Source organism: Bifidobacterium sp. ESL0784, from assembly GCF_029433295.1.
GTDB lineage: Bacteria > Actinomycetota > Actinomycetes > Actinomycetales > Bifidobacteriaceae > Bifidobacterium.
On the sequence record NZ_JAQTHV010000004.1, the window covers coordinates 57,672 to 115,342 of the forward strand.

At 53.8% G+C, this 57,671-nt stretch carries 44 protein-coding genes and 1 tRNA gene (1 of these 45 only partly in view); 35 read left to right on the forward strand and 10 right to left on the reverse strand.

Annotated elements, in window-relative coordinates:
- Window positions 1-1,599, reverse strand: the 5' portion of a protein-coding gene (gene ettA / locus PT279_RS06860) for an energy-dependent translational throttle protein EttA (RefSeq protein ID WP_277166676.1). 78 nt of this gene lie to the left of the window's left edge; 1,599 of the gene's 1,677 nt are visible here — the first part of the coding sequence; its start codon is at window positions 1,597-1,599; its stop codon lies off the left edge, out of view.
- A gap of 327 nt (window positions 1,600-1,926) precedes the next feature.
- Between ettA and PT279_RS06865 the strand changes: the two genes are divergently transcribed.
- Window positions 1,927-2,817, forward strand: coding sequence for a dioxygenase (locus tag PT279_RS06865; protein ID WP_277166677.1), 891 nt, complete (start codon window positions 1,927-1,929; stop codon window positions 2,815-2,817).
- Window positions 2,818-2,852: 35 nt separating this feature from the next.
- On the opposite strand, the gene PT279_RS06870 is transcribed toward PT279_RS06865, so the two are convergent.
- Window positions 2,853-3,269, reverse strand: coding sequence for a peptide deformylase (locus PT279_RS06870; protein ID WP_277166678.1), 417 nt, complete (start codon window positions 3,267-3,269; stop codon window positions 2,853-2,855).
- Between the two features lie 294 nt (window positions 3,270-3,563).
- Between PT279_RS06870 and PT279_RS06875 the strand changes: the two genes are divergently transcribed.
- Window positions 3,564-5,621 carry a DEAD/DEAH box helicase gene (locus PT279_RS06875; RefSeq protein ID WP_348519378.1) on the forward strand — a complete coding sequence of 686 codons (2,058 nt, stop codon included), beginning with the start codon at window positions 3,564-3,566 and terminating at the stop codon, window positions 5,619-5,621.
- A 223-nt stretch (window positions 5,622-5,844) separates the two neighbouring features.
- Entirely contained in the window at window positions 5,845-8,460 is a 2,616-nt protein-coding gene (locus PT279_RS06880; protein ID WP_277167041.1) for an excinuclease ABC subunit UvrA, read from the forward strand.
- A 124-nt stretch (window positions 8,461-8,584) separates the two neighbouring features.
- On the opposite strand, the gene msrA is transcribed toward PT279_RS06880, so the two are convergent.
- A complete protein-coding gene (msrA, locus tag PT279_RS06885; RefSeq protein ID WP_277166679.1) occupies window positions 8,585-9,544 on the reverse strand; it encodes a peptide-methionine (S)-S-oxide reductase MsrA in 960 nt (319 codons plus the stop codon).
- Between the two features lie 279 nt (window positions 9,545-9,823).
- On the opposite strand from msrA, the gene PT279_RS06890 reads away from it, so the two are divergent.
- From PT279_RS06890 to PT279_RS06900, 3 genes are all read left to right on the forward strand, one after another.
- Window positions 9,824-13,978: an SNF2-related protein gene (locus PT279_RS06890; RefSeq protein WP_277166680.1), complete on the forward strand. Its 4,155-nt coding sequence runs from the start codon at window positions 9,824-9,826 to the stop codon at window positions 13,976-13,978.
- 27 nt (window positions 13,979-14,005) lie between these two features.
- Window positions 14,006-14,953 (forward strand): restriction endonuclease, encoded by a 948-nt coding sequence (locus tag PT279_RS06895; protein ID WP_277166681.1) that lies wholly within the window; start codon window positions 14,006-14,008, stop codon window positions 14,951-14,953.
- 75 nt (window positions 14,954-15,028) lie between these two features.
- Window positions 15,029-15,754, forward strand: a complete 726-nt coding sequence (locus tag PT279_RS06900) for a sce7726 family protein (protein WP_277166682.1) — start codon at window positions 15,029-15,031, stop codon at window positions 15,752-15,754.
- Here the strand turns inward: PT279_RS06900 and PT279_RS06905 are convergent.
- Window positions 15,733-16,866, reverse strand: coding sequence for a hypothetical protein (locus tag PT279_RS06905; protein WP_277166683.1), 1,134 nt, complete (start codon window positions 16,864-16,866; stop codon window positions 15,733-15,735). The two genes, PT279_RS06900 and PT279_RS06905, sit on opposite strands and share 22 nt — an antisense overlap.
- A gap of 70 nt (window positions 16,867-16,936) precedes the next feature.
- Between PT279_RS06905 and PT279_RS06910 the strand changes: the two genes are divergently transcribed.
- The 8 genes from PT279_RS06910 to PT279_RS06945 all read left to right on the forward strand — a co-directional run bounded on the left by PT279_RS06910 (window position 16,937) and on the right by PT279_RS06945 (window position 27,011).
- The gene (locus PT279_RS06910; protein WP_277166684.1) at window positions 16,937-17,608 is read left to right on the forward strand and encodes a DNA methyltransferase; all 672 of its coding nucleotides are present in this window, start codon (window positions 16,937-16,939) and stop codon (window positions 17,606-17,608) included.
- Window positions 17,601-19,136, forward strand: a complete 1,536-nt coding sequence (locus PT279_RS06915; RefSeq protein ID WP_277166685.1) for an Eco57I restriction-modification methylase domain-containing protein — start codon at window positions 17,601-17,603, stop codon at window positions 19,134-19,136. The genes PT279_RS06910 and PT279_RS06915 overlap by 8 nt, the downstream gene beginning before the upstream one ends.
- Window positions 19,136-21,667, forward strand: coding sequence for a GIY-YIG nuclease family protein (locus PT279_RS06920; protein WP_277167042.1), 2,532 nt, complete (start codon window positions 19,136-19,138; stop codon window positions 21,665-21,667). Before PT279_RS06915 ends, PT279_RS06920 begins: the two co-directional genes overlap by 1 nt.
- Complete coding sequence (locus PT279_RS06925; protein WP_277166686.1) at window positions 21,664-22,875, forward strand: Shedu immune nuclease family protein; 1,212 nt, start codon at window positions 21,664-21,666, stop codon at window positions 22,873-22,875. Before PT279_RS06920 ends, PT279_RS06925 begins: the two co-directional genes overlap by 4 nt.
- 216 nt (window positions 22,876-23,091) lie before the next feature.
- Entirely contained in the window at window positions 23,092-23,979 is an 888-nt protein-coding gene (locus PT279_RS06930; RefSeq protein ID WP_277166687.1) for a hypothetical protein, read from the forward strand.
- Window positions 23,980-24,209: 230 nt separating this feature from the next.
- Window positions 24,210-25,160 (forward strand): zinc-binding dehydrogenase, encoded by a 951-nt coding sequence (locus PT279_RS06935; RefSeq protein ID WP_277166688.1) that lies wholly within the window; start codon window positions 24,210-24,212, stop codon window positions 25,158-25,160.
- A gap of 144 nt (window positions 25,161-25,304) precedes the next feature.
- Complete coding sequence (locus PT279_RS06940) at window positions 25,305-26,201, forward strand: hypothetical protein (protein ID WP_277166689.1); 897 nt, start codon at window positions 25,305-25,307, stop codon at window positions 26,199-26,201.
- A gap of 210 nt (window positions 26,202-26,411) precedes the next feature.
- Window positions 26,412-27,011 carry an NAD(P)H-dependent oxidoreductase gene (locus tag PT279_RS06945; protein ID WP_277166690.1) on the forward strand — a complete coding sequence of 200 codons (600 nt, stop codon included), beginning with the start codon at window positions 26,412-26,414 and terminating at the stop codon, window positions 27,009-27,011.
- A gap of 122 nt (window positions 27,012-27,133) precedes the next feature.
- Here PT279_RS06945 and PT279_RS06950 read toward each other — a convergent pair whose 3' ends face one another.
- Both PT279_RS06950 and PT279_RS06955 read right to left on the reverse strand, forming a co-directional pair.
- A complete protein-coding gene (locus tag PT279_RS06950) occupies window positions 27,134-28,342 on the reverse strand; it encodes a CapA family protein (protein WP_277167043.1) in 1,209 nt (402 codons plus the stop codon).
- 335 nt (window positions 28,343-28,677) lie between these two features.
- On the reverse strand, window positions 28,678-29,694 hold the full coding sequence (locus PT279_RS06955; protein WP_277166691.1) for a hypothetical protein: 1,017 nt from the start codon (window positions 29,692-29,694) through the stop codon (window positions 28,678-28,680).
- 277 nt (window positions 29,695-29,971) lie between these two features.
- Here PT279_RS06955 and PT279_RS06960 point away from each other — a divergent pair, with 277 nt between their 5' ends.
- The 4 genes from PT279_RS06960 (at window position 29,972) to PT279_RS06975 (ending at window position 34,087) form a co-directional block, all read left to right on the forward strand.
- Window positions 29,972-30,508 (forward strand): NAD(P)H-dependent oxidoreductase, encoded by a 537-nt coding sequence (locus PT279_RS06960; protein WP_277166692.1) that lies wholly within the window; start codon window positions 29,972-29,974, stop codon window positions 30,506-30,508.
- Between the two features lie 375 nt (window positions 30,509-30,883).
- Window positions 30,884-31,522 (forward strand): CE1759 family FMN reductase, encoded by a 639-nt coding sequence (locus PT279_RS06965; RefSeq protein WP_277166693.1) that lies wholly within the window; start codon window positions 30,884-30,886, stop codon window positions 31,520-31,522.
- Window positions 31,523-31,736: 214 nt separating this feature from the next.
- On the forward strand, window positions 31,737-33,158 hold the full coding sequence (locus PT279_RS06970; protein ID WP_277166694.1) for an aldehyde dehydrogenase family protein: 1,422 nt from the start codon (window positions 31,737-31,739) through the stop codon (window positions 33,156-33,158).
- A 281-nt stretch (window positions 33,159-33,439) separates the two neighbouring features.
- Complete coding sequence (locus PT279_RS06975; RefSeq protein WP_277166696.1) at window positions 33,440-34,087, forward strand: sugar O-acetyltransferase; 648 nt, start codon at window positions 33,440-33,442, stop codon at window positions 34,085-34,087.
- A 3-nt stretch (window positions 34,088-34,090) separates the two neighbouring features.
- Here the strand turns inward: PT279_RS06975 and PT279_RS06980 are convergent, their stop codons facing one another.
- Complete coding sequence (locus tag PT279_RS06980; protein ID WP_277166697.1) at window positions 34,091-35,611, reverse strand: FGGY family carbohydrate kinase; 1,521 nt, start codon at window positions 35,609-35,611, stop codon at window positions 34,091-34,093.
- Window positions 35,612-35,803: 192 nt separating this feature from the next.
- On the opposite strand from PT279_RS06980, the gene PT279_RS06985 reads away from it, so the two are divergent.
- The 3 genes from PT279_RS06985 to PT279_RS06995 all read left to right on the forward strand — a co-directional run bounded on the left by PT279_RS06985 (window position 35,804) and on the right by PT279_RS06995 (window position 38,243).
- Complete coding sequence (locus PT279_RS06985; RefSeq protein ID WP_277166698.1) at window positions 35,804-37,027, forward strand: ROK family protein; 1,224 nt, start codon at window positions 35,804-35,806, stop codon at window positions 37,025-37,027.
- 376 nt (window positions 37,028-37,403) lie between these two features.
- On the forward strand, window positions 37,404-37,997 hold the full coding sequence (locus tag PT279_RS06990; protein WP_277167044.1) for an ECF transporter S component: 594 nt from the start codon (window positions 37,404-37,406) through the stop codon (window positions 37,995-37,997).
- A 172-nt stretch (window positions 37,998-38,169) separates the two neighbouring features.
- A tRNA-Ile gene (locus PT279_RS06995) sits at window positions 38,170-38,243 on the forward strand.
- 31 nt (window positions 38,244-38,274) lie between these two features.
- Here PT279_RS06995 and PT279_RS07000 read toward each other — a convergent pair.
- Window positions 38,275-38,508: a hypothetical protein gene (locus PT279_RS07000; protein ID WP_277166699.1), complete on the reverse strand. Its 234-nt coding sequence runs from the start codon at window positions 38,506-38,508 to the stop codon at window positions 38,275-38,277.
- A gap of 310 nt (window positions 38,509-38,818) precedes the next feature.
- Between PT279_RS07000 and rpmE the strand changes: the two genes are divergently transcribed.
- From rpmE to prmC, 3 genes are all read left to right on the forward strand, one after another.
- Complete coding sequence (rpmE, locus tag PT279_RS07005) at window positions 38,819-39,031, forward strand: 50S ribosomal protein L31 (protein ID WP_277162655.1); 213 nt, start codon at window positions 38,819-38,821, stop codon at window positions 39,029-39,031.
- A 127-nt stretch (window positions 39,032-39,158) separates the two neighbouring features.
- On the forward strand, window positions 39,159-40,247 hold the full coding sequence (gene prfA / locus PT279_RS07010; protein WP_277166700.1) for a peptide chain release factor 1: 1,089 nt from the start codon (window positions 39,159-39,161) through the stop codon (window positions 40,245-40,247).
- Between the two features lie 15 nt (window positions 40,248-40,262).
- Window positions 40,263-41,336 (forward strand): peptide chain release factor N(5)-glutamine methyltransferase, encoded by a 1,074-nt coding sequence (prmC, locus tag PT279_RS07015; RefSeq protein ID WP_277166702.1) that lies wholly within the window; start codon window positions 40,263-40,265, stop codon window positions 41,334-41,336.
- Between the two features lie 176 nt (window positions 41,337-41,512).
- Here the strand turns inward: prmC and PT279_RS07020 are convergent, their stop codons facing one another.
- Window positions 41,513-42,169, reverse strand: a complete 657-nt coding sequence (locus PT279_RS07020) for a sugar O-acetyltransferase (protein WP_277166703.1) — start codon at window positions 42,167-42,169, stop codon at window positions 41,513-41,515.
- 155 nt (window positions 42,170-42,324) lie between these two features.
- On the opposite strand from PT279_RS07020, the gene PT279_RS07025 reads away from it, so the two are divergent.
- The 9 genes from PT279_RS07025 to PT279_RS07065 all read left to right on the forward strand — a co-directional run bounded on the left by PT279_RS07025 (window position 42,325) and on the right by PT279_RS07065 (window position 52,970).
- Window positions 42,325-42,987: an L-threonylcarbamoyladenylate synthase gene (locus PT279_RS07025; protein WP_277166704.1), complete on the forward strand. Its 663-nt coding sequence runs from the start codon at window positions 42,325-42,327 to the stop codon at window positions 42,985-42,987.
- Window positions 42,984-44,132, forward strand: a complete 1,149-nt coding sequence (locus PT279_RS07030) for an MraY family glycosyltransferase (RefSeq protein ID WP_277166705.1) — start codon at window positions 42,984-42,986, stop codon at window positions 44,130-44,132. The genes PT279_RS07025 and PT279_RS07030 overlap by 4 nt, the downstream gene beginning before the upstream one ends.
- A 48-nt stretch (window positions 44,133-44,180) precedes the next feature.
- Window positions 44,181-45,731 carry an IMP dehydrogenase gene (gene guaB / locus PT279_RS07035; RefSeq protein WP_277166706.1) on the forward strand — a complete coding sequence of 517 codons (1,551 nt, stop codon included), beginning with the start codon at window positions 44,181-44,183 and terminating at the stop codon, window positions 45,729-45,731.
- Window positions 45,732-45,833: 102 nt separating this feature from the next.
- Window positions 45,834-46,325, forward strand: a complete 492-nt coding sequence (locus PT279_RS07040) for a hypothetical protein (protein WP_277166707.1) — start codon at window positions 45,834-45,836, stop codon at window positions 46,323-46,325.
- Window positions 46,326-46,403: 78 nt separating this feature from the next.
- A complete protein-coding gene (orn, locus tag PT279_RS07045; RefSeq protein WP_277166708.1) occupies window positions 46,404-47,054 on the forward strand; it encodes an oligoribonuclease in 651 nt (216 codons plus the stop codon).
- 191 nt (window positions 47,055-47,245) lie between these two features.
- Entirely contained in the window at window positions 47,246-48,658 is a 1,413-nt protein-coding gene (locus PT279_RS07050; protein WP_277166709.1) for a PIF1 family DEAD/DEAH box helicase, read from the forward strand.
- Window positions 48,659-48,838: 180 nt separating this feature from the next.
- Entirely contained in the window at window positions 48,839-50,653 is a 1,815-nt protein-coding gene (locus tag PT279_RS07055) for a proline--tRNA ligase (protein ID WP_277167045.1), read from the forward strand.
- A gap of 307 nt (window positions 50,654-50,960) precedes the next feature.
- On the forward strand, window positions 50,961-51,809 hold the full coding sequence (locus PT279_RS07060) for a 3-hydroxyacyl-CoA dehydrogenase (protein WP_277166710.1): 849 nt from the start codon (window positions 50,961-50,963) through the stop codon (window positions 51,807-51,809).
- 522 nt (window positions 51,810-52,331) lie between these two features.
- The gene (locus PT279_RS07065) at window positions 52,332-52,970 is read left to right on the forward strand and encodes a single-stranded DNA-binding protein (protein WP_277166711.1); all 639 of its coding nucleotides are present in this window, start codon (window positions 52,332-52,334) and stop codon (window positions 52,968-52,970) included.
- Between the two features lie 125 nt (window positions 52,971-53,095).
- On the opposite strand, the gene PT279_RS07070 is transcribed toward PT279_RS07065, so the two are convergent.
- Window positions 53,096-55,174 carry a M13-type metalloendopeptidase gene (locus PT279_RS07070; protein ID WP_277166712.1) on the reverse strand — a complete coding sequence of 693 codons (2,079 nt, stop codon included), beginning with the start codon at window positions 55,172-55,174 and terminating at the stop codon, window positions 53,096-53,098.
- A gap of 221 nt (window positions 55,175-55,395) precedes the next feature.
- On the opposite strand from PT279_RS07070, the gene PT279_RS07075 reads away from it, so the two are divergent.
- Together PT279_RS07075 and map are read left to right on the forward strand one after the other, a co-directional pair.
- On the forward strand, window positions 55,396-56,535 hold the full coding sequence (locus PT279_RS07075; RefSeq protein ID WP_277166713.1) for a DUF308 domain-containing protein: 1,140 nt from the start codon (window positions 55,396-55,398) through the stop codon (window positions 56,533-56,535).
- A 218-nt stretch (window positions 56,536-56,753) separates the two neighbouring features.
- Window positions 56,754-57,530, forward strand: coding sequence for a type I methionyl aminopeptidase (map, locus tag PT279_RS07080; RefSeq protein ID WP_277166714.1), 777 nt, complete (start codon window positions 56,754-56,756; stop codon window positions 57,528-57,530).
- The last annotated feature ends 141 nt before the right edge of the window (window positions 57,531-57,671 follow it).

Here is a 57,671-nt window from a genome sequence, read left to right on the forward strand (position 1 = left end):
CGCCTGGAAGTTGCCTTCGAACCAGTGCCACTTGGCCGGGTTGTCGTCATCGCCTTCCCAAGCAAGGATATGCGTGGCGATGCGGTCGAGGAACCAGCGGTCGTGGGAGATGACCACTGCGCAGCCGGGGAACTCGATCAGCGCGTTTTCCAGCGATTCCAGCGTTTCGACGTCCAAATCGTTGGTGGGCTCATCGAGCAGCAACAGGTTGCCGCCCTGCTTCAGGGTCAGCGCGAGATTCAAACGGTTGCGTTCACCGCCGGAAAGCATGCCGGTGAGCTTCTGCTGGTCGCTGCCCTTGAAGCCGAAGCTGGCAACGTAGGCGCGGGTCGGCACTTCGACGCCGGCGACCTCGATGAAGTCGTTGCCGTCGGAAACGGCCTCCCAAAGGTTCTTGTTCGGGTCAAGGCCCTCGCGGTTCTGGTCGACGTAGGAGATTTTGACGGTCTCGCCGATTTTGAGTTCGCCGCTGGTGAGCGGTTCCTTGCCGACGATGGTCTTGAACAGGGTGGACTTGCCGACGCCGTTGGGGCCGATGATGCCCACGATGCCGTTGCGCGGCAAGGTGAAGGAGAGGTCGTCGATCAGCACGCGGTCGCCGAAGGCCTTATGGATATGCTCGGCTTCCAGCACCTGCGAGCCCAGACGCGGCCCCGGCGGGATGACGATTTCGGAGAAGTCCAGCTTCTTGGAATTGCGCGCCTCGTTCTCCATCTCGTCGTAGCGTTCGAGCCTGGCCTTGTTCTTGGCCTGACGAGCCTTGGGGGAGCTTTTGACCCAGTCCAGCTCGTTCTTGAGCCGCTTGGCGAGTTTGGCGTCCTTGGCGCCCTGGATCTCCATACGCTTTTCTTTGGTCTCCAAGTAAGTGGAGTAGTTGCCCTTGTAGGGGTAGAGGTGGCCGCGGTCGACCTCGCAGATCCATTCCGCCACGTTATCCATGAAGTAGCGGTCGTGGGTCACGGCGATGACGGCACCCTTGTAGGAGTGCAGGAACTGCTCGAGCCAGAGGATGGATTCGGCGTCGAGGTGGTTGGTCGGTTCGTCCAGTAGCAGCAGGTCGGGGGCTTCCAGCAGCAGCTTGCACAGCGCCACACGACGGCGCTCGCCGCCCGAGCAGACCTTGACCGGGGTGTCGGGGTCTGGGCACTGCAAGGCGTCCATGGCCTGTTCGAGCTGGGAGTCGATGTCCCAGCCGTCGGCGGCGTCGATCTCTTCCTGCAGCTTGCCCATCTCGGCCATCAATGCGTCATAGTCGGCGTCCGGATTGGCCATCTCCTCGCCGATTTCGTTGAACCGGTCGACTTTCTTGGTGATGTCGCCGAAAGCGGCCTTGATGTTCTCACCGACGGTTTTGTCTTCGTCCAGCGGCGGTTCCTGCTGCAGAATGCCTACGGAATAGCCAGGAGTCAGCTTCGCTTCGCCGTTCGAGACGGTCTCCTGCCCGGCCATGATCTTGAGCAGGGTCGACTTGCCCATGCCGTTGGGGCCGACGACGCCGATTTTCGCGCCCGGCAAAAAGCTCAGGGTCACGTCGTCAAGGATCACACGGTCGCCATAGGCCTTGCGAGCATTGATCATCTGGAAAATGAATTCAGCCAAGTATTCGTTCCTTCGTTCTGATGTGTGCTATGTCTCATTGCGTTTCAAACATTCCGCAAGGTTTGCTCTACCCGCGGATTCAAGCCAATTTTGGCATATCGAGTAGACGTTTCAAGCATGGTTTCGCCTTCCGTTCAATGTTGGTTTTGCATATTTTGTCAAGAAATGACGCTTACTTGGGAACAAAAGGCGGCGGTGATATGTTGGGTCTGGTAATGTGCTCGTTTCAACCTGTATGTCGTTAAGTCATACGATAGGCGGTTTCGGATATGGCGGACACGACTGGCGGATTGAGAAGTACTGGTAACCCGTGAAGGGAGCGGCACGATGGAACAGGAACTGACCAACTTTCGGGCGAACCTGCCTGAGGCTTTGCCTATTGAGAATCCTCTGAGCTCGGCTGATGCCCGGGTGCCGGTCGAAATCGAACAATCCTCCGGACTGCTCCTGGAGGGTAAGCGCCTGCGTTCGTTCGCCTATACCACCGACGCTGCTGTAATACATAATACCAATGCCGACGCCATTCTCGCCGTCTATCCGTTCACCGGCCAGCCGGTCATCAACCAGGCCGTGCTTTCCGTGGCGCAGGCCCCGGTTTTCGTCGGTGTCGGCGGAGGCACCACCACCGGCACGCGCGTCCTCGAGCTCGCCGTATTCGCCGAGATGCAAGGTGTTGCCGGCGTCGTGCTCAACGCTCCCAGCGAGGTCGAGATCGTCCGCGAGGTCGCCATGACCGTGCATGTTCCCGTGATGGCCACGGTCGTTCAGTGGGATGATATGGTGCAGCGCAAGATCGAGGCGGGCGCCAAGATCATCAACGTCGCCGCCGGCAGGAACACCGCTGAAGTTGTCGCCCACGTCAAGGACCGTTACCCGGAGATTCCGGTGGTCGCCAGTTCCGGCGGTTCGGCCGAATCGATCCGTGAGACCATCGAGGCCGGCGCCAACGCGCTTTCGTGGACCCCGCCGAGCGCTGCTGACCTGCAGAAGCAGATGATGGATCGTTACCGTCGTGGCGAAACCGGCCATACCGATGGCGCCCAGAGTGCCCCGAATGCCCCGTTTGCCAACGTCAACGCGAACGGTACGGCCAAGAGTTTCTACACCTCCACAGCCAGCATGGGTCACCCTTACACGGATGTGCCGCCGGCCAAACAGCCGAGCCCGCGCCACAAGAAGCAGACCCCGCCGAATGGGACCATCGTCGAATCGAACTGAGCGGGAAATTCGGAGTTCGGATTTTCGGCAACGTCTCAGATGAGCACGCCGTTGCAGTGATCGATTTCGTGCTGGATGATTTGTGCCGTCCAGCCGCTGAAATTGGCGATACGCTCCTTGAATCTCCTATCTTGGTAACGTACCCGTATCGTCTCGAACCTTGTCGTCTTTCTGGTTGATTCAAGCGAAAGGCAGCCTTCCTCCGTTTCGTACGGACCCGTCTTTTCGATGATTTCGGGATTGAACATCGTCATTACACGGCCGGTCAGCTCGTCGTTGAATGCGATAATTCGTTTGTGCTCGCCGATCATGTTCGCAGCCATGCCTACGCATCGTTCGGCATTCGCTTCGAGCGTATCCTTCAGATCCTGCGCGCAGCTCAAATCGTCCGGTGTGGCTGGGGAACTGGGCTGGGCGAGAAACGCTGGTGAAGTCATGATGGGTTGCTGCATGGTGTCATCCTTTGTGAGTGGTCTGTGTCGTTCCTTGACTTCCAACGATAGTATTCAATTTTTATTACCACACGAATGCTGAATCCTCGCAGAAGAAGCAGGAATTGTCTCTATCGTCGTTGTGGGGCGCGTCTGATATAGTGAATTGTCCATTGAGAAGCCGGGGTCCGTTTACGTGTATGAGACAGGTCGGCTTCAATCTTTTGAAAGGCTATTGTGCCGAAGCGTCGTACTCATAAAAATAATTCAGACAACTCTGCCGATTTTAAGGGCGGAGACTATGCAGGCTCGGAAATGAATAATCCTGATTCCTATAACTCAACGAAATCCAAATCGAAACAGGTCGAAGAAGCGGCCGAAAGCGCTGCTGCGTACGCCAAGTCCGGCGATCAGCCCGAGCGCACCTTCGCCGAACTCGGCGTGCCGGGGCCGCTGGTAAGCGTCCTGGCCCGCGACGGCAAAACCGTCGCCTTCCCGATTCAAGCCGATACACTTGGTGATTCGCTGGCAGGGCGCGATGTGCTTGGCCGCGGTGAGACCGGAAGCGGCAAAACGCTGGCATTCGCCATTCCGCTGGTCACTCGTCTTGGCGAACAGGGCGAAGGCGAGACCGCGATGCGCGATTTCAAACGCATGGACCGCAGCAACCGCAAGGCGCAGAAACGCGCGATGTTGCCTCATCCGCATGGGATGATTCTTGCTCCTACGCGCGAACTGGTCAACCAAATCAATGAGGTTGTGGCCCCACTTGCCGCCGCCTACGACATGCAGACCGCCACCATCTACGGCGGGGTGAAATACAGCCGTCAGATTTCCGAACTCAAGGCCGGTGCCGAAATCATCGTTGCCTGTCCGGGGCGTCTTGAGGATTTGCTGCGTCAAGGCGCACTGTCCATCGAAGACGTTGAGGTTGCCGTGCTTGACGAGGCCGATGAAATGGCCGATATGGGCTTCCTGCCGTCCGTGCAGCGCCTGCTTGAGCAGGTTGACCCGAACGGCCAGCGCATGCTATTCTCCGCCACACTCGACCATGGCGTCGATAAGGTGGTCAAGCAATTCCTGCACGACCCGAAGATCCACGAGATTGCACCCGCCGACGCGCAGGTCGATACCATGACCCATCACGTTTTCGAGGTTTCGCAGGGCAACAAATATGAGGTCATCCGCGAGCTTGCCAGCGGCAAGGGCAAGCGCATCCTCTTCACCCGCACCAAATACCAGGCCAAGAAGATGGCCGACAAGCTCGTCAAGGAGGGCATCCCGGCAGTCGACTTGCAGGGTAACCTTTCGCAGAACCAGCGCGACCGGCACTTGGCCGCGTTCACTTCCGGGGATGTCAACGTGCTGGTGGCCACCGATGTGGCTGCGCGTGGCATCGACGTCAGCGACGTGGCGATGGTGGTGCAGACCGAGCCGCCCGAGGACTCCAAGTCGTTCCTGCATCGTTCGGGACGTACCGCACGCGCGGGCGAATCTGGCGATGTGGTCACACTCGTTCTGCCTCAGCAGCGCCGTGATGCGCGTCAGATGCTGCATCGTGCCGGTATCAAGGCCAAGAGCCAGCAGGTTGTTCCGGGTTCCCCCGAACTTGAAGAGCTGGTGGGGGAGCACGCTCCGCTGGTCGAAGGCTGGACGCTGACCGTTCCGGTCGTCAACCGCAGGGCCGGACGCACCGGTCGCGGTGGGCGCAACGAGGGCCGCGGCGGGCGAGGCAGACGCGGCGGCTACGGGCGTAAGGATCGTGGCGGACGCCGTGACCGTAACAATCGGCATGAAGATTCCGGACGCTCGTTCAATAAACGCGGTCGTGACGATTCCGGCGAAGGCTTCAACGAGCGCGGCGGACATGACGGTGGATTCAATGATTCTCGAGATTTCAGCGATTCCCGCTCGCGTGGCGGACGCCGTGACGGGCATAAGAACCGCAACCCGCGTTACGATGATGGCCAAGGTCCGATTGACGGCCGTTCTTCACGCGGTCATCGCGATGACCGTCGCTCACGCGATTTCTACGACGACGATTACCGCAAGGGCAGCGGCAAGCGTTCTCGCCATTCCGATTATGATGATCGCGGCCAGCGCGGCGGCAAAGGCAAAGGCCGCTACGGCAAGCGTTCCGGCGGACGTAACGGCGGTTATTCCGAGGGCTATGGCGATTCCTACGGCTCCGGAAAGTCAAACCGTCACGGCGGCTATGGCAAGTCGGGCAGTCGTGGACGTGACGAGGGCTACGAAGGCCGTTCCGGCAATCGCGGACGCGACGGCAACCGCAACCAGCGCTCCCGCAAGGCCGACGGCTTCCATCGCTCGCATGGCAAGCGCAACTCGACCCCGTTCCGTCGTTCCCGCTGAGAAGTGGTAGACGGCGGCTTGGTACTCGCTACTTGCCGGCCGCAACCTGATTTATCAAAGGTGTCATGGGATAACCCATGGCACCTTTTTGTTGTCGTCAGAAAAGTGCGGGGTTGATCGTATAAAATGTGTTCTCTGACGTAGACACTGCGATTATGCTCGCATGTGAAATCGGGCAGGTACGGCGGATAGAGTTGTCATTGTGAACAACGACGAGAATGGAATGCATAAGACGGGCTCGAGGAACGGTAATGGTAATACAAAAGTTCCTAGCTTGAATAAAGCAGAAGGTTCTTCGGTACCGCAGGCCATCGAAGTGCGTGGCGCTCGCGTCCATAATTTGCGAGACATCGATGTTTCCATTCCTTTGAATGAACTTGTCGGCATCGCGGGGGTTTCAGGTTCAGGCAAATCCTCGCTGGCGCTTGGCGTGCTATACGCCGAAGGTTCGCGGCGCTATCTTGACGCACTTTCGACCTACACCCGCCGGCGAATGACGCAGGCCGAGAAGCCACAGGTCGATTCGGTGCGGTTCATTCCGCCGGCTTTGGCGTTGCGTCAGCGGCCGGGCGTCGGTGGTATGCGTTCGACGTTCGGCACTTCCACCGAAACGTTGAACGTGCTCCGGTTGATGTTCTCGCGTCTGGCCTCACACCGTTGCCCGAACGGGCATTATCAAAAGCCGACGCTCGATGTCGCCGCCGAGATTCCCATCCATTGCGCGGCCTGCGGTGCACTCGTAGAGCCTCCAAGTGCTGAGCAGCTGGCGTTCAATTCCACTGGTGCCTGCCCGAAATGCCAGGGAACCGGAACCATCCACGAAGTCAACGACGCCGCTCTGGTTCCTGACGAAAACCTCACCATCGATGAAGGCGCCGTCGTGCCGTGGCGGACTTTCGGTTTCAACGTCCAGCCCGATATCGTGCGCGAATTCGGCGTGCGCACCGATGTCCCGTTCAAGGAACTGACCGACAAGGAACGTGACATCGTCTTCAACGGCCCGGAAGAGAAGAAGCCCATCACCATTACTTCGGTCAAAGGCGTCCATCATCTCGGCTTCACATTCCGCAACGCGCGGCTGACGGTGACCAAGGAGCTCGACCGCGCCAACGATGAGAAACGGTTGGCGAAGGTCTCCAAGTTTTTGATCGAGCGGACCTGCCCGGATTGCGGTGGATCACGCCTTAACGAAGCGGCAAGAGCTCCAAAAATCGGCAAATACAACTTGGCCGAAGTTACGGCTTGGCCGTTACGCAAGGTGCTTGAATGGGCAAAGACCGTGCCGGATTCGTTGCCGCAGGATATGCAGCAGATGGCCGACAGCTTGGTCGATACCTTGGAAGACATGGGCCGCAGGCTTATTCAGCTTGGCTTGGGTTACTTGACGCTTGACCGTGCCAGCGCCACGCTTTCAACCGGTGAGCGCCAGCGTGCCCAGCTTTCGCGTGCCGTGCGAAATGAAACCACGGGCGTGCTGTATGTGCTCGACGAGCCTTCCACAGGTCTGCATCCGGCCAATATTGAAGGGCTTATTGGCGTGATGCGAGACTTGCTGGCTTCCGGCAATTCGGTGGTGTTTGTCGATCATGACGTTCATGTGCTCAACGCTGCCGATTATTTCATCGAAATGGGCCCAGGCGCAGGTAGCCGAGGCGGACGTATACTCGCGCAGGGTGCGCCGGCCGAAATACTGCGTAATCCGAAGTCGCGCATCGCCGGTTTCTTGGACGGCTCCCAACCTGTGGTCGTCCGCAAGCGCCTTGCATTGCCACCGGTTTCGAAAGCCGACTGGATCAGCATGAAAACCGATGCCATCCATACCGTGCATCCGCTGGACGTCGCCATTCCCCGCGGACGGATGACCGCCGTCACCGGCGTCTCCGGTTCCGGCAAGACCACGATGGTTTTGGAGTCTTTGATTCCGGCGTTGCTGGCGCAGGAAAACCATACGCCGCTTCCGTCCCATGTTCGCTCGCTTGATGCTGCCGGCATCACGCGCGTGCGTCTGGTAGATTCCACGCCGATTGGCATCAACGTGCGTTCGACGGTCGCCACCTACACTGGCATCATGGATATGTTGCGCAAGGCCTTCGCCTCGGCGGCTGACGCCAAGAAGCGCAAGCTCAAGGTTTCGGCGTTCTCCTACAACACCGGCTCCCTGCGTTGCCCGCAATGCGACGGCACCGGTCAGATTAGCCTCGATATCCAGTTCCTGCCGGACGTCACCATCACCTGCCCGACTTGCGAAGGACGGCGTTATCGTCCGGAAGTCAACGATGTGAGGCTCGCAACGCCGACGCATCCGCAAGGGTTGACGTTGCCTGAAGTGCTCGATTTGGAAGTGGACGATGCCCTCGATGTCTTTGCGCTGGATGACGATTTTGGCGAGGCTTCCGGCGATATGATTACCCCTGCTTTGCTCAGGCGCATCCACAAGGCGCTCAAAACACTTCACGACCTCGGTCTTGGCTACCTCACGCTGGGCGAGGACACCCCGAACCTTTCCGGAGGCGAGGCGCAGCGTCTCAAGCTTTCCAACGAGCTTGGCAAACGGCAGAGTACGTCACTGTTCGTCCTCGACGAGCCAACTACAGGCCTTCATCCCCTTGACGTCCGAACCCTGATTGACGTGCTGCAACGTTTGATAAAAGGTGGCGCAACGGTGGTCTTCATCGAGCACGATCTCGACATGATCGCCAACGCCGACTACGTCATCGACATGGGTCCCGGCGGCGGCGAGGAAGGCGGCACAATTGTAGCCACCGGTACTCCAGACGACATAGCCGATAATCCCGCGAGTGTTACCGGCCATTACCTAGCCAAACACTTGGCGAGCTGAAACAGTTGCCGAGGTTAATGTAATCGACTGCTAGAAACCGTTGGAATGAAGCCGATTGGGGTTCCGGTCTCGTCACTTCAGCTTCGACTGGCTTTATTCCGTCTGAGGTTTCCGCAGGCTTAGCTCACTGAGCGCTGTCAAGCATCTTCAGATACTTTCCGTACCCCTGCGCCTCCATCTGGTCGCGCGGAACGAAACGCAGCGAGGCCGAGTTCATGCAGTAGCGCAGTCCTCCCCGGTCCTGCGGTCCGTCGTCGAAGACGTGCCCCAGATGAATCTGCGAGTTGGCGGTGCGGATCTCGGTACGCGGCCGTCCGGGCAGCTTGGTGTCACGATGTTCCGTCAGAGCAGACGCATCGATCGGCTTGGAGAACGCCGGCCAACCGCAGCCCGCGTCGAACTTATCGGTGGAGAGGAACAGTGGTTCTCCACTCACGACGTCGACGTAGATGCCCGGCTCGAAGTTTTGATCGTACTTGTTGGTGAACGGAGCCTCGGTCGCTGCCTTCTGCGTCACCGCGTACTGCTCGGGGTCGAGGTCCCAGACGCGCTCGATGTAGCGCTGACGCTTGCCGACGTTGAGCAACTTGGCCACCGGAATGTGGCAGTATTCGCCGGGGTTCTTGTCGAGATAATCCTGATGGTAGGTTTCGGCGGGGTAGAAGTTGCGCAGCGGCTCGACGATCACCGCTGGTTCGCGCCCCTCGCGAGCGGCAAGCTCCTGCAAAGCCTTCTGATATATGGCCTTCTGCACTTCGTCGAGGCAGAACATCGCGGTGCGGTACTGCCGTCCGGTGTCGTTGCCCTGCTGGTCCACCGAGAACGGGTCGATGACATCCAGAAACAGCAACGTCAGCGTCCGCAAGGTCACGCGTTTCGGATCATAGCCCACGCGCACTGTTTCGGCCGCGTCGGTGGCACCGGAGCAGACCTCTTCGTACGACGGATTCGCCTTGAGAGACTGCGCGTAGCCGACCTGCGTGTCAGTCACCCCGTCGACGCCCTGGAAATACCGTTCGACGCCCCAGAAGCATCCTCCCGCGAAGTATGCGGTCTGGGTTTCTGCGTTATCTGTGTCCGTCATGTCTCCTCCATATCAATTTCCTGCCATAGTAATTATTCGCGTGTTGTTGACAGTGTCTCACAAACCGCAGTAAAAGGACACGGCGCGTTCAATTTAGGCTTAAATACTGCGTTTTTCGCCGCTTTCTTGCGCCCGTTTTAGGAAGACACAGGATTTCACCGAATTTCTAAAAGGAGTAGAATAGAAGTTTGCGGTCTTTGATATTCGATGATGATATTTGACAATATCGAAACTGGTTACAGACGGAAAGCGAAACGGCAGCGAAAAGGGGAATGCGATTTGGATTGGCATGCGTCGGTGTACGGGTCGAGAACCGGTGGCTCTGGGGGATTCGGGCTTGGATCAGGTTCCGACAACGATACGTTCGGCGGGATTGCTGATCCTGACGGCGGCGTGACTTTCGGTGCGGCCGAGCCGGCCGTTCCCGAAAAGGTCTTGCGGCAGCGCGGTGGCAAGGCCTTCTATCGCGCCTACGAGGTCATTTCCAGCGGGCGTATGCACAATCTGACCTGCACTCCCGGTGAAGATGGCACGTTGCTGGCCGCCTCCGTGGAGGCTGCCGACGAATTCGCGGACGATTACGCGGTGAGTGCCCGCATCGATGAAAATCATGGTGAGATCATTGACTCGGACTGCACCTGCCCGGCGTTCGGGCGGTTTGGGACCATCTGCAAGCATGTCATCGCGCTGATAATGCAATACAATGACACGCCGCAGAAGTTCGAGGAACTCGGCAATGGTGTGGTCGCAAGCGGCTCGCGGGGCGGCGGGGGAATCGGCGCTCGCCGCCAGAAGGTCGTTCGTCGCACCTCGCGGGTGCTGCGTTCGTTCATGCAGCAGGAGGATACCCAGCTTCAGGAACAGGCCAAGAACCGTCAGCTGGATCTCTTGAAGGAGGTCAGCAGCCGCGCTTCCGGCGATATCGGCAGTGGGGTGGCGCTGAGCCGTCACATGCCCATCGGCTCGGTTGTGCTGCGCCCGATGCTCGAAAATTCGGGGCGTGATTGGTATCTGCGTCTGCATATCGCTGTTCCTTCCAAGGGCATTTCCTACGTCGTCAAGGACGTGCGTGCGCTGGTCGAGGCCGTGCAGCGACGCGAATTTGTGACGTACGGTAAAAAGCTGGCGTTCGTGCATTCCCGCGATTCGTTCGACGAACGTTCACGCTCGATTCTGGCCATTCTCGGCCGTGCCATCGAGATCCGCAAAAGCGTTTCCGGCGATTACGAGTTTTACCAGAGCAAGGTGGAAGCCCAGGAAATGCGGCTTTCCGACGACGAGACCGCGGAACTGCTGGATTTGTTCATCGATGCCGATGTAACGTTGGACTATGTGCCGCTTCACGGCAATTTCGCTTCGGCAATTCCGGTTCGTGTGATCGAAGGGGATCCTGATTTGGGTCTTGAGGTCGTCCGCGCCGATGATGAGGATGATACGGACGATAGTGCTTTATCGTCGGTCCAGAAATCTGTGCGACAAAATGACGATAAATCATCGCAAAAAACCGGTTATGTTATCCGTCATTCCCTCAATATCCAAAAATTCATCATCGGACGAGGCTCGTCGTTCGTAGTCGTCGGGTCACCGGACACCAGCGGTTCGTTCGGTTTGGATACCCCCGAAATCCACCGCTGTTCCAATGCCATAATTTCGAACCGCAACCTGCTCGGGGTGCTTTGTGCTTCAGACGAACGCGGGGATTTGTACTTAAGCGACGACGATATCGAAGAGTTTTCGCGCACGGTGCTTCCTGCGCTCGATCCGGTCCGTGATGATGGTGACGATGACACTTCCCACGAAGGTATTGCCGTGAAGCTACCGCCGGAACTTGTCAAAATGCGCCGCGTGCCTTGCCATATCGAAACGTATCTGGACCGGGACAAGAAGGGCATCACCTGCGATGTGCAGGCGCGATATGGTGACGAACGTTTCCATGTCTTCTCTGGTATTGGCCCCAATGAGCCGGTTGCCCGTGATCGCGAGACCGAACGTCTTGCCGTGGAGGCTGTGCGTCAGTACTTCCCGATGCCAGACGGCCCGATAGCGCGTATCGACGAGGACAACGACAAGGCGATTTACAAGCTTCTGAACGAGGGGCTTCCCGTTTTGCGGGGCCTCGGAGAGGTGTTCTCCACACCGAGTTTCGACGGTCTTACGTCCTCGCCGCATCCTGTTTTCAAGATCGGTCTCTCCATCAAATCCGGCTTGGTCGAAATCTCGCCGATTGCGGACGAAATCGACCCGTCCGAAGTGCCGGCGCTGCTCAACAGCTATCGCAAGCGTCGTAAGTTCCATCGTCTGCGCAACGGCGCTTTCGTCAACATGGCCGACGTCGACACCAGCAAATTGGACGAGGTCAGCAGCGACCTGGGTCTGAAGCCGGTCGATCTCGATTCTGGCGCTGTTTCCGTGCCTGCATATGAGGCCTATTATCTCGACAACCAGGCGGACGACGAAGACAAAAGCGATGAATTCCGTAGCTACTTGAACGATCTGCGCGTCATCGACCCGAAGACCTACAAGGTGCCGAAGTCGCTTGCACATGTGCTGCGGCCGTATCAGGTCGAAGGATTCCGCTGGCTCAACGCAGTGTCCGACAAGGGCTTCGGCGGTATTCTTGCCGACGAGATGGGCTTGGGCAAGACCGTGCAGATGCTTTCATACTTGGTGTCGCGGCGCGACGAGCAGCGCCAAATCGGGCCGAATCTTATCGTCTGCCCGGCCTCGCTGGTTTACAACTGGGCCGCGGAATGTGCCAAATTCGCCCCCGAGCTCAACGTGCAGGTGCTTGCCGGTTCCAAGGCCGAACGTCGCACGACTCTGAAGAATACGAAGGCTTGGTATGAAGGCAGGAAAGCACGGAATCAAAAGAATACGGATGGTGCACAGCCGAGTTTCGATATTTCGACGGATGATTCCGACCTTCTGAACCACAATCAGATGCTCTCTGAATCCGATATGGAACTACAGACTTCTAATCAGTTGGTCTCGGGGGAGCGGCGGACTCATAAGCTGTCGGTTTCTGCTGTACGCGCCGATAATCCTGTTATATCTGCGTCGGACGACGACGGCTGGCAGAGCGCCAATAGCCCCCAGCAGATAGATGACGATGACACCGCACAATGGGTCGCACCCGACGTTTTGATTACTTCATATGACCTGCTGCGCCGCGATATCGACGATTACGACGGTCTCGAATGTTATTGTATGACACTTGATGAGGCGCAATATATCAAGAACCATGCCACCAAGTCAGCTCACGCCGTGCGCTCCGTCAGCGCGTGCCACCGTTTCGCCCTGACTGGCACGCCGATCGAGAACCGGCTTTCCGAGCTGTGGAGCATCTTCGATTTCCTCATGCCCGGCATGCTCGGAGCCTACAAGCACTTCCGCGACCGTTTCGAAATGCCGATTCTCTCCGGCGACGAAAACGCACAGGCTAAGCTGCAGGCGTTCGTCGGCCCGTTTATTCTGCGGCGTCTCAAGTCGCAGGTTTTGAAGGATTTGCCGGACAAGATTGAGAACGTCATCACCGTCCAGCTTGAAGGGGAGCAGCGCAAGCTTTATGCGGCGCTCGAGCAGCAGCTGCGTGCCATGCTCAACAAACAGCGCGACATCGAATACAAAACGGGCAAGATTCAGATTCTCGCCCAGCTCACCCGACTGCGTCAGGCCTGCTGCGACCCACGACTGCTGTTCAGCAATGTCGGCAGCAACGTCGTCAAAAAGGATGCGCACGTCTGGGGTGCGCCGAGCCGCGAGATCGAACGCGCCGACGACGAACCGATTGACGAACTCAGTGAAACCGCCGATGCGTCGGCGAACGCGATTGTAGGTAATGACGGTTCGGTGGGTGCCGGCTCTTCGGATACCTCGAAAACTGGTGCCGCCACCAAGCCTCGCAAGGTCACGTCTGCTAAGCTCGATGCCATCGAAGAGCTGGTCTCCAGCTGCCAGGATGCCGGCCGCAAGATGCTGATTTTCTCCCAGTTCACCAGCTTCCTCGACCTGATCGCCGAACGTCTACGCAAGAACGGCGTCGCCTACAACGTCATCACCGGTGTCACCCCCAAGCGCAAGCGCCTCGAGCTGGTTGACCAGTTCAACTCCGACGACACCCCGGTTTTCCTGATTTCCCTGAAGGCTGGCAACACGGGCCTGAACCTCACGGGTGCCTGCGTGGTGGTGCATGCCGATCCGTGGTGGAACGCCGCCGCGCAAGAGCAAGCCACGGACCGCGCCCATCGCATCGGCCAGACCCAGGACGTCAACGTCTACCAGATCGTCGCCAAAGACACCATAGAGGAGCGCATCTTGAAAATGCAGCAGTCCAAGAGCGACCTAGCCCACCGTTTCGTAGACAAGGCTGGCACCGGCACCTCCGCCGGCATTTCGAACCTCACGAAGGACGATTTGCTGCAGTTGTTGGGGTAGGGATTATCTAAAGGTAATATTTTATTTATGACTGATTTCGGATACAGCGACAAGCTTATGCCAATATTAAAGACTTACGCGATTCCGCTGGTGATAGCTGTTGTCGGCGTCATTCTGGTTGTCTTGTTGCTCCGTGAGCTTTGGCAGCTATGGCTGAGGGGACGAGTCCGCAAAATCTGCAACGTCGAGGTGCCGAAAGGTGTCAGAATCGGTCATGCGCGAGATGTTGATGGAATCGGCACTTTCGTTTTGAATTACCCGTACTGGCAGTTTGCAAAGAAGAACGGTACTGCCGATCGACGGCATACGAACAATAAAATCTGCAAGTCGAAAAGCACGCTCAAAGTAGCCGGGTTCTCATTCAAGTCCAAGAACCCTCTGACTTTGTATAGCCTTGTTCTTGATATGAGGCATAACGGGAATTCAATCAGCTATTCTCGCATGGAATCGTTCAAACGCCAGCGTGTGGTCCAACGGACCAAGGCACACCAGCGTTCCGCATCCGTTCAGGAGATAGTGTCCAGTTTTTCATCGAATCCCACCGATTTCGAACCATTCTGTGCCGACTTGTATCGTCGCTATGGCTACCAGGTCGCTGTCACGGCGTCCAACAACGATGGCGGCTTTGATCTGAAACTGACCAAAGACGGCCGCACGTACATCGCGGAGTGCAAGTGTTTCGAGCCTAATCGTCACGTCGGTCTGCCGCTGTTGCGCAAGCTTGCCGGTGCCAATGAGATACAGCATGCGCAGGGGCTGATTTTCATCACGACCAGTACCTTTACCGCTCAGGCCGTCACCTACGCTCGCGAGTGCAACATGCAGCTGATCGACGGCAACACTTTGGTCCAGATGTGCCAGAAAGTCTGGGGCAACGCTCTCCCGCAGCAGGCCGTAGACCCAAGAGTTTTCGAGCTGACAGAAGACGATCTACTAGCACAGATCCCCGAGGACATGCAGTATAAGTTTGTGTAGTTGAATGAATTTAGTTCTTTTTGTTTTAGACTATTAAAGAAAATTGCGATTTAAACAGGTATCTTTTAAGATATTTTGAGTTTTGCAATTAAAAAACATATTAAGCTGTTTCGTTCAGAGATAGTAAATTTCCATTGGATTATATGGATTTTTACAAAAATTGCACAGGAGCTGTGTTTAAATAAACTTATGTCTCAACTCATAACGCATGACTCTGATATTCGTAGAGCTACTTGGAAAATGATTGAGAATCAGAGTAGTTTAATGACCCCTGATGTCAAAATTCTTGATGAGCTTGATATATGTGGGGAAGTCCGTGCAGACATTGCTGTCATTAATGGCCATCTTACAGGTTATGAATTAAAGAGTGAAAGCGACAATCTTGATCGTTTACCTAGACAAATTGAATATTATTCAAAAGTAATGGATTATTGCAATTTAGTTGTAGCTCCAAATCATCTTGAACAATCATTAGAAATGCTTCCTGGCTTTTGGGGCATTTATGTAGCAAGAACATCACAAAGAGGAAATGTCTTTTTACGCAAGTATAGGTCTGCACATACAAATAAAACCAGAGTTGATCCCTATTCCGTAGTTCAGTTTTTATGGAAAGATGAAGCTTTAGACGTGCTAAGACAGTACGGCTTGAGCAAAGGCCTCTATAACAGACAACGTAGCTATATCTGGGAAAGGATTGTACAAAACTTCACTCTTTCCCAGATTAGGCTAATTGTGCGGATAAAGTTGAAAGATAGGCAAAACTGGCACGATGAAAGCAACTATTGCAATTCTGCTAACTGATTAAGAACAGTCTCTACGTGGTGCAGTGTCGATTGCGCGATCCATGTTGCGGGATTTCCGTACTCTCTTCTGCTCGCTTCTCCTTTTGCCCTTTTTACAATCCAAGTATCTGCCTGACAATGATTCGGATTGAAACCTGGCAATTTTGAAATGGCTTCGAGCACTGGTTTAACGGATATGCCCCCTAAACTTTCATCTGCCTTATTGCTTTTATAGAGACCGCCTTTTGCAATATACCAATTGTCATCAGAAGTGTATTTGAATTTTCCAGAAATTTGAATGAATCTAGGGTCAATACCAAGTGTGTGATATAGACCTACGGTGCCATAATCTCCAAAAATTAAATTTTGACAATCTCCCTGTATTGATTTCCAATTAAGCCATTCGAATCTTGGATATGGAGTGAGTATTTTAGTAAATTGTTCTGTGTCTGGTATAGATGTTGAAAGTAAAATTATTGAGCATTCTGGGAATTTCTCATTGAGAGACTGAATCAGATCCATTGCTGTTTCGTATTCGGATAAGTCATCAGGCTTTTGAAGATCAATTATTAAGTAATAATGTGAATATGCTAAATTTAAATCATCCATCCAGTCTTTTAAGTTATCAAAATTACGAGAATCCCATGAGGTAAACGGCATTCGAACTGCGGCATTCTCGCAAAGATTCGAATCTAGCATATTTTTAATTTGTGTTGAATCCTCATTTGTGAGGTCAAGAGTATGCGAAACTGGAATGAAATTGAAACCAGATAATTCTTTTGCCTCCATAAATGTTTGAGTTAAGGTAATCGTGTCTTCATTTTCGGTGATCCCTACATTTGAGCCATCAAGGAAAGCTGGTAAATCTTTATTCCATGAAGAAGCGATTCGATTTATTTGTGATTGTATAAGAGTTTTATTGTTTTGTTCATTTTCGTTGTTTTCCTGTGTCTGATTATCTTGTTCGTTTTCATTGTTTTCTTGTGTTTGCCAGCCGTTAACCGGGAGAAGTTCAAATAAGGGAATAAAACTATTTTTGTGAGGATTATTGGCTATATTTAAGAGCTTAATAGCAGTCATTTCTCCTTGTTTTACAAGGATATGCGGGGTATAAATATTTTGCCCGTTCATGTTTTTCTCCTTTGAAATTGTTAAAACTACTACAATTTTATCGCTAACGATGTATCTGTATACTTGAGATATGGAAAAGGGTAAAGCTAAGGCACAGATTAGATCTAAGCAGCGTGTAGAAGAGCATGGTGAAGTGTTCACTGCGAAGCGCGAGGTAAATGCGATGCTTGACTTGGTCAAAGCAGAGACTGAACGTATCGAGAGCCGATTCCTTGAACCGGCTTGTGGAGATGGCAATTTTCTTGTTGAAGTGTTGAACCGGAAATTATCTGTTGTAATACAGAAATATGGCAAGATTCAGCTCGAGTATGAACGACATTTGTTTTTGGCGATTTCATCCTTGTATGGAATTGATTTAATGTCAGACAATGTAAAAGAGTGTCAGAACAGGCTTGCTCAAATTGCTGAAACTCAATATAAGGCGAAGTTCAAATCTCAAACTCGTAAAGCAGTAGTCGACTCGATACAATTTGTGCTATCGAAAAACATTGTTTGTGGCGACGCGTTGAGTATGACTTCAGACAAGCATGAGCCTATCGTTTTCCCTGAATGGTCATTGGTCACTGGGAGTAAGGTAAAACGTCGAGATTTTGCTTTTGATTCATTGGTGAATACAGCCACGAATGAGCCAACTTTTGATATGGTCGAACATATGGACACGGATTCAATGGGTAAGATAATACCTACGCCGATTAAAGATTATTCGATTGTAGATTTTACGAAGGTGTCTGCAAATGAGTGAGAATAAACCATTTGGCATTGCAAATTATAATCCAGATGTTTTATCGTGCTTGGCCAATCTCTCCAACGATGAAGTATTTACCCCGCCATCCTTAGCAAATCGTGTTTTGGATCAATTGCCAGAGGATTTATGGAGTAATCCAGACGCTAAGTTTCTCGATCCTTTCACTAAAACCGGAGTATTCCTTAGGGAAATTACGAAGCGTCTGAACAAAGGATTAGCGGAGCAAATTCCGGATAAATATGAACGAATCAATCATATTCTCCTTTATCAGGTATATGGAATAGCCATTACTGAACTAACTGCATTAATTTCTCGGCGTAGTCTTTATTGTTCTAAAGATGCTTCTAGTGAATTTTCGATTTGTGATGGTTTTTATGATGAAGCTGGAAATATTAAATACGATGCCCCTACTTTGCACCCGCATGTTTGGGCTGGAAATCAGTGTGTTTATTGTGGTGCCAGCAAAGAACAATATGATCGTTCAAGTGAGCTCGAAAGTTATACTTATGAGTTTCTTCATACCTACAATCCAGAAAGATTCTTTAATATGCAATTTGATGTAATTGTTGGTAATCCTCCATATCAAATGAGTGATGGCGGACATGGGAAAAGTGCTGCTCCTGTCTATCAAAAATTTGTTGAACAGGCAAAGAAACTGAATCCTCGTTATCTATCAATGATTATTCCATCCCGCTGGTTTGGTGGGGGTAAGGGACTGGATGGCTTCCGGAATGAGATGTTGAGTGATCGGAGGATACGTCACATTACCGATTATGAGAATGCGAATGAGTGTTTTCCTGGAGTCGATTTAGCTGGTGGCGTTTGTTATTTCCTATGGGATCGAGATGAGCAGGGCCAATGTGAGGTCACGAATGTTGTTAACGGTGAGACTTTCACAACAACCAGAGACCTCAATGAGTTCAGTATATTTGTCAGGAATGGAAGGGCTGTACCCATTATTCGTAAGGTACTTGCGAAACATGAACCGATGATGGATAAACAAGTTTCGAGTCGTAAACCTTTTGGGCTTGCAACGAATGCGCGCCCTCGTTCAAAAGGCGACTTGACTCTTATCTGGCAAAATGGCACCGGTAAGATTCCCAGTGAGGAGATTACTGCGGGCAGACAATGGATTAAAAAGTATAAGGTTATCTGTGCAAAGACAGCTTATGATCACGCAGGCAGTCCTGACAAAAATGGAATGCGCAAAGTGTTTACAAAGATTCGTATCTTACCCCCGAATACTGTTTGTACTGAAACTTATCTAGTTGCTGGGGCATTTAATTCTGAACAGGAAGCAAAGAATTTGCAAGGGTATATGTGCACTAAGTTCTTCCGTTTTCTTGTTTCGCAATTTATGGTGTCACAGGATATTACCAAGGATCGTTTTGGCTTTGTTCCCGTTCAGGATTTCACGGAAGTTTGGAATGATTCAAAGCTTTATAAAAAATATGAAATTACTGAAGCAGAACAAGAATTTATTGATAGCTGTATCCGTGAAATGCCGGTTGGAGATGATGAGTGATGGTAACGTCTGTTGATTTCGCCAAGCGTCCGGTTTCTCAAGCGAAAATTTATGGTTATACCCTTGACGATGGAGACCATAAAGATTTAATCAAAATTGGTTATACAACTAGGGATGTTCGAGTCAGAGTCAAAGAGCAGACTGAGACTCCTCTCCTAAAACCTCGCATTGTTATAGAAGAAGACGCGATGAGAAACGATGGTACGTCGTTTGAAGACCACGATGTCCATCGAGTTTTGCTAGCCAATCATGTTGTCTGCGTTGGCGGTGAGTGGTATAGGTGCAGTGTTGAAGATGCCCAAAAAGCAATCGAAGCGGTAAGGAATCGAGAGGATTCACTGATTCAGAGAATGCAGGATTTCAAAATGCGTCCCGAACAGAAAGAAGCAGTTCTTCGGACGAAATCATATTTTGACTCATTCAAAAAAGAAAATCCCGGTCAGGCTCCCAGATTCCTTTGGAATGCCAAAATGCGGTTCGGTAAAACTTTCACCAGTTATGAATTAGCCAAAGCAGAAGGCTATAAGAAAATTTTAGTTCTTACTTTCAAGCCAGCTGTTGAGAATTCTTGGAGGGAAGATCTTGAATCCCATAAAGATTTTGAAGGTTGGCAGTTTATCGCGAATGATACGGAACTAACATATGAAAGCGCCGATAGAGATAAGCCAATCGTTTATTTTGGTTCACTTCAAGATTTTCTGGGCAGAAGTAAATCAGGCGGTATCAAACTCAAAAATGAATGGGCACACACTATAAATTGGGATTTGGTTATTTTTGACGAATATCATTTTGGTGCTTGGAACGAGAAGACAAAGAAGCTATTCGACGAAGATGAATCAGAAGGTGATTGGGAGCAGGATTCTGAACAAGATTCTGTATCCAAGCTTTTTGAAGATACGTTGGCCGAGAATGGTAATGAGAATTTTTTGCCCATAACAAGCGGGGCGTATTTATATCTTTCGGGTACTCCTTTCCGCGCAATTTCCAATGGTGAGTTTATTGAAGATCAGATTTTTAATTGGACTTATTCTGATGAGCAACGAGCTAAACGTGATTGGAATCGAGCGGATGGTGATAATCCGTACGAGACTTTGCCACAAATGGTGTTGATGACTTATCAAGTACCGGAATCGATTTCTGAAATTGCTGCTAAAGGCGAATTCAATGAGTTCGATTTGAATGAATTCTTCAAAGCTACAGGTAATGAAGATAATGCAACATTTGTGCACGAAAATGATGTCCAGAAATGGCTTGATTTGATTCGTGGGAGCTATCTAGAAACCGCTATTGACGATTTGGCGATGGGTGCGAGGAAACCTCCGTTACCATACTCGGATTCACGTTTGAAAAACATACTTTCACACACACTATGGTTCTTACCCACCGTTGCTTCATGCTATGCCATGAATAATTTACTGAAACAACATCAGAATGTTTTCTATCATGATTATGCAGTCAATGTCGCTGCAGGTTCGAAGGCGGGACAGGGTGTAAAGGCCCTGGAACCGGTTCTAAAATCTTTTGGCAATCCGCTTGAGACGAAAACAATAACATTGTCCTGCGGAAAACTTACCACCGGGGTGACGATTAAGCCGTGGACTGGTATTTTTATGTTGCGTAATCTCAATAGTCCCGAGACATATTTTCAGGCTGCATTTCGTGTGCAGTCTCCTTGGACTATTGCCAATCCAGATGATGAACATCCAAATGAAATCGCGATTTTGAAAAAGGAATGCTACGTTTTCGATTTTGCTCCTAATAGAGCTCTTCGGCAAATCGCTGACTATAGTTGTAAGCTTGATCCGAATAATGGTGTGAGTCCGGAACAGAGTGTAAGTGATTTCATTAATTTTCTACCAGTGTTGGCATATGACGGTAGCAGCATGAAACAACTGAATGCTGCGGATGTGTTAGACATAGCAACAGCTGGTACGTCTTCCACTTTGCTGGCTAAGCGGTGGGAAAGTGCCCTGTTGGTAAATGTTGATAATAATACGCTTCAGCGTCTTATGAATAATCAACAGGCTATGGATGCGTTGATGAAAATTGAAGGATTCCGTAGTCTTAATGAAGATGTTGAAACCATTATTAATAAGTCTGAAAAGGTAAGCGCTAAAAAGAAGTCTTTAGGAGATAACGTATCAGCCAAACAGAAGAAAGAACTTAGTGAGGAAGAGAAGGAGTATAAAAGTAAGCGTAAGCAGATTCAAGAGAAACTGATTAAATTTGCGACCCGTATTCCCATTTTTATGTATCTCACTGATTTTCGTGAGCATACTCTGGCAGATGTTATCACCAAATTGGAGCCTGAGCTGTTTAAAAAAGTAACGGGTCTGACCAAAGATGATTTCAGATTGTTGGTTAGCCTAAATCTTTTCAACGGTGAACGCATGAACGACGCTGTTTATAAGTTCAAGCGTTACGAGGATGCCAGCTTGTCTTATGCCGGTATTAACAAACATCCAGAAGATGAGCGTGTCGGTTTGTTCGACACATCAATCACTCGCCAAGAATTTGAGGAGGTGCAATGAGCGGAAAGTTTCATTCACGAGTATCTTGGAATGATTGGGAATACGCATGTAAGCGTTTACCTTGGAGAACTTATTTTTTACATTCAAAACCATATTGGAGAAAAAACTCTTCGGATTATGGGAAAGATGCACGATATATTAAGAAAGTTTTTTGTTGCGATGTCGCGAGTATTTCTGATGAGACGGAGATGACAAGTATGACGGTTCAATCAAGTTACAAAAGATCCCAAGTAGAATTATTGATAGTTGGTGAATCCGGTCGCTGTAAGCAGCTAAATGTTGTGCGTTTTGATAAAAGGCATCCAAACGAAAAAGAAGTAGTGCTTTCTCTCAATGAGGGTGACGCGAATGCCTTCTTTGATTTAATTCGCGGCTTGCCCGCTTATTCGGCTAATGGTAAGTTTTCTGGGCCGGTTGACTCTGCCTTATTGGATAAATTGTTGTCTGATAAAGATTCTATCAGTGAAATTTATAATCATGACAAATCTAAAATTCGTCAGCAAATTCAGAATGATAAGGATGCTGACGATGTGATAGCAATTGCAGCGAGGAAACAAGCAGTAAATATTTTTGATAATTTACTGAACAATCCTGATTATTTTGAAGAAGCTACAAAGAAATGGCATAAGCCCGAGTCGGTTTGGCAGCATTTTTTTGAAAAATATCAATGGATTCTTGGATCTTGTCTGGATTCGCGTTTGCTGGTTCCATTTGACAAAAATAAGCTTGAAAAATCTGTGCAGGGCAATAGTATCAATCATGCTGGTAAACGCGCTGATGCGTTGTATATGAGCGTTGGTGCAGGGCGTTCGATGGTATATGTTGAGCTAAAACGCCATACTGCGCCATTATTGCAAAGTAACGAATATCGGCCTGAGTGCTGGGCTCCATCGAAGGATCTGGCTGGTGGAATAACACAGTTACAGAATGAGGTTTTAGCTTCTATAAGTGATTCACACAATAATGAAGTAATTAGAAGGGACGAGACGGGTGCACCTATTGAAAATGTGTATCTTTTCCAGCCACGAAGCTATTTGATCATCGGTTCGCTACAACGTGATTTTTATGAAACCTCCGGGAAATTTAACGATTTAAAATTTAGAGCTTTTGAATTGTTCAGGCGTAATGTAGTATCACCGGAAATAATCACTTATGACGAATTGTTTGAACGGGCCAAATGGATGGCTGGTATGAATGATGAATCTTAGCAATTAGATAATTAAAAGTATTGATTGTTGAGTGGGATTTTTTATTAATAGGTGGGTTTGGTGGCCAAAATGGTAACTAAATCATGGATGCGTCTAGATTTATGAAATCCACAAGCTGTTAAGCAGGAGAAGGCCCTTGAAGTCGTAGGTCAAGGTGGACGTTATCTGCAAGGTAGATTAAGAACATAATAATTGCTTCGTTTGAGAGAGGTCATTTTGGAAGAAATCCTGGGGAAAGTTATAGATTCATTACCAAAGCAGTTCCAATTTGTCGTTACTTTAATTGTAATTATAATTTTGCTTTCGTGCTTTATCATAAAAGAATTTGGAATAAATCCGTCTTTTTTTAATAGTAGTAAACGTCTTAAAAGGAAAATCCAATACATAGATTCTTTGAGTTCTGTTTTGGATGTATCAAGGGATGGGAAAATTCTGGAAAAGCGAAAGGTTTACTTTCAAAATAGGCTTGAAATTAAGCAGTTTCAAAAGCAATTTAAAGAATACGCAAGAGGAAGGTTAGAAGAAGACAATCCAGAAATTGGAAAATTATTCAAGCCTAAAAAATTTTTTGCTTTTATTTTTTATGCGATTTTTGTTTTCATCTATGCTTTTCTTTTAGTATTCGTCATATTATTTTTTGTGTATGGAAAAAAGTCTGCTGCATCTGGATTTTCGCAAAATAAGTTGCTTGGTCTGCTTGAAGTTTCAATTATTTTTATTATAGGAATTTTCTTGTGCATAGGAATACAAAAGCTGTGGAAAGAAATGCAAATTAATTTCGTTTTTCAGACATACCTTTTACCACTTCTGCATACGGAAGGAGGTTTTGCAATTAATCATGAGGAGTCGGCTTTTAACAAAATGATTGAAATAAGAAGATCGAATGCCCCCAAAATCAGTTTTCTTGCCCCTCTTTTTGGCGGTTTGCTTGGTTGCAGCATTCCTTGTTATGTTTTGTGTATGGATCTTCTTAAATTATTACCCAATAATTCTGTTTTACTTATATTAAGTATAATATTTATGTCCCTCTGGTTTGTTGGTTTACTTTATTTTTGCTTTAGTTTTGGTATATTCGTGTTTAGGAAAATCGATGCGGCTTATTAAAAATAAATGTTATATACAACTTTTGCTAATAATAAGTTTGGATAGGTAGATAGGTTGTTTTTTGTTTTCTTGATTTATCGATAGAACAAGGTAAATAAATCAAAAATGTTGAGTATCTCTTTTGAATCTATAATTTGTACAAACTACTAGACATTTCCTAGCAGGGTGGAATTATAAGTTATTGGGAATTAGAACGAATTAGCAATGGTGCATAACCAAGGAGCACAACCATGAAAGCATGGAGATTTTACGGGACTAACAAGCCGCTGAAGCTGGAGGAGGTGCCGGAGCCGCATGCCAAGGCGGGCGAGGTCGTCGTCGATATGAAGGCGGTCGGGCTTTGCCATACAGACGTCGGGTTCCTCACCGATCCGGGTTGGATGGCGGGGCACACTGTGCCGTTCACGCTCGGCCATGAGGACGCAGGCGTTATCAGTGAGGTCGGAGAAGGCGTCGAAGGCTTCAAGGTCGGCGACAGAGTTGCGATTTGCCCGACCACTTCGGCCGGCACGCCCGGCGGCAGCTTCGATGGCGGCTATGGTGAGAAGGTCGAGATTGGGGCGCAGGCGCTGGTGCCGATTCCCGATTCGGTCGATTTCGTCAGGGGAGCGGCGGCCACCGATGCGGGCATGACCTCGTATCATGCCGTCGCCACGCGCGCGGCCGTGAAGAAGAGCGAGAACGTCTGCATCATCGGTGTCGGCGGGCTGGGCCAGATCGGCGCTCGCGTCGCGTATCTGCTCGGCGCCAACCTTTACGTCGCCGAAGTCAAGGAGTCCGCATGGCCGATGGCCAAGGATCTGGGCGCCATCGACGTCAAGAAATCCATCGCCGATTTCGCCGCCGAGGGCATCAAGTTCGACAAGGTCATCGATTTCGCGGGCTTCGGCACCACCACGGCCCAGGCCATCGAGGCGTGCAACAAGCACGGCGTCGTGGTGCTTGTGGGCATGGGGCGGCTCGAAAGCACCATCAACACCAAGGCGCTCATCATGAGCCAGGTCGACCTGCGCGGCTCGAACGGCGGCACCAAGGAAGACATTGCCGGCGTCTACGATCTCATGGCGTCCGGCAAACTCGACCCGGTCACCACCAAGATTCCGTTCAGTGAGATTCCCGAAGGCCTGAAGAAGCTGCAGGCCGGCGACGTCCGTGGTCGTCTCGTTGCCGTGTATGAGTGAGTTACAAGTGAGTGGTAAATAGACAACCCGCTATCCGAACTGCACCTATCAAAATCCTTAGTAAACAGAATCTACCCTAAATTGATAAATCATTATATGATGATGAAGTTTGTGATTCGATAAAATAAAGAGAAGGGTAGAGTCATGAAAACTGGATTGGAACATTTGCTGAAAGCGTTCCCGCCGCAGGTGCAGTTTGCGGTGACGTTGGCGTTGGTCGGGATTCTGTTTGCGATTATCGTCGTTGTTGAAAGCAGGAAAGTCCTCAAAAGGCAGGGGCCGCTTTTCGAAACCAACAGGGGATTGCAGAAGAAACTCGAGAGTGTCGATTCGCTGCAGGGAATCATGACAGACCCGCAGGATGCCCGGATTCTCGGCAAACGCAAGCAAAATCTGGAGCGCAAAATCGAAACCAGGCAGCTGCGCGACCAGTTCAGGGAATACGCCGACGAGCGGATGAAAGAAGCCAACGCGGAAACCGCCAAACTCTTCAGGCCCAAGAAATTCTTCGCCTTCGCCTACTACATGGTCGCCACGCTGCTTTATACGGCGCTTCTTCTTTCGACGCTGCGTCTGCTGACCTATCCAAAAGGCTTCACCCCGCTCGCGGTGTTCCACAAAACGACAGGCATGCTCTCCGCTCTGGTTGTGGTCATTCTCAGCGTTTTGGTCTGCTTCGGCATCAAGAAAGCTTGGCAACGTGCGCAGGTCAATTTCGCGTTCCGCACTTATCTGCTCCCGCTTATCGGCGGCGATGGCAAGGATATAGCCGATCAGGAGCAGGCCGCGTTCAGCAAAATGGTCGCCGCGCGCCAATCCAGTGCGCCGAAAATCGGCTTCCTCGCGCCGGCTTCCGGCATCCTCACCGGTCTGGCCGCGCCGATTTACACGATGTGCATGTACCATCTCCAGTTCTTCCCGACCAATATGTTTTTGCTGCTGTTTGGCACGATTTTCATGGTCCTTTGGTTTTACGGCCTGATTTATTTCTGCGTCAGCGCGCTGCGTTACCTCTTCCGCAAAACCAATGAGATGTATTAAATAAGTGGAATTACTGGCATCAAGACCGTCCTGCAGCAACGTCGATTTGTTTGGCTACAGGACGGTTTCGTTTATTCATTTATCCGTTTCTGATAGGTAGTTGTTGGTTTTGTCTGCTTAACTTTTTGGGTGGGAATAGACGAAAGTGGTACCTGCCACAAATTGGCAAAAATCACCTATATAATCGCCTTCGGTTCGTACAATGGAACCATGAGCAAATTCCTAGCATTTACCGCGAATCCGGATCCGGAATCGTTGACGCAATATATCGGCAAGGCGTTCCTCGAGGGCGCCGCAAGCAAAGGCGCGGACACCGAGTTCGTCGACCTGCACGCCATCGGGTTCGATCCGACCTACCGCATGGCCGACCGCAAGCAGTACCTCAACGAAGCGCCGATGCCCGACGATGCTGTCGCATTGCAGAAGAAGATCCTCGACGCCGACGTCATCGCGCTGGTCTGCCCGATCTACTGGTGCTCGATGCCTGCGATGATGAAGGGCTTCACCGAGCGCGTGCTCTGCCGTCACTTCGGCTACAACCCCGACCACAGCAAGTCCGTGATTGCCGACAAGAAGTTCCGCGTCATACTCCTGACCGGCAGTTCCGAAGAGTGGTATCACGAGTCCGGCATCCACGACGCCCTGCAAAACCAGATCATCAACTATATGTTCCACCATTACTGCGGCGTGGACGATGCCGAGCTGGTCTACGTCGACAACCTCGAGATGGCGGACCCGTCGCCGGAGGCCCATGCGGCCGGGGCCAAGCACATCGAGCGCATCAAGGAGTTCGGCGCGTCGATGGCGTGAACAGGTAGCCTTTAGGCCAACAAGGGTAACAATAAAAGGTCACGGAAAGTTGATTCTCATACTTTTCGTGACCTTCGCTTTTCAGCTGTTTTTGTCGGTTAGCCGTCTACTTTTGCAGCCGCCTACTTATGTTCGTCGGTGAGCCGCCATTCGCGCACGACATTGCCGTCCGCGCCCATCGAGTAGATGACGTCGTGGATGCGTTGCTCTTGTCTCGCGTCGGTGGCCGGGTCCCAACACACGCCGTTGGGATGGTCGTTGGCTATCGGACACCATTGGTATTGACCCTGCCGCATGTTGGCGGTGGGCACCCAGTCGATGCGGTTGACCCTCCACGAACCGGGCTTGTTGCGTTTGCCGGCGAACTGGATGCGCGCGCTCACGCCCTGGTTGTTGGTTTCGTGGCCGGGGATGGTCGTGGTGACGGTGACGGCGTTGCCGAGCCCGTAAACAATCCACGTATTGTGATATTTCTCGATCGGTTGTGCGCAGTGGCATCCGGCCCCGTAGATGACGTCGAATGCACCGGTGTCGGCAAGTTCGTGGGCCTCCGAAATCTGCCAGGAATCGGCCTTCGTCAGGTATTCCTGCACTGAATGCATGGCGATTGCCACCACGTCCGCACCCTGCTTTCGCGCGGCCTTGGCCTTGTCGACGGCACGCTGGATATCGGAGTCATGGTGTGGATCGCCGGCCTCGCGCAGCCGGTCGACGCGCCAGTCTTGGTCGGGCACTTCGCCGTTGAGCGACACTGTTCCGGTCACGAGTCCGAGTTTGCCGCCACCGGTCGGGGAGTCGATGACGAGCGGCTTGACGGAATCCTCTTCGGTTTTGTACGATCCGGTCTGCTTGATGCCGGCCTTGTCCAGCTCGTCCCAAAGCCGGGTGATGCCCGCTGCTCCTTGGTCCCAGGAATGGTTCGTACCGTGGGTGCAGGCGTTGTAGCCCGCATGCTGCGCGGCGTCCACAACCTCCGGCGGAATGTTGAAGACGGGATAGGCGGCATACGGTCCGCCGCGTTGTGCGATCGGCGTCTCGAACTCGCATACGGAGATGTCGGAGGCCTGGATATACGGCTTCATATTCGTGAAGAGCGGGTCAAAGTTGAAAGCGGTGCCGTCGGTCGCACTCGGGTTGTTCTCGAAATGCTGCCAGAGATGTTCGTGGAAGAGCAGGTCGCCGTTGACGAACAGGGCGATGCAGTCTTCATCCGGGCAGTCGGGGGAGTTGCCGTGATGCACCACGACCGGTTTCGGCGTGGTTTTCCTGTTGACCGCAACGTTCGAAGTCGCGGCATCGTTGGAAGCCGTCGGCGCGTTGTGATGCTTCATGCCGAAGAACAATGCCACACCTACGGCGACGAGGAGCGCCAGCAGGATGATGCCTGCGCCCAAAAGCCGAGGCAACGTCGAAGCGCCATGGGCCGAGGTGTTGCCAGAAGCGTTGTTTGCATGCCGTGGGCCGTGTCGGGGATTGGACTTCATCGTAACTTCCTCTTTCGTCTATCCGTTATTTCGCCATTGCGGTGTTTCTCTAGTTTTCAAGGATACTCTTTACATCCGTTTGATTGGATTTCCGCAGTTTCGTGGTTTATGCTTATTTTTATCTATTTCGAAACAATGCGCTTGTCTGTATGATTATCACGCGTTTTTTGAAGAACCGTTTTCTAAAACCGGTCATAGCGGTGTGCGGCATGGCGAACCATCCACGGATCGGGAATGTAGATATCGGCCTCTGCCACGCTTTGCCCGTTCCGTTTTCCCAAAGCCCCGTCGTCGTTTCTGTATATCCGGCAATCCGAAATAGCCTTCAAAAAGGCATTGATTTCCTCGGCGGTTTGGTAGGGATAGGGGGCCGTGCACCAAACGGGATCGGCTTCGATAATCAGAGGTTGAGCCATCGGCATCGCCGCCCGGAGGCTTTGTAAATCCGCATTCGATGGCTCTGAGCCTTCCGTGGCGTCGTCCTTTTCCGGCGATTGGCGAAAGCCCACAATCATGCTGGCATTGTCAATCCAGCTTGTCTGGGCAGCTCTGGTCGCAAGAGACTCAGCGATTTTTCGATAGGAGCCATGAAATCTCGCCCCGTCGAATACGGTGAGGATATGGTGGCCCTCGCGCCCGGGAAGATGGACGCAGTATCCGCAGGAAGCCACAGCCTTGCCGTTGTTAACGATGACGCACCATTCTTCGCGGATACCTTCGACATGGCTATTGATACTTATCAGCGAATCGTCAGGGGCTTGAGCCAAGTCACGTTGCAATTCATCAAGGTTCCGTCGCGCGGCCCTGAATTCCAGCACCCTTCCGCGGCTCAGTTGCGCCCATGGGCGTTCGCCCAGAGCTTCTGGCAGCTTGGTCCACGCGCGGATTTGCGAGACCGGAGCGGTGATAACGCTGCGACGCGTCAATTCCCGGGGCAGCCGGGCAAGCCAATCGGCGGGCGGTGCCTTGAAAAGCAATGGCGGAAGCTGCTTGCGTGCCCGCCATGCGTTATTGGCAATCAGCAAATCCGCGGTAATCCAGAGCGCGGCGTCATCCTTGATTCCCTGGGTCGGTTCGAATCCGTAATCATAGGTTCCGGTCAGGTGTGAGCTATTGCTCATGTGAACTTTGTCGAAATACCCCTTGAAGGCCTCCTGAACCCACGAAAGCGGACTGATGATGGTCAAATCGGCGCCCAATTCCCCTCCGTTTCCGATAGGTTCCTTTACCTATTTCAAGTCTACCGATTGGCTCTGAAGAGGCCGGAAATGTTGCGAATGCTGGGGTTTGCGTGGCGGCAGACAGGAAATGACACCGGCCGATAATTAGACAGATTTAAACCGACCAATTTATTCCCGCTTGCCTCCCAGCTAAATATGACACAACGCAAGGCCTTGTTTAGTATTGCTCTTACAAGTTCGCTTGTGAATGAAAAAAATGAATAGGCAAAATAGACAACTTCAAGGAGCCAACATCATGACCAAGATTGCCGTTTTCGTCGGATCGCTGCGCAAGGATTCCTTTAACAAGAGCCTTGCCAAGAACATCGAGCGTCTTTCGCCCGAGGGTGTCGAGTTCGACTACATCGACATGGACCTGCCGCTTTACAACCAGGACCTCGACGGTGACATGCCCGCCAAGGTCGTTACGATGAAGCAGCAGATCGAAGCTGCCGACGGCGTGCTCTTCGTTACCCCCGAATACAACCGCAGCTTCACCGGCGTCATCAAGAACGCCATCGATTGGGGTTCCCGCCCATGGGGCCAGAGCTCCTTCACCGGAAAGCCTGCAGCCATCGTCGGTGCTTCCATGGGAGCCCTCGGTGCCACCCAGGCCCAGCAGGCCCTGCGCAACGTCGCCCTCTTCCTCGACATGAAGCTCATGGGCCAGCCCGAGCTCTACTTCAACGCCGCAACCGGTCTGGACGAGAACGGCCAGGTCGTCGAGGCTTCCGAGGACTTCCTGCGTGGCTTTGCCGAGGCGTTCGCCAAGCACGTTGAGGCCAACAAGTAAGCAGCGCCGGAAAACGTGGTTTCGTGGCGATTTCGCTGTTTTGAGGTATCGCAACGAAACCGGTTGCCAAAAGCAGTATGTGAAAACGAATATGCCGGATATCGAATCGTAGATATTCGGCTTTCAAAATACAAATTTTATAAAACGTTTGATATTTCTCTGCGGTATAATTTGCCTGTATTTATATAATGTGAACAGAATCACGGTTTCCTTAGTGCCGCTGAAGGTTTCGACCTCGCGTCGGACATATGAACGTGGTACGTTAGCAAGAGGTTATCGTGCACTTGGATTGCCAGGAAGCGCATCTTCGTGATGTGCTTGCAGGGCTTGAGGTAAATATCCAAAATTGAAGTGTCAGGTGTAGGGAGGAAAACTGTGAGTCTTGAGGAGACGACAGACATTATGGCGCTGGCCGCCAAGGCAGAGGCCGATGTGAAGCAGTATCGCTTGACGGTGGTTAACGCGGGTATTTCGGAACCTTCCAGCACGCGTCGGCTTGCCAAGGAAATCACGAATAAGGCCGAGGCCTATCTTCATGCAACGGGCAAGGATGTCGTTGTCGAGATGATCAATCTTAAAGGGATGGCTGAGGACATCGCGACGGCTTCAGTGACCTTCGAATTGAGCAATCATCTGACGGAAGCCATTACTGCCGTCACTGCGGCCGACGGTCTCATCGTGGCTTCACCGATATACAAGGCCTCGTATTCAGGGCTGTTCAAGGCGTTCTGGGATCTTGTTCCCCGCGACGCCATCATCAACATGCCGATGGTTTTGGCTGCGACCGGCGGTTCGAACCGTCATGCTTTGGTGCCCGATGTGGTCATGCGTGGCCTGTTCGCGTTCTTCCGCGCCGTGCCGACCGCTACGAGTCTTATGGCCACCAAAGAGGATTTCGATACGCCGGAGCTTGAAAACCGGGAGGAGCGTGCAGCCACGGAGCTGGGTGCGCTGATGCTTTCCGGTGTACGTCATGAGCCTGTTGACGAGCCTAACGATCACGTGAATTGGTAACCTCGGCGAGCTTCGGTTCCGAGCAAAACCTTTTTTCGTTATCGGCCTGCTGCCTTCCTGCGGCGGGTCGATAACTTTTTGAGGGACGTTTTGTGGTGTCCCTGCCATCTTGATGGGTATGATTTGTTGGAGTTTTGAGCTCTGATTCGCCTGGGACGGGCTTTGCCGGATGTAATTATGTAGTATGATGGATTTTGCCTACAAGGAGGTGGCTATGGTTTATCAAACTGTAAATCCGTATACCAATGAATTAGTCAAGGAATATCCGTTCATCACTGATGCCGAGCTGAAAAGCACCATCGATCTGGCCGACAAAACGTATCACGAAACACAAAGCCAACCGATCGCCGAGCGTGCGAAGATCCTGCACAACGTCGCCGCGCTGTTCCGCAAGAAGTCGGCAGAGCTTTCCGAGATCTGCACCGTCGACATGGGTAAGCTCGTGGGGGAGTCCGCGGGCGAAGTGGAGCTTTGCGCGATCATCGCCGATTGGTTCGCCGATCACAGCGAGGAACTCCTGAAGCCGGACAAGCTTGACAGCATCGTCGCCGGGCAAGCGCAGGTGCTGCACCAGTCCGTCGGCGTCGTCGTCATGGTCGAGCCCTGGAACTTCCCGTACTATCAGATCATGCGTGTCTTCGCGCCGAACTACATGCTCGGCAACACGATGATTCTGAAGCACGCATCCAACACCCCGACCTCGGCCAAGCGCTTCTGCGAGGTCGTCGAAGAGGCCGGAGCTCCCAAGGGCGCGCTCACCAACCTCTTCATGACCTATGACCAGGTCACGCAAGCCATCGAAGATCCGCGCGTTCAGGGCGTGGCGCTCACCGGTTCGGAGCGCGGCGGTGTCGCTGTCGCCGGTGCCGCGGGCAAGGCTCTGAAGAAGAGCACCATGGAGTTGGGCGGTATGGATCCGTTCATCGTCCTCGGCGATGCCGATATGGAGAACGTCAACGAATGCGCATGGCGCGTCCGCCTTTACAACGCCGGCCAGGTTTGCACCTCGGCCAAGCGCTTCATCGTCATGGACAACGTATACGACGAATTCCTCGACGGCCTGATCGACGCCTTCTCGAGGGTCACTCCTGGCGACCCGATGGATTCCCGCACCACCATTGCCCCGATGAACTCAAAGCGTGCCAAGGAGAAACTGCAAGGCTCATTCGACGCCGCAGTCGCCGCAGGTGCGAAGGTTGCCTACCGTTTCCCGGAGATCGACTCCGATGGCCAGTTCTTCCGCCCTGCGATCCTGACCGACATCACCCCCGACAACCCCGGCTACAAGACCGAGATGTTTGGCCCTGTGGCTGCGGTCTACAAGGTTCACAGCGAAGAAGAGGCCGTGGCGCTCGCCAACGACAACCCGTACGGCTTGGGTGGCATGCTCTTCTGTGGCGACAAGGAGCACGGTGCCGAGGTGGCCGCGAAGGTCTACACCGGCATGATGTTCGTCAACACCCCGTTGGCCTCGCTGCCTGATATCCCGTTCGGCGGCGTGAAGCTTTCTGGCTACGGCCGCGAGATGTCGCGCTTGGGCCAGATGGCCTTCACCAACGACAAGCTTTTGGTCACCGCGGACCGTTTCGACAAGAACAACGCTCCCGGCGCCCTCTATGCCGCGCAGGATCTGTGAGGTAAAACAAGCCATTAAGGCTCTGATCTGACCGGTTGAAAATCGGGTATCGAGTGAATTCCGCTCGGTATCCGATTTTTATGTTTGGCTCCATTTGCCGAGAACAAAGAACGCAATTTTGATAAAGTCCGCCTTTTATATAATTAATTCGTTTGATTTATATGATCAAAGGCCATATCATATCTTTGGCGGCAAGCGAATGTTGTCTGTTGAACCGCGTGGCAATGGTTGATGCGTCAGGGACCAATTGCGAATAATGAATGTGAGGATTGAAGCGGAACATGGAAGATGAAGTCGAAAAACTCAAAGCAAAATACCCGGATTTTGCGAAACTGTTCAATGATGAATGGCTGCAGTACCGCAAGTCCGAGATTCTGCCGAAACTGACCTGGCAATCGCAATCGACCTGCGCGAAGATCAACCGGATCTATTTCGATGATCCCGATGAAGCGATGCGCCTTTTCCGTGAACTCGTGCCGGGAGCGCAAGAAGGTGTTGATTTTCGGCCGCCGATTCATCTGGACTATGGGCTGGGGCTCAAGATCGGCGAGCGGACATTCATCAACATGGATCTGCTGATTGTGGGAGGAGGGCCGATAACGATCGGTTCCGACTGCCTGATCGGCACGCGTTGCAGCATCTGCACGCCCAACCATGCGGTTCCCGTCGAGCCGCGTCTTCAAGGCTGGCAGCACAACGAGGACGTGGTCATCGGCAACAATGTGTGGCTTGGCAGCAACGTTGTGGTCTGCCCGGGCGTGACCATCGGCGACAATAGTGTCATCGGTGCCGGTTCGGTGGTCGTCCGCGACATCCCCGCCAACAGCGTCGCGGTCGGCAACCCTTGCAAAGTCATCCATGACGTGCCGGAAGACTGGGATGCCGACGAGTGGAAGGCAGCAATGGGCGGGGCAACCGAATCTGATTAGCCTTCAGCCACGCGCCCTGACGTAAGCCTCGTAGACTTCGGGAGTGGGCTCTGAGGTTTCGGTGCCGTCGATGCTAAGATTCCACTGCGGGGGATCGGCCTGTCCGCTGAGTACCCAGGCGGCCTGACGCGCCGCTCCGATGGCCACGTATTCGTCGGTGGCCGGACGGGTGACGCTCATGCCGAAAATCGCAGGGGCCAGGGTGCGTACGGCTTCGGATTTCGCGCCGCCGCCAATCAGAAGGATGCGGTTGATGCTGCCGCCCAGTGACTTGATGATTTCAAGGCAATCGCGCTGCGAGCACAAGAGCCCCTCGATGAAGGCGCGGGCAAAGTTCTCTTTGGTGGTGTTGGCTAGTGTCATGCCGGTGATGGTTGCACTGGCGTCCGGTCGGTTTGGCGTGCGCTCGCCGTCGAAATAGGGGACCAGGGTGAGGCCACCTGCGCCGGGTTCGGCGGCAAGGGCAAGCCGTCCCAGTTCATCGTAATCCACACCGAGTGCGGCGCAGCCGGCATCCATGATCCGCGAGCCGTTGATGGTGCAGGCCAGCGGCAGATAGTGCCCTGTGCAATCGGCGAAGCCTGAAACGGCACCGGACAGGTCGTATACCCGGTTCTCGGCGATGGCCGCGGCGACGCCGGACGTACCCAGTGAAACGCTCACGTCACCTACCGACATTCCGAGGCCCAAAGACGCCATGGCGTTGTCGCCTCCGCCGGGCCCGATGAGGCAACCGCCGTCAACGGATGTGCCGGCAACTGCGGGGGAGGCCTTCACGGGTGCAAAATCGCGGGGACCGAGCACTTTGGGAAGGATGACATCATGACGGCCAAGAACCATGTCGATCAGGTCGTAGCGGTAGGTGTTGTTGGCGGAATCGAAATAACTGGTGCCCGAGGCATCGGAACGGTCGGTGAAGAGGGCATCCAGATGAGCGTCCTCGCCTTCTTCGACGGGTCCAAATCCTGCGATGCGCCAGCTCAGCCAATCGTGCGGCAGGCAGATGGCCGCAATTCTCGTCGCATTTTCAGGTTCGTTTTCTGCGACCCAGGCGAGCTTGGTCAAGGTATAGGAGGCGACGGGCGAGGAGCCCACGGCCTTCACCCAACGTTGCTTTCCGCGAGCCACGACGTCTTCCGGCTCGTCCTCGCTGGTACGTTCCGGTGCCCCGAGCCGTGTGATCAGGTTTTCGGCCTGCGGCGCCGAACGCGTGTCGTTCCATAGCAATGCGTCGCGGATCACCCGGCCGCGCTTGTCGAGCAGCACCATGCCGTGCTGCTGCCCGCCGACGGCCAAAGCCGAAACGTCGGCGAGGCCACCGGCCTGTTTCGAAGCTTCAAGAAAGGCCTGCCACCAGTATTCGGGATCGACGCTCGTGCCGTCAGGATGCTTTGCCTGGCCGAAACGCACGAGTTCGCCGGTGGCGGCGTCGGTCACGCGGACCTTGGTCGACTGTGTCGAAGTATCGACTCCCGCCACCAATGTCGTCTGATTGGAACCGTCATGTGATGGTAGCCTCGTCATTATTCACGCCTTTCGAGATATGCCGGACACCGCTACGTGTCTGTACCGCCGCGTCTGAAATCAGTGTACCTACTATTCATTATTCATATTAGTTAAATCAATGTATTATTTCAATGACACCGTGTGTTCCTTTTGTTACGCAGTGTTTCACCCCGCCTGATACAGTGAACATATCTTTGAAAAGAGGCGGCTATGGCGCTGAAAAGCATCAATCAGGATGATTTGCGTAATCATAATCTTTCAGTGGTTCTCTCCACCTTGCTCCAATCGCCCAAACCCATGAGCCGCGCCAAACTGGCGAAGGCCACTGGGCTGACGAAAGCCACGATGTCGCTTCTGGTGCCCATGCTGATCTCTTCCGAGGCGCTGGAGGAGGGGAAACCGGTTTCCGCCGGCACGACTTATGGCAGGCCCAGCACGCCGCTGAATATTTCCGGCCGACGGTTTTGTTCGATAGGGCTGCAGATCAACACCGACGGATATGGCTATACGGTACTGGCACTTGATGGTTCCGTGGTTTCCCAGCGTTGGGTGAGCCGTTCCATGGAAGCCAGCGATCCCGAGGAAGTGTTCGCACAACTTGACGAACTGGTAAGCGTCGGCGAAGAGGAAATCGGACAAAAGGGCTTAACCGTCGTCGGCGCCGTTTTGGCACTTCCCGGACTTGTCACCGACGATATGATGCTGTTGTCGGCGAAAAACCTTGGATGGAAGAAACTCGAGCTTTCGAGCTTCAACGTGGTCAAAAGGCTCGACGCCCTTGCAGACAATGAGGCGAATCTGGCCGCTTTGGCGCAGATACCGGGTTATGCCACACCGCGAAAAGGGAAAAGCGTGATTAGCCCGACCGATTCGTTCATCTACATCTCCACGGATATCGGCATCGGTGGAGCCATCGTCCGGCACGGGCAGGTCGACCGCGGCGATTCCGGCTTCGCCGGCGAGCTTGGCCATGTCTCTGTGGCTCTCGACGGGCCGCAATGCGCCTGTGGACGTTGCGGATGCTTGGAAATGTATGCCGGGCGCAAGGCGTTGGTGGAGGCTTCCGGTGTCGCCGGCCCCGGGGTCTCGACGAAGATGGAAGTGGTGGATGAACTGCTTGAGAGATACAAGATGCACGATGCCCGTACCGTTGGTGCGGTTGATCGGGCGGTAAGGGCCCTGGCGTCGGTGCTTGCGTCGGCCATCAATGTCCTTGATATTGATACCGTTGTCCTGGGAGGGCTGTGGGATCGCTTCGGCAAGGCGCTGACCCGTCGGCTCAGCCATGAGCTGGAGCTGCAAATACTGAGCTATCCGGAAGTCCAGCCACGGGTGCTGCTGCCTGATGTCAATACTCGGCCGGCGCTTTTGGGCGCGGCACAGGTCGGGTTGCGCAGATTCATAGACAATCCGTTGGCATTTATCAATTCCTGATGGTGGTTTTGCTGCCCTGTCGTATTTTTCGTAATGCCTCTTCTGCGTGAATGATCGGTTTTTCAAGGATTTTGAAGTGGTATCAAAGATTTGGCGTAGGCCATAACCAGCGTCGATAGCACCGGTGGTGTGCCTGCATATCTGATGCTGATAGAGTGTCGTTTGGCGTCTCCGCCCGAACTGCGCAGGTCAAGGGGCGTCGCGATTAAAAACGCCGTGCGCAGCTTGTATACAAGGAATGACCGTGGCCAATTATGCCCAAAAACCAGAAACTTCATCAAGCAATCAATCTTCTCCCAGTGATCGCAGCAATCCAAGCAGGGCAGCAGGGCAAAACCGCGGTTCTGATTCATTCGTAAACCCGCAGGTCGTCAAAGTGTCGCGTTTACGCTGGCGTGCCGCCGATATTGCGCTTGGTGCGGCGCTTGGTGTGGCTTGCGGCATCGTTTTCTGGGGATTCAATTTCGCCTACGCATGGATCGCTCCGTTGCTGCGTGCCGTCCTTCCTGGCATCACCAGTCTGTTCCACGCGTTCTGGTACTTCTCCGGCCCGCTGGCGCTGCTCATCATCCGCAAGCCCGGTGCCGCGATCTACGTCAATATCATCGGCAGTCTGACCGAAACGCTGTTCGGCAACCAGTATTCCTTTACTTTCGTCTTCATTTCGGCGGCGTTGCAGGGCATCTTCGCCGAAGTGCCGTTCGCCGTTTTTCGTTACCGGAAATTCAACCTCCCACTGACCCTCATCTCTGGAGCGCTGACGGCGTTGGAATACGGCTTCTATGTGCTGTTCACCCGTCTGCAGGGGGTAGCGCTGGTCAGCCCGCGAGGGCTTACCCACATGACCTGCGAGATTATCGGCGGTATCCTCATTGCGGGTGTAATGAGTTGGTTCCTCTATCGCGCCATCGCCAAAACGGGTGCACTGGATCGGTTTGCTTCCGGTCGTGCGGTAAGAAGCAGGGAATGAAATCTGCCGGATGCAAATAGGCGACAATAAAACCAAAATGGCATCTTTCGTTGTGTAATGACGGAAGATGCCATTTGTCTTGATTGCACAAGTCGTTGCCTGATTTGACGTTTCGCTGTAGTGTCGCTGGTCAGAGCGTTTGGTAAAGTAAAGAAGTTGGTTTTGCCAACGTGGGGCTTTAGCTCAGTCGGTTAGAGCAGCGGACTCATAATCCGTCGGTCCAGGGTTCAAGCCCCTGAGGCCCCACTTATCGCTGGTTCTCTGTGACATCTGTCTTTCAGAAACTCGGCGTGACTTTGATTGTGCCTTTTGTCTCCATGAACTGCCAGTAGCTCCAGTCCTTGGGATTGATGTAGACGGTGTACGTCTTTTTGCCGAAGACGATTTCTATGGGGAATATGCCGGACGGGTTGGCCATGATGTCGGTTTCGATTTCCAAGGCACGTTCGTGGCTGGGAAGATACACCGTGTGGGTCTTGCCGTGCGTTTCAAAATACAGCATATCGGTCATCGTTGGCTCCTTTGCTTAATTGTCGATGATCTTAAGGTATCAAGTGATTTCGACGGCCGTGTAGCTGGATTTACGTCATGTTGAAACGTTGTGGCAATCAGCCGAAAGACGAAATCGGGATGATTCGGCATTGCGATCTGTTGTACTGCTTGAGCGTACGGTTGATTCAAGTTGCTTTTGAGATGCCTGACATTTTGGCACATCGAAAAAGGGGCAAGTCAACGCTCGCTGATAGAATATCAAAGTTCCGGTTCACGTCTGGCCATTGGGGTTAGGCGACCCGGGTCACCTGAATTCCTTAGGAGACATTATGAAGCAGGGTATTCATCCCGATTATCACACAGTGCAGGTTACCTGCTCCTGTGGCAATACTTTCGTCACGCGCAGCACCGCCAAGGGCGATCACATGACGGTTGATGTGTGCGCGAACTGCCACCCGTTCTACACGGGCAAGCAGAAGATTCTCGATACCGGCGGCCGTGTCGCCCGTTTCGAGAAGCGCTACGGCAAGAAGACCAAGTAGCATCCTTCATTCGCCAGCCTCGCTGGTTCGGGTCTGCGGACCCGAATCCGGGCTGGCGTTTTTCATACCTATTTTCCGGTATTTTTAACGTTTAAGAATTTCGAATATTTGATAAAAGGACTTTTGCATGGCAGACCAGCAATTCCCTGCGGCGCAAAGCGCGTTGGAGGAGTATCAGGACATCGAGCGGCAGATGAGCCAGCCCGAGGTCGCCTCCGACCCGAAAGCGATTCGCAAGCTGGGGCGTCGCCATGCCCAGCTCGGCAGCATTGTCAACGCCTATCGTGCATGGCAGCACGCCCGCGATGACGCCGAAGCCGCCAAGGAAATGGCCGGTGAGGACGCGGACTTCGCCGAGGAAGCCAAACGGCTTGAGGCGTTGATAGCTCCTGCCGAAGAGAAGTTGCGTAGTGCGCTGATTCCGCGCGACCCCGACGATGTGCGCGACACGATTATGGAAATCAAGGCCGGCACCGGTGGGGAAGAAGCGGCGCTCTTCGCGGGCGATCTGTTGCGTATGTATACCCGTTATGCCGAGAAACGCGGCTGGAGCACCACCATTCAAAGCGAAAACTCCACCGAGCTTGGCGGCGTTAAGGACGTACAGGTCGCCATTCGAGCCAAGGGCAATCCGGCCCCTGAAGACGGGGTGTGGGCGAGTCTCAAATACGAGGGCGGCGTGCACCGTGTGCAGCGTATCCCTGTCACCGAATCGCAGGGACGTATCCAGACCTCCGCGGCTGGTGTCATCGTCTTTCCTGAAGCGGATGAAGATGACGATGAGATCGAAATCGATCCAAAAGATCTCAAGATTGACATTTTCATGAGCTCCGGCCCCGGCGGGCAGTCTGTGAACACCACCTATTCCGCGGTGCGTATGACCCATATCCCCACCGGCATCGTGGTGAGCATGCAGGACGAAAAGTCGCAGATCCAGAATCGCGCGGCAGCACTGCGCGTGCTGAAATCCCGCCTGCTGGCGATGAAACACGAAAAGGAAGCGGCCGAAGCGGCCGACATGCGTCACTCCCAGGTGCGCTCGCTCGACCGTTCCGAACGCATCCGCACTTATAATTTCCCCGAAAACCGCATCGTCGACCACCGCACCAACTACAAGGCCTACAACCTTGACCAGGTGCTCGACGGTGACCTCCAAGCCGTCATCGACAGTGATATCCAGGCCGATGAGGCCGCTCGCCTCGCCAAAACCGACTGAGCAAGGGGCAGGATAATGGCGGAATACGTGGCCCGTTCGACTTCCGATATCTTGCAGGAAGCCGCTGGCTGGTTGAAGGATGCCGGCATTGAAACGCCGCGAAATGACGCAAAACTGTTGCTCGCCGAGGCATTCGGGGTGACGCCCAACGATGTCGAAAAATCGATATTGCTGGATACACCATTGCATAGCGTGATAACAGACGATTCGACTCAAGGCGTCAACGTGCAACGCATTGACGGCGGCGATTCCGGCAATAAGCCGGTTGAGAATAGCGCTGCCGCGGATTCAGACCCTGCGCCCGGCAAGTTCTCTGATGCGCGCAATGCCGAACAAAGTAATGCATTGAGCGACGCCGACGATGCTGCGATTCGCCGTTTTGCGGTGATGGTAGCCCGACGCAAGCAGCGCGAGCCGTTGCAATATATCGTCGGTCATGCCCCGTTCCGTTATTTGGATTTGGTAGTCGGACCGGGTGCCTTCATTCCCCGCCCGGAGACCGAAACCGTGGTACAAGCGGCCATCGACTGGCTCACCCACGAAAACATCAAACCAAGCCGTCTGGTAGATCTGTGTGCCGGGAGCGGAGCGATTGGTCTGTCTCTGGTCACCGAAGTGCCGGGCAGCGAGGTTTGGGCCGTCGAGTTTTCCCAAGATGCCTTCGAATGGACGAAGCGTAACCAACAGAAGGTATTCAAAGACCATTCGCTGGCTGGCTACAACTATCATCTTTTCCACGCCGACGCTACGAATGCCATGACGCTTTCGCAATTGGACGGAACGATCGACGCCGTGGTCACCAACCCGCCTTACGTTCCGATCGCGGAGATTCCCGAGCAGCCCGAAGTACGTGACCATGATCCGAAAATGGCGTTATATGGCGGTTCCGCCGACGGCACCTATACTCCGGAACGCATCATCTTGCGTGCAGCGAAACTCCTGCGCAACGGCGGGGCGTTGGTGATGGAACACGACATTTCGCAAGCACAATTGCTCACCGATTTTGCCAGAGCCCACGGTTTCCGCTCGGCCCGTACCGGCGAAGACCTTACCGGTCGTCCACGTTATCTCTTCGCCATCAAAGAATAAGGACAGCATTCGCCTGATTCGCGCGTAACCGAGGGGCATCCCGATTACGGTATGTTGTTCGTTCGATGTCAACGTTTAAAAAAACCTGCGCATACTTAAAAACATGCGCAGGTAAAACCGGTAACAGCAGCAAAGCCGCGGGTATCAGATCAAGTATCTGCGGCCTTGCGGGCGATTCATTGCGCGTAATCCTGATTCGCCGCTGCATCGTCGTCGGTGATGGTGCGGATGACCCGTGCCGGATTGCCTACGGCCACGCTGTTGGCTGGGATGTTGTGGGTGACCACGGCGCCGGCGCCGATGACCGATCCCTCACCAATGTTGACTCCGCCGAGCACCGTCACATTGCCGCCGAACCAGCAGTTTTTGCCGATGGTTATCGGCTTGGAATACTCGTAGTCGTAACCTTCACCGTCTTCCGTGAACCGCAAATTGCGGTCCTGCCAGCGCAACGGATGCATGGCAGGAAGCAGGGATACGTTCGGTCCGAAAAGCACGTCGTCGCCGATGGTGACATAGTTCGTATCAAGCACGGTGAAATTGAAATTGATGAACACCCTGTCACCGATAGTGGTATGGATGCCGTAGTCAAAAGCGATGTTGCCGACGATTTCGACGCCTTCGCCGCGGTTGGGCAACAGCTCGTCGAGGATGGCCTCGCGCGTTTCCCTGTCGTTGCGAGGTGTGCTGTTGAACCGTTCACACAGTTCGGCCGCCTTGTTGCGCAGACGGTCGAGCTCCGGGTCTGCGGCGTTGTGCAGATTGCCGGCGAGCATCTCTTCTCGTTCCGATTTGCGTGGGGTACGCAGTTCGACTGGTGGCTTGGATGTCATGTTGGTTCCTTTACGCTAGTGCTTATTGGCGTGGAGCTTGCTGAGCCCGATGTGTGCTTTATTATATCGGTGCATATGTATCGAAGGATGATAACAACATCGGCGAAGTCGGGGCACAATGATGCAATTAAGGCATACTTTGTGTTGGAGGCAATATGAGCGATGTGCGTGCAATCGATGACGAATCCTTGGCGATGGCTACAAGGATTGTCAAAGACGGCGGGCTTGTGGTATTGCCGACCGACACGGTCTATGGCGTCGCCGCGAGTCCCTTCAGCGCCGAGGCGGTAAGCCGGATTTATGAGGCGAAGCGTCGTCCTCGCAGCAAGGCATTGCAGGTGCTGTTGTCATCCGTCGATGATTTGGATGGGCTCGGACTGTATCTTCCGGTTCCCCTCGATCGGCTTGCCAAGGCTTTTCTGCCCGGACCATTTTCGCCGATTGCCGTGGCCGAAGCCGGATCAAGACTGGTGACGTTACGTAAGGAAATGAACGGCAGCAAAACCCAGGCCGTGCGTGTACCGGATTCGCAAGCCTGCCTCAAGACGCTGCGTGCCACCGGTCCTTTGGCCTGTTCCAGCGCGAACCGCAGCGGTGGGGAAAGTCCGCAGACGGTTGAGGAGGCCGTGGCGGCGCTTGGCGATGATGTCGACCTCTACCTCGACGGCGGGCCGACCGTCAGCCATGTCGCCAGCACGGTGGTCGCCGCCGACGCAAACGAGCGCGACGGGATTTCGATCGTGCGCGAGGGCGTAATCAACGAGGCGCAGATCCGTGCCGCGCTGATGGATGTCGAAGGCGGGAGTCTGAACGCGTGAGAGTCTATCTGTTCATCGCCGCGATCGCGGGAGGGGCCACGTGGCTGGTCACCCCCTTGGTTCGTCATCTCGCCATCGAAATCGGCGCGGTAGGCGAAGTCCGGGCTCGTGATGTGCACACGGTACCCACCCCGCGTATGGGCGGGTTGGCGATGTTGATAGGCCTTGCCGTCGCGATAGTGTTCGCCAGCAAAATGCCTTTCATATCAGGTCTTTTCGTAGGGTCGAACCAGGCGTGGGTCGTACTGATTGGTGCGGCGCTGATTTGTCTGTTGGGTGTGGCCGATGATCTCTGGGATTTGGATTGGATGCTCAAACTCGCCGGCCAGCTCCTGATTTCCGTATTTGTCGCCTGGGGAGGTGTGCAGATCATCTTCCTGCCGTTCGGCTCGTTGGTGACGGCCTCGCCGAGTATTTCCATGGCCATTACGGCATTTTTGATTGTCGCTTCGATCAATGCGGTCAATTTCGTCGATGGGCTTGACGGCCTGGCATCCGGCATTGTGGCCATTGGCGGCATCGCGTTTGCGGTTTATTCCTACGTGATTGCTCGTTCCACGCCCAGCTATGCCTCGATGGCTACGTTGTTGGACGTCGCTTTGGTCGGTATCTGCGTCGGCTTCCTGCTCCATAACTGGCACCCTGCGAAGCTCTTTATGGGGGACTCCGGTTCGATGCTCCTGGGTTATATGATTACCTGCGCCTCGATCATCATGACCGGCCACCTTGACCCGGCCTCCGTGCATACCAGCCTTTATCTGCCCGCTTTCATGCCCATCCTCCTGCCGATTCTTGTGCTCTTCCTGCCTGTGCTCGACATGTGTCTGGCGATTATCCGCCGCCTGAGCAAAGGCCAGTCGCCGATGCATCCCGACCGCATGCACCTGCATCACCGGATGCTGCGCATCGGCCACAGCGTGCAGGGAGCGGTGCTCATCCTCTGGGGTTGGGCGGCGCTGATTTCTTTCGGCTCCATCATGATTCTCTTCTTCAAGTGGAAGTATGTGGCCGTCGGCATGCTCATCGCCGCAGTGATTCTGACGATTCTGACGCTTTCGCCTTACTTGATGCGCCGCTGGCTTGAAATACAGAAAACAGAGGGTCCTGAGGTGCGCAATGCGCGACATTCCCGAAAGCACCAGTAATACCAACAAAGAGTACTGCTCGTCATCCCACGCCCATATAGTTGTGCTATGGCTTTAAATTCTCAACCTGATATCCAGTCATCATTCAATCCTCTGCCTCCTGTTTTTGCAAAGATGGGATTGGCATACGACGACGTTCTGCTGCTTCCCAACGAGACCGACGTCATTCCTTCGCAGGTCGACACCACCACGCATCTGACCCGTGAAATCACCATGAAGGTGCCCATGATTTCCGCGGCTATGGACACGGTCACCGAATCGGACATGGCCATTGCCATGGCTCGTAACGGCGGCATCGGCGTGCTGCACCGCAACCTTTCCATCGACGATCAGGCCTCGCAGGTCGATATCGTCAAGCGCAGTGAATCGGGCATGATCACCGACCCGCTCACCGTCAACCCCGAGGCCACCCTTGCCGATCTCGACAAGCTGTGTGGCCGCTTCCATATTTCGGGCCTGCCTGTGGTCGACAGCGACAACAAGGTGCTCGGCATCATCACCAACCGTGATATGCGCTTCATCGCCTCTGAGGATTATGACAAGCTTAAGGTCAAGGATGTGATGACCAAGGACGGGCTTATTACCGGGCCCGCAAACATCTCACGTGAAGATGCACACGATTTGCTTGCCAAGCACAAGGTCGAAAAGCTGCCGTTGATTGATGACGAAGGCAAACTCGCCGGGCTCATCACCGTCAAGGACTTCGTGAAGACGGAGCAATATCCTGACGCCACCAAGGACGACCAGGGTCGTCTGCGCGTGGCTGCTGGCATCGGCTTCCTGGGTGATGCCTGGCAGCGTGCCTCGGCGCTGATGGAGGCTGGCGTCGACGCGCTGGTGGTCGATACCGCGAACGGCGAGGCGCATCTGGCTCTCGATATGATCAAGCGCCTGAAGTCCGATCGTGCGTTCGACGGCGTGCAGATCATCGGCGGCAATGTGGCGACCGCTTCCGGCGCCCAGGCCATGATCGATGCCGGTGTCGACGCTGTCAAGGTAGGCGTCGGCCCCGGTTCCATCTGTACCACACGCGTGGTCGCCGGCGTTGGAGTGCCGCAGCTCACGGCTGTTTACGATGCGGCCCAAGTCTGTCGCGCGGCCGGCGTGCCTTGCATCGCCGACGGCGGTATCCATTATTCCGGCGATGTCGCCAAGGCTCTTGTGGCCGGTGCCTCGACCGTCATGCTCGGCGGCGCCCTCGCCGGCTGCGACGAGACTCCGGGTGAAAAGGTGCTCTTGCACGGCAAGCAGTACAAGCTTTACCGCGGCATGGGCTCGCTGGGTGCGATGGCTCCGCGTGGCAAGAAGTCCTATTCCAAGGACCGCTACTTCCAGGCCGACGTGACCAGCAACGACAAGGTCATCCCCGAAGGCGTCGAAGGAGAAGTGCCGTATCGCGGCTCCCTGAATGCAGTGCTCTACCAGATGATCGGCGGCCTGCATCAGTCGATGTTCTACATCGGAGCCCACAACATCAAGGAAATGGCCGAAAAGGGCCGCTTCATCCGCATCACCACTGCCGGCTTGCGCGAATCGCACCCGCACGACATCGTGATGACGACGGAGGCCCCGAACTACAGCGGTTTCCACAACGACTGATGAAAAATCGGCAATCTAATTAGAATTAATTGGGTATTCCATGTGCGATGGATACCCAATTTTTATATTGGTATGCGATGCTCTTAGAGAGTGAGAAAAGAAATGGCAAAGACGCTTAGTGAGCAGCAAGTTCTTGATACTTTAGACATTCCTGATTTTCGTCACATGTCGAAGGACAAAATTATGAGTTTTGCCTCACTTTTGCCGGATATGGATAGGGAAGTTGCTATCAATGCATTTAAGCAATTCCCGGAATTTGCTGAGACGTCAGTCCAAGTGATGTCCGATTTTAAAGATATATCATCGAAAGCCTTGGATCAAAATTCGCATAGTGTTCAGGATTTCGACGCTTTATGTGATCGCGTTATCGATATTATCGAAGCTTCCATGAATGATGATTTGACTTTCAATCAACGGGATCAGTTAATCGATCGAATGATGCAGGTATTGGATAAAAAGGCTGAAATGGATGCTTCAAATAAAAAGTTCATTGGGAAAATCATAGGTGGCGTAGGTGCTGTGGTTACGGTAGTTGTTGCTGGTGCCGTATCGTTGCTTGGAGGGAAAGTAGATTTTAGGCAAATAAAGAGGTGACAGGTACTCCAATTTGTTCGGTCACGCATGTGAGATAGTGTGTAGAGTTCTGTTAGTGGCAGCGAAAGGGTCAATATTATGGTGAATGCTCAGGATGACGAGACGTATTCGGCGGAGGATTCCCGCCTGATTTGGATTGACTGCGAGATGACCGGCCTCGATATCTTCGGCGGCGATGAGCTTGTCGAGGTCTCTGTGGTGCCGACCGACTTCAATCTCAAGGTGCTCGACGAAGGCGTGGACTATGTTATTAAGCCCTCGCAGAAGGCCGTCGACCACATGGGCGATTTCGTGCGCGCGATGCACACCCGTTCCGGCCTGATCAACGAGTGGGAGACCGGGCTGAGCTTGGCCGATGCCGAAAAGAAGGTCACCGACTACGTCGCCCGCTTTACTCCTGACGGGGTCAAGCCGCTGCTCGCCGGCAACACCATCGGCAGCGACAAGAAGTTCCTTGACCACTATATGCCTAACTTCATGAGCCACCTGCACTATCGCAGCATCGATGTGAGCACCATCAAGGAGCTCGCACGTCGCTGGTATCCGGCGGTCTACATGAACCGTCCGCCCAAGAACGGTGGACACCGTGCGCTCGCCGACATCATCGAGTCGCTGGATGAGCTGCGTTACTATCGCGAGGCTTTCATGGCTCCGTCGCCCGGTCCGGACGATGCACAGTCCAAGAAGATCGAGGCCGATATCGAGGCCACGAGCCTGCTCAACAAGTAGGTTGCGGAACGGCAGCGTGCTTTTCGTCGTGGCAAAGTAGCGCCAAGGTAGATGATGCGACCAAAAGCACGTTTTCCCGTCGATTTTCGTGCTTTTAGTCGCAGTGAAAATCTGAACGAAAAGCACGCTATATGATGCTTTTGGTCGCATTGAATCGATAACAGTTGGCTAAAGAGAAGGGGAGGAGCGGCATGAAGCAGGCGGAGGCGTTGACGATTCTCGACGCGGGGGCGAACGTGTTCATCACCGGTGCTCCCGGAGCCGGCAAGACCTACGTCCTGAACGAATTCATCCGTTCCGCCCGTGCCCATGGCGCATCCGTCGCTGTCACAGCCTCCACCGGCATTGCCGCCACTCATATCAACGGTCAGACCATCCATTCCTGGTCTGGCGTAGGCGTCTCGCAGGTCATGACACCACAACTGATGAAACGCATTCGCTCCCGACGCAAGCGCAAGATCGAAGCCGCCGATGTCCTCGTCATCGATGAGGTTTCGATGCTTCCGGCTTGGCTTTTCGACATGGTAGACGATGTCTGCCGCGCGTTGCGGCATAGCCCCGAGCCGTTCGGCGGGCTGCAGGTCGTGCTGTCCGGGGATTTCTTCCAGCTGCCCCCGGTCAAGAAATCGTTCCGCCGCGACGACGTGCCGCCGAGCCCTGAATTTCTGATGTCACGGCAACGCTATGCCGATGCCGGCAAGGATGCCGACGGCTTCGTAACCGAATCGCTGGTCTGGGACGAGCTCAATCCCGTAGTCTGCTACTTGACGGAACAGCATCGTCAAGACGATGGTCAATTGCTTACCGTGCTTACCGATATCCGCGAGGGCGACGTGACCCAGGAGGACCACGACGTGCTTGCTGGATGTCTGGGCAAGGCTCCAGCATTAGGTGAGGTGGCAGTCCATCTTTTCCCTGTCAACAAGCAGGCCGACACCCTGAACGACTTGCGGCTTTCACAGATTCACGACGAAACGCACGACTATGTCGCCGAATCCTCGGGTCCCGCAGACTTGGTCAAACGTCTTAAAAAGAACATGCTCGCCCCGGAAAAGCTGGAGCTGAAAACAGGGGCGGCCGTGATGGCGTTGCGCAACGATGCCGACCATCAGTATGTCAACGGATCCATCGGCAGGGTGCAGGGCTTCGTTTCCGAGGCCAAAGGCGGCTGGCCGATTGTTGCTTTCGAAAATGGTAATACGGTAACCATGAAGCAGGCATCGTGGGACATGATGGATGGCGAGGCGGTGCTGGCCAGTGTCAAACAGGTTCCTTTGCGTTGCGCGTGGGCCATCACCATCCACAAGTCGCAGGGTATGACCCTCGATCGTGCAGTGATGAACCTGCGTCGCACGTTCGCGCCCGGTATGGGTTACGTGGCGCTTTCACGTGTGGAAAATCTCAACGGCCTTTATCTGGACGACATCAGCGAACGCGCGTTCATGGTCTCGCCCGATGCCGTTCTGCTCGACGGCCAGCTGCGGGATAATTCCAAGGCCGCCTGTGCCCGTCTCGAATCGGAAGGCAGCGATGCCTTTACCAAACAGGCTAGCGGTCAGCTTGCCGGCGACACCGACGAATTCGCCCAGGACGAGCTGTTCTAAGTCGTTTCGACTTATAATCACTGATATCGAATGGCCAGCATTATATCGATTGTTTGGTGGTCTGAAAATAACGGTTAATCACTGTGTCGTAAGGGAATGGAAGTTCTTCCATCATATGCCGTAACGTCGTCAATGTCGGCTCGCGCGAATAATTTAGGAACCATGACAAAAGCACTTCGTATGTCCACCCTGTTCCTGCGCACGCTGCGTGAGGACCCCGCCGACGCCGACGTTGACTCGGCGCGCCTGCTCCAGCGAGCCGGTTATATTCGCAAGGCCGCGCCCGGCATCTGGACCTGGCTGCCGCTCGGCTTGAACGTCCTCAACAAGATCGAGGCCGTGGTCCGCGAGGAAATGAACGGCATCGACGGCCAGGAAGTCCATTTCCCGGCTCTGCTGCCGAAGGAACCGTATGAGGCGACGCATCGCTGGGAGGAGTACGGCGAGAACATCTTCCGTCTGAAGGACCGTCACGAGGCCGATTACCTGCTCGCGCCGACCCACGAGGAAATGTTTACTTTGCTTGTCAAAGACATGTATTCCTCTTATAAGGATCTGCCGGTCACGCTCTACCAGATCCAGACCAAGTACCGCGACGAGTTCCGCCCGCGTGCCGGCCTGGTGCGTGGCCGCGAGTTCATCATGGAGGATGGCTATTCCTTCACCATCGATGAGGACGGACTCAAGAAGGCCTATGTCGAGGAGCGTGATGCCTACGAGCGCATCTTCAAGCGTCTTGATTTGGACTACATCATGGTCCACGCGGTTTCCGGCCCGATGGGCGGCTTCGAATCGCAGGAATTCCTTTCTCCGATGGCCATTGGTGAGGATACGTTCGCCAAGGCGCCGAGCGGTAAGGCTTGGAATGTCGAAGCACTGACGACGCCCGAAGTTCCGGCTATCGATTGCTCCGAGACTCCGGCAATGACCCTGCGCGATCTGCCGGATGCCAAGACCATCGACGAGATGGTCAGCCAGTGCAATGCGCTCTATCCGCGCGAAGACGGCCACAAGTGGGCCGAAACCGATATGTTGAAGAACGTCGTCATCGCTGTCAAGCACCCCGGCGAGCCCGATGATGAGAACGAAGATCATCGCAAGCCGTGGCGCGAAGTCGTCGTTGTGGCTCTGCCCGGTGATCGCCAGATCGATATGAAGCGCCTTGAGGCGCAGTTCGCGCCTGCCGAGATCGAAGAGGCCAATGAGGCCGATTTGAAAGCTCATCCTGAACTGGTCAAGGGCTATATTGGACCGTCCGTTTTGGGCCCGCAGGCTCGCATTGGCGGTTCCGCCATCAAGGATCCGGCTCGTTATCTGGTCGATGCCCATATCGCCGAAGGTTCCGCATGGGTCACCGGCGGCGACAAAAATGGCGTGGACGCCTTCGACATGGTCTATGGCCGTGATTTCAAGGCTGACGGTACCGTAGAGGCAACCGAGGTTCGCGATGGCGATATGAGCCCGGACGGTTCCGGTCCGCTAAGCTTCGAGCGCGGGGTGGAAATCGGCCAGGTCTTCCAGCTCGGCCTCAAATATTCCGAAGCGTTGGGCCTGAAAGTCCTCAACCAGAACGGCAAGGCCGTGCCGGTGTGGATGGGCAGCTACGGCATCGGCGTTTCGCGCGTTATGGCCTGCATCGCAGAAACCCACCACGACGAGAAGGGTCTGGCCTGGCCGGTCAATATCGCGCCTGCCGCGGTGCATGTGGTCGCCACAGGTAAGAAGGACGAAGCGTTCGACGGTGCGGAAAAACTGGTCGCCGAGATCGAGGCCAAGGGTCTTGAGGTCATTTACGACGATCGCAAGAAGGTCTCGCCCGGTGTCAAGTTCAAGGACGCCGAGCTGATTGGTGTGCCGTTGGTTGCCGTGGTCGGCCGTGACTACCTCAACGACGGCACCATCGAGGTTCGTGACCGCAATGGCGAGAACATGGTGAAGGTTGAGGCGGATAAGGCTGCTGATACTTTGTCCGAACGCTACCAGGCAATGCTCTGAATCGTACCTGTTCGCAAATAGGTGTGGCTGTTTCCTGTTGTCGGAAGCAGCCACATTTTCGTTTCAGCACTGATTGAATTCAATAAATTGTAATAAAATCTATGAAATAGAGAACAATTCTAGCCAATCAGTGATTCAAATGTGATATTAGCCATATTCTCTGTAGAATAAACGGTGTGCATCCCTGTAGAATAAATGATGTACGGATTCGGAGCGGCATCGAGGATTGATGCATTTGCCGAATATACAAGTCGCTGCGTATTGGTCGCAAGGCAATCTGCGGCGATGACAACGAAAGAAGAAATCAATGCAGAATCTTACCGTTTTGGGCACAGGCGTCCTCGGCTCACAGATTATTTTCCAGTCGGCATACAAGGGCAAGGATGTTGTCGCCTATGATATCAGTGACGAGATTTTGGCCGACCTTCCCGAGCGCTGGGAATATCTGAAGAAGCAGTACAAACGCGATATTCCTGATGCCACCGATGAGAAGCTCGACGCCGCCGTCTCGCGCATTCGTGCCACCTCCGACCTGCAGGACGCGGTCAAGGATGCGGACATCATCATCGAAGCCATCCCCGAGCGTCTTGACATCAAGCAGAGCACGTGGGAGAAGGTCAGCCAATATGCACCGGCGAAGACCGTTTTCTGCACCAACTCCTCGACGCTGCTGCCAAGCAAGATGGCCCCGTTCGTGGATCGCCCGCAGAAGTTCATGAGCCTGCACTTCGCCAATGAGATCTGGAAGTTCAACACCGGCGAGGTCATGGCTCAGCCGAAGACCGATCCGGCCGTCTTCGAGGAGGTCGCGCAGTTCGCCGAGGAAATCGGCATGGTCCCGATCCGTGTGATGAAGGAACAGCCCGGCTACCTGCTCAACTCGCTGCTGGTGCCGCTGCTCAACGCCGCTGCGGACCTGTGGGTGCGTGGTGTGGCTTCGGCCGAGGATATCGACAAGACCTGGCGCATCGCCACGGGCGCTCCCGCCGGCCCGTTCCAGATCTATGACACCGTCGGTATGATGACTCCCTATAACCTTTCCAAGGACAGCAAGGACTCGGTACAGCGTGAGTTCGCGGAACGCATCAAGAAGGAGTATATCGACAAAGGCAGGTTGGGCAAGTCCGCCGGCCACGGTTTCTACGACTATGAGTGAGTGATTCGTCATCTTTTCGATGCTTTTAGCCTCAAAGTAGTATATATTGGGATTCCTTGCTGTTTCAGGAATCCCAATATCTGTAGTTGTTCTTCCAATTGATATTTTCCTGAAATCAAGCTGTGGTGTTGTGCTTTTAGTGGTATGACGGCCTTGATATCTGTAATACTTATATTTTTATTATTCTTTGTTTCTCAATATTCTGCGTCTCGTATCTTCGTTTGGTTTTGATACCTGACGATTGCACCTGATTGTATTGTGCACATTCCGGATTTTGATGTGGACAGTGGTCTGTTCATCCACATTGCATCCACAACACGCCGGGACCCGGGGCATTCGACCACAGGATCTGTTTTGGCTTGAAAATCCGTTGATTGGCCTTGCATACTGGGAGAACCGCGGGGTACGTCTTGAGCCGATTTCAGCGCTGGAATCCGGTCGCGAATGCGGTTGGACTCCATTGTCGGTGACGTATCCCGCAGTCCACGATAATAAGCATTGCTTTTCAAAGGAGCAGAGACGATGGCACAACAAGGTACGGTGACGGTTTCAGGATTCATGGGGGCAAACCCGCAAAGTTTCGGGAAGGAAGGAAGCTCGGCAGCCGCAACGTTTAGAATCGGCTGCACGACAAGATATTTCAACCCGGCGGTCAACGAATGGCGTGACCGGCCTACGACGTGGATTACCGTCAAGGTGTTCCGACAACTGGCGGATAATGTGCTTTCAAGCCTCAAGAAAGGTGATCCGGTCATCGCCACAGGCAATTTGGCGACCGAGGAATGGACCCGTGACGGCACAAAACACAGCAGAATGGTGATGGAAGCCACGAGCGTCGGACATGATTTGAGTTTCGGTATTTCGGCATTCCAAAGGGTGAAACCTGGTGTGAAGGAACAGGGGAACACGCATGGCACCGAGTCCGCCGGGTCGGAGCCGCCGCAAGGCGAGACGGCTGTTCAAGAAGAGCATGGTGCTATGCCTGACGGTAATCAAGATGTTGCTGAAAACCGCAATAGCGGCCAAGACAATGCCATGACCGGTCGTGATTCAAGCAGCAATCGCGAGTTTGAGGATGAATCTGGCGAAGACCCGTGGGATGCAAGCGAGGTGTTTGAAGGGCATGCCGGCGCAGATCGATTGGTGGCATCGGTCGGATAAATTGACGTGACACAATAAGAAAGTGGTCGGATCATAATGACGTGCTCCGACCACAAATTCAAGGCTGTACTCAAGCGTTTCCTTGCTGATCTGTTATCGCAGCGAGGAAACGCTTGAGCTATTGGCTACCAGATGGATACGCGCTGCTCAGGGGCAAGCCAGAGCCTGTTTTCCGGCTTCACGTCGAATGCCTGATAGTAAAGGTCGACGTTGCGTACGATGCCGTTGGTGCGGAATTCGGCGGGGGAGTGCGGGTCGATCTGCAGGTACTGTTCCGTGAGCTCTTCACGCTGTGCGGTGCGCCAGATGGAGGCATAGCTCAGGAAGAAGCGCTGCAGGCCGGTGTAGCCGTCGATTTGCGGGGCGCTCGCCAGCGATGTCGCAACCGCTTGCGGCGAACCGTCGACCGAACGTCCATCTGCCTTGTCGAGTGCGAAGGCGTAGGCCTTCAGACTGATGTTGACACCGCTCAGGTCGCCGATGTTCTCGCCGATAGTGAGCGCGCCGTTGACGTGCGGGGCCTGAGTCAGGTCATCCGCGTACTTTTCCTGAAGCTGGGAGGGAATGAATCCGTTGTACTGGTTGATCAATGTTGTGGTGAGCTTCTGGAAGTTCGCCTTGTCCTCAGCGGTCCACCAGTCATTGAGCTTGCCGTCGCCGTCATACTGGCTGCCTTGGTCGTCGAAACCGTGTCCGATCTCGTGGCCGATGACCGCACCGATACCGCCATAGTTGGCGGCGTCGTCGGCATCCGCGTTGAAGAACGGGGGCTGGAGGATGGCGGCGGGGAAGACGATGACGTTCATGGACGGCTCGTAATAGGCGTTGACCGTCTGCGGGTTCATCAGCCATTCCTCGCGATCGACGACTTGGCCCACCTTGGAGAACTGGAAACCCGTCTCATAGGCGACGGCGGCGTTGAGGTCTTCCATCAGGCTCATTTCCGGCCTGATATCGAGAGCGGTGTAGTCGCGCCAGTGATTGGTGTAGCCGATCATCGGAGTGAACTTCGAAAGCTTCTCGAGAGCCTTCGCCTTGGTGGCTTCGCCCAGCCATGTGCTACCGGAGATGGAGACCCGGTAGGCTTCGATGATGTTGGAAACCAGCTGCTCCATGCGTTCCTTGGAGCTTTCGGGGAAATGGAGACGGACATATTCGCGGCCTACTTCTTCTCCGCAGATACTGTTGACCAACGAGACGCCGCGCTTCCAACGGTCACGCTGCTGTTTGGCGCCCGAAAGCACCTTGCCATAGAAGTCGAACTGGGTCTTGTCGAAATCCCGGCTCAGCGTGCTTGCCGAACCACTGATCATCGTCACGCGCGCCCAAAGCTTGAGATCTTCGAGTTCGCTCTGGTCCCAGAACCTGTCGAAGCCCGAAAGGAAGCTCGGCTCGTGCACGATGGTGCGATTGAACGCAGCCTTGAGAGCCAGTGGCTGCGTCTTCGAGGCGGGCAGTGTATTATAGGCGTTTTGCCAGGCGGAAAGCCACGAAGCGATGTCGAAGTGCGAGAGCGTGGAGGCGAGCATTTCGAGATCAGTGGGGTTGTAGGTCTTCTGTGAGTCTCGGGTGGCCACGTTATCCCAATGGTTTGAGGCGATTTTGGTCTCGATCTCAAGGAAGCGCCTGGCGTCGGCTTCGCATTTCGCGCTGTCGCCATAGTCGGCCAGCATCAGGAGCCTTGCAGCCATGTGCACATACTGCTCACGGATCGGCGCGTAATGGTCTTCGCGATAATAGGCTTCGTCGGGCAAGCCGATGCCGCCCTGCTCGATGTGCAGGATGTTGTGCTCGGGGTCACCGGGGTCGCCGTATACTCCGCAATCGAAGAAGTCGGGGCCGCCGACCGTGCTCAGTTCGCCCAAAACCTTCGTCAGTTCCGCCTTGTCGGAAGCGTCGTCGATGTGCTCGAGTGCATCCTTGATGGGACTGATGCCGGCTGCATCGATGGCATCGGTGTCGAGGAATGCGCGGTAAAGGCTTTGCGACTTGTGCGCCGGGCAGTTTTCGTCTTCGAGGATATCGTGAATCTGGCTTTCCGAGTCTTCGGCGAGCTTGTCGAAAGCGCCATAACGGGAACGGTCATCAGGCAGTTCGTAGGTGTCGATCCAGGGTCCGTTGACGAAGCGGAAAAGGTCGTCGCCCGGGCTGATGATGCTGGAGAATGAGGTCGTATCAAGGCCTGAAATCAAAGGTGTAGACATGGCTCCACTGTATCGGCGTTTGTTGACAAGAAGCTGGGCTGAATAAAAGAAAAACCGTTGGTCAGCCTGTCGGTTTTTATACCCGGTTGTGCCAAGTTCAGAGCCAAAAGCAATAGTCAAGGAATAGCTTTTGTCTTTCATCTGTTGAATGACATGGTAGTTGAAGTGAAGCGCCGCTATATGATTTGATGGTGGCGACGGTAAACGGAAAAGGAGTCGATATGTCAGACGCCAATATGAATGACAATAATTCGAACGTGAACGAAAACAACGGCAGTGATCAGGGACAGTCGAACGGCCAACCGACCGGGCAACAGGAATATGGAGCCTATGCGCCGAATCCCAACGCTATGAATGGCAACCAGAACCAGTCCGAAAACGAAAATGCCAATGCCCAAAATGCCAATCAGAACAACCAGGGTTATGGCCAATACCAATACAATGGCAATCAGGCAGGCACTGCGCAGGGCGGTGTGAACGCCAATCCGTACGCATACAACGGTCAGGGGCAGAATCCCAACCAAGGACCGTACAACGGGCAAGGCCAAAGCCCGAATCAGGCTTCCAACGGGTATGGTCCAAATGGCTATGGCCCTTATGCCGCCGATCCGAACCAGTATGGTCAGCAATATCAGAACGGCAATCCCTACGTCAATCCGTATGCCAATGCCAGCCAAAACGGCCAGTACCAGTATGCTCAAAACGGCCCGCAGGCCGACAATGGAGGTTCGACCGCAGGCGACAGGGGCTTCAACGCACAGTCGGCGCAGCCCGGCAGCAACGAATGGTGGCGGATGAACCCCTTCAAGCTGGCCGAGGAATGGTTGCCGAGCCAGGCGAAGAAGACCATCCGTATCGTCTACGGCGTAGTCGGCATCGTTGCGCTCCTGCTTGGCCTTGCACTGCTGATTTGGCCGAACAAGACGTTGGTGGCAGTGGCCATTGTGTTGGGTATCTACTTCGTGGTTTCCGGTGCCATCCGTGTCATCGGTGCCATCGTCGAGAACGGCTTGCCTGGTGGCTGGCGCGTGCTTGACATTCTCATCGGCATCATTCTGGTGATTGGCGGCGTGATTATGTTGAAGAACACCGTGCTTTCCACCGCCTTGCTGACGATGTTGGTCACCCTTACCGTTGGCATCGGCTGGATCATGGAAGGCATCATGGCGCTGGTGGAAACTTGGCGTCTGCCTAAGTCCGGCTGGGCCATCTTCTATGCAATCATTTCGATTCTTGCCGGCATCGTCGTGCTCTTCTCCCCGTTCGCCTCGGTTATTGTACTGATTGTTTTCGCTGGCATCTCCATGGTGGTCATGGGCATCCTCGCCATCATCCGCGCCTTCCGCTTCGGCAAGAACTGACTGCAAGGATCGTTATAAAACCTTGCGGCACAACGTTTTTCACGAACGTTGACGGCACTATAACGATGTGAAATCATGCCCTGGCCGGCTGAACCTCGATTCAGCCGGCCAGGGCATTGTCATATAGCGAGATTTTGGAATTATTCCACATGGATTCGTCTTCTATCCAGACGTAAGGTTTTTCCAAATATGTTTGAACGACGAAGTAGGGTGAAGGCATGATCGAATTGAAAACGCCAAAGGAAATCGCTTCGATGAAGGTCGCCGGCCGTTTCGTCGGCAGCATCTTGAAGGAGCTGCAGGAAACCACCAAGGTCGGCACCAATCTGCTGGAGATCGACGACCTCGTGCGCCGTCGCATCGAAAGCCGCAAGGGCGCCGAATCCTGCTACGTGGACTACGCGCCCGATTTCGGCACCGGCCCGTTCAAGCATTACATCTGCACATCCGTCAACGATGCGGTGCTGCACGGTGTCCCTTACGATTACGCGCTCAAAGACGGCGATCTGGTGAGTCTTGACCTGGCCATCAGCGTCGACGGATGGTGCGGCGATTCCGCGGTGAGCTTCGTGGTCGGTAAGGACCCGAACCCCGAGGATATCGCGCTGATCAAATGCACCGAAGAGGCGCTTGCGGCCGGCATCGCGGCGGCACAGTCCGGCAACCGGCTTGGCGACGTTTCCGCCGCCGTCGGTGACGTGGCGCACGAGCACGGCTACACCGTCAACATGGAATTCGGAGGCCATGGCATCGGGCATGTGATGCATGGCGATCCGTTCGTTCCCAACGATGGCAAGGCCCATCACGGTTTCAAACTGCGTCCGGGTCTCACAATCGCCATCGAACCGTGGTTCATGAAGACCACAGACGAGATTTATCAGGATGCCAAGGATGGATGGACGCTGCGCAGCTCCGACGGTTCCAACGGCGCCCATAGCGAGCACACCATCGCCATCACCGACAACGGCCCTGAGATTTTGACCGTTCGCGAGTAATCAATAATCGTTGTTCGGGCTCGATAAAAAGCCTTAATTAAGTGGTATTCGCAACTTGCGTGTGAATGCCACTTTTATTTTTTCAAATTTCGTACTTTGCCGAATAGCCGTATAACTCCATTTTTGAGACCGGGAATGTAC

Coding starts and splice junctions, on each gene's coding strand:
- PT279_RS06865 (WP_277166677.1), top strand. CDS start 1,927: ATGGAACAGGAACTGACCAACTTTCGGGCGAACCTGCCTGAGGCTTTG.
- PT279_RS06870 (WP_277166678.1), bottom strand. CDS start 3,269: ATGCAGCAACCCATCATGACTTCACCAGCGTTTCTCGCCCAGCCCAGT.
- PT279_RS06875 (WP_348519378.1), top strand. CDS start 3,564: ATGAATAATCCTGATTCCTATAACTCAACGAAATCCAAATCGAAACAG.
- PT279_RS06880 (WP_277167041.1), top strand. CDS start 5,845: ATGCATAAGACGGGCTCGAGGAACGGTAATGGTAATACAAAAGTTCCT.
- msrA (WP_277166679.1), bottom strand. CDS start 9,544: ATGACGGACACAGATAACGCAGAAACCCAGACCGCATACTTCGCGGGA.
- PT279_RS06895 (WP_277166681.1), top strand. CDS start 14,006: ATGACTGATTTCGGATACAGCGACAAGCTTATGCCAATATTAAAGACT.
- PT279_RS06905 (WP_277166683.1), bottom strand. CDS start 16,866: ATGAACGGGCAAAATATTTATACCCCGCATATCCTTGTAAAACAAGGA.
- PT279_RS06910 (WP_277166684.1), top strand. CDS start 16,937: ATGGAAAAGGGTAAAGCTAAGGCACAGATTAGATCTAAGCAGCGTGTA.
- PT279_RS06915 (WP_277166685.1), top strand. CDS start 17,601: ATGAGTGAGAATAAACCATTTGGCATTGCAAATTATAATCCAGATGTT.
- PT279_RS06920 (WP_277167042.1), top strand. CDS start 19,136: ATGGTAACGTCTGTTGATTTCGCCAAGCGTCCGGTTTCTCAAGCGAAA.
- PT279_RS06925 (WP_277166686.1), top strand. CDS start 21,664: ATGAGCGGAAAGTTTCATTCACGAGTATCTTGGAATGATTGGGAATAC.
- PT279_RS06935 (WP_277166688.1), top strand. CDS start 24,210: ATGAAAGCATGGAGATTTTACGGGACTAACAAGCCGCTGAAGCTGGAG.
- PT279_RS06940 (WP_277166689.1), top strand. CDS start 25,305: ATGAAAACTGGATTGGAACATTTGCTGAAAGCGTTCCCGCCGCAGGTG.
- PT279_RS06945 (WP_277166690.1), top strand. CDS start 26,412: ATGAGCAAATTCCTAGCATTTACCGCGAATCCGGATCCGGAATCGTTG.
- PT279_RS06950 (WP_277167043.1), bottom strand. CDS start 28,342: ATGAAGCATCACAACGCGCCGACGGCTTCCAACGATGCCGCGACTTCG.
- PT279_RS06960 (WP_277166692.1), top strand. CDS start 29,972: ATGACCAAGATTGCCGTTTTCGTCGGATCGCTGCGCAAGGATTCCTTT.
- PT279_RS06970 (WP_277166694.1), top strand. CDS start 31,737: ATGGTTTATCAAACTGTAAATCCGTATACCAATGAATTAGTCAAGGAA.
- PT279_RS06975 (WP_277166696.1), top strand. CDS start 33,440: ATGGAAGATGAAGTCGAAAAACTCAAAGCAAAATACCCGGATTTTGCG.
- PT279_RS06980 (WP_277166697.1), bottom strand. CDS start 35,611: ATGACGAGGCTACCATCACATGACGGTTCCAATCAGACGACATTGGTG.
- PT279_RS06985 (WP_277166698.1), top strand. CDS start 35,804: ATGGCGCTGAAAAGCATCAATCAGGATGATTTGCGTAATCATAATCTT.
- PT279_RS07000 (WP_277166699.1), bottom strand. CDS start 38,508: ATGACCGATATGCTGTATTTTGAAACGCACGGCAAGACCCACACGGTG.
- rpmE (WP_277162655.1), top strand. CDS start 38,819: ATGAAGCAGGGTATTCATCCCGATTATCACACAGTGCAGGTTACCTGC.
- prfA (WP_277166700.1), top strand. CDS start 39,159: ATGGCAGACCAGCAATTCCCTGCGGCGCAAAGCGCGTTGGAGGAGTAT.
- prmC (WP_277166702.1), top strand. CDS start 40,263: ATGGCGGAATACGTGGCCCGTTCGACTTCCGATATCTTGCAGGAAGCC.
- PT279_RS07020 (WP_277166703.1), bottom strand. CDS start 42,169: ATGACATCCAAGCCACCAGTCGAACTGCGTACCCCACGCAAATCGGAA.
- PT279_RS07025 (WP_277166704.1), top strand. CDS start 42,325: ATGAGCGATGTGCGTGCAATCGATGACGAATCCTTGGCGATGGCTACA.
- guaB (WP_277166706.1), top strand. CDS start 44,181: ATGGCTTTAAATTCTCAACCTGATATCCAGTCATCATTCAATCCTCTG.
- PT279_RS07040 (WP_277166707.1), top strand. CDS start 45,834: ATGGCAAAGACGCTTAGTGAGCAGCAAGTTCTTGATACTTTAGACATT.
- orn (WP_277166708.1), top strand. CDS start 46,404: ATGGTGAATGCTCAGGATGACGAGACGTATTCGGCGGAGGATTCCCGC.
- PT279_RS07050 (WP_277166709.1), top strand. CDS start 47,246: ATGAAGCAGGCGGAGGCGTTGACGATTCTCGACGCGGGGGCGAACGTG.
- PT279_RS07055 (WP_277167045.1), top strand. CDS start 48,839: ATGTCCACCCTGTTCCTGCGCACGCTGCGTGAGGACCCCGCCGACGCC.
- PT279_RS07060 (WP_277166710.1), top strand. CDS start 50,961: ATGCAGAATCTTACCGTTTTGGGCACAGGCGTCCTCGGCTCACAGATT.
- PT279_RS07065 (WP_277166711.1), top strand. CDS start 52,332: ATGGCACAACAAGGTACGGTGACGGTTTCAGGATTCATGGGGGCAAAC.
- PT279_RS07070 (WP_277166712.1), bottom strand. CDS start 55,174: ATGTCTACACCTTTGATTTCAGGCCTTGATACGACCTCATTCTCCAGC.
- PT279_RS07075 (WP_277166713.1), top strand. CDS start 55,396: ATGTCAGACGCCAATATGAATGACAATAATTCGAACGTGAACGAAAAC.
- map (WP_277166714.1), top strand. CDS start 56,754: ATGATCGAATTGAAAACGCCAAAGGAAATCGCTTCGATGAAGGTCGCC.